Consider the following 45,529-nt stretch of genomic DNA (forward strand, 5'->3'; position numbering starts at 1 on the left):
GATGCTCCTCGGGATTGGTGTGGAACGCTGGTCGCGTGCCAACCGCTGCCGACTTCGGGATCACCGATGACGAGGTGAACGTCCTGCGAGCGGGTGTTCGAGAGTGGGGCGGACCGGCGAGTCTCACGGAACCCGTGGCTCGTGCCATCGGCTTCACGAGCGTCCAAGACTTCTTCATCCAGAGCCAGCGCATCGAAGCGTGTCTGCGCGGTGGCGGATCGATGTCGTTCGCGGAATGGCGCAGGACGTTGCTCGCGACAGAACTGGTGTTCGTCTCCGACGTCATCGGTTCCGGGACCGACTGGGAGACGACCACAGGCATCCGTGATGCTGAGGCGCTGCGTCTTCTCCGGAGTCTGCAGCGCAAGATCGTGCCCTGACCGCACTTGCTGCCGTCCGAGTCGCCAAGGCCCGGTCGGTTGTAGGACACGTCCACGTCGATGCCGCGGACCCCCGCCGATGGGCGTGCTCGGCCACGATCGTCGAGCCACCTGTTTGCCGGCACGTGGTTCGATGGCTATCAGCGGGGACCACAACACCGATCGCGATGCGATGAGATGAGCTTGAGTTGTCTGACGAACGGCCCGATGAGCAGTTGAACTCGGCGAGAGGACCGGGTCCTGCCACACGTCTCTGGTGGAGGATCTCGGACAACTCGGCCGCACTGTGGCCAGTCGCATACCTCGTCGCTCTGGTCTGGCTCGGAATCGCGCTGAGAAGGCGCAGCCCACTGGACTTCGCCGTGATAGCCGTCTGGTGCGCGCTTGGCACCTTCGGTTTGACGGTGAGCCTGAGACGGGGCCGTCGTCGCGAAAGCGAGCGGGCTGCCGACACGGAAACCGACGCCCACGAGCTGGACGGGCCGCGCTCCGACCACGGGTAAATGCGTCCTGACGGACTGGGGTAGTGCACGTCGCGGACACCGAAGATGAGAACCGGTGGCGGATCCCCTACCGGGCCGCGTGATTCCCCGGCCCGAAGCGGAGGACGTTCGTGTCAGTCTCTCGGAGCGCCGCACCGGGACGGAGTTCAGCCGGGCGTCCGCTGTTGCGGGGTCCTCGGAGCATGGCGCGGCATACGGGCGCAAGCCGTGGGTTCGCTGTGGCCGCTTCCGACGGAGACGTCCGAGAACTGCACGGGAACGACGGTTCATCACGACGCCAGAGGGGATTCCTCGCCCACTCTCTCCAAGAGACATAGGATGTCTGCATGACCTCGACCGACGACCAGCACCGCGTCGACCCCGCGACCGGCGCACCGGCAGCAACCCCCGGCGCTCCCTCGACGTCGCGGACCCGCATCAAGCGGCAGCTGCCGACGGTCCACGACCTCGCGCCGCTCATGCAGTTCCGGAAGCCGACGCTGGACGCACGGAAGCGCCGACTCGAGTCCGCCCTGACCATCTGGGACCTGCGCCGCATCGCCGCCCGACGCACGCCCCGCGCCGCGTTCGACTACACCGAGGGCGCCGCCGAGGCCGAGATCTCCCTCGCCCGCGCGCGGCAGGCGTTCGAGGACATCGAGTTCACGCCGGCCATCCTCCGCGACGTGTCGACGGTGGACACGTCGCGGTCCGTGCTCGGTGCGCCGGTGTCGTACCCGTTCGGCATCGCACCGACGGGCTTCACGCGGATGATGCAGACCGAGGGCGAACGCGCCGGGGCCCGCGCCGCCGGTCGGGCCGGCATCCCGTTCTCACTGTCGACCATGGGCACCACGGCGATCGAGGACGTCCGCGACGCCAACCCGCACGGGCGCAACTGGTTCCAGCTCTACATGTGGAAGGACCGCGAGAAGTCGATGGCGCTGGTCTCGCGAGCGCAGAAGGCGGGCTTCGACACCCTGCTGGTGACGGTCGACGTGCCGGTCGCCGGTGCACGCCTGCGCGACAAGCGGAACGGGTTCTCGATCCCGCCGCAGCTCGGCGTGAAGACCATCGTGAACGCCATTCCGCGGCCGTGGTGGTGGTTCGACTTCCTCACCACGGAGCCGCTGGCATTCGCCTCGCTCGACCGCTGGTCGGGCACCGTCGGGGAACTCCTGGACCACATGTTCGACCCCACCGTGACCTACGAGGACCTGGAGTGGATCCGGTCGCAGTGGCAGGGCAAGGTCGTCGTCAAGGGCGTGCAGTCCCTGGCGGACGCCCGGCGACTGGCAGACATGGGCGTCGACGGCATCACGCTGTCGAACCACGGCGGAAGGCAGCTCGACCGCGCTCCGGTGCCGTTCCACCTGCTGCCGACCGTGGTGCGCGAAGTGGGCGCCGACACCGAGGTGCACCTCGACACCGGGATCATGTCCGGCGCGGACATCGTGGCCGCGGTCGCCCTCGGCGCACGCTTCACGATGGTCGGCCGTGCCTACCTGTACGGGTTGATGGCGGGCGGCGAGGCCGGTGTGGACCGGATGATCCAGATCCTGTCGGAGCAGATCGAGCGGACGATGCGGCTGCTCGGCGTCGCATCGCTCGACGAGCTCGAGCCCGGTCACGTGACGCAGCTGCAGCGGCTGACCCCGATCGCCCGCGGCTGACGGCCGGACCGGTCAGCCGCGATCGAGGAAGTCGTCGATCACGGCCCAGGTGGCCTCGGGCGCTTCCAGGTGCGGGAGGTGCCCGGCAGCCTCGATCTGGACGAACCTTGCGCCGGGGATCGCCGTCGCGATCGCCTGCCCGTAGGCCGGCGTCACCACGCGGTCGCTGGCGCCCCACACGACGAGCGTCGGGACCGAGACGTCCCGGAGGCGCCCGAGCAGCGTGGGATCGCTCATGCGGGGCCCGGCAACGACCGCCATCGTCCGTCCGTTCGACTGCTGCACCGCTCGCTGTTCGTCGGTGAGGGTCCCCGGGTCGACGTAGCCGCGGTCGGGATCGTGCCAGGCGACCTCCGCGAGGCCGCGGGCATCGAGGGCGAAGAAGTCGGCGACCGGTTCACCCTCGACCACGACCCCGACGCCGTCGATCACCACGACGGCGCCGATCAGCCCGGCGTACCGATCGTCCACCGAGGCACGCACGGCCATCTCGAGGGCGATCCACCCTCCGATTGACGAGCCGAGCAGGACGACGTCACGCTCGCCGTCGGCGTCCAGACGCGTGAGGTACGCCTGCGCGAGGTCCGTCACCGACGCGATCGATCCGGGGCGGGGCGTGCCCTCCCAGCCGGGATGGGTCGGCGCGAGCGCGTGCATCGTCGCCCCGAGGTGAGTCGTGATCGGCGCGACCGTACGGGGGCCGCCGCCGCCGTGGAGCACCAGCGCGGTCCGGGCGGTCGGGTCACCGAGGACGGCGACGGGGAGGTCTGCGGGCAGTTCCGGGTGCATGACGTTCCTGACTAAGCATGTTTATATACGGACATTGATACGGTACCACCATGACGATCGACCTGGAAGTACTCGGGCAGCGGATCAAACGCGCGCAGTACCGGAACCACAGAGCGATGGACGCGGCACTCCGACCCGCGGGCATCACCCTCGTGCAGTGGGACGCACTCCGGGCCGTCGACCGCATGCCCGGCGCCTCGGGACACGACCTCGCCGTCGCCACGTTCCAGAGCGACCAGGCGTTCGGGACGCTCGCGAACCGCCTCGTGGCCGGCGGCCTCATCACCCGGAGCGCCGGCCGCGGGCGTCGCATCGAGCACATGCTCACCGATGCGGGCCGGGCCGCGCTCGAGCAGGGACACCGCATCGCAGCGACCGTCCTGCACGAGCTCTTCGCCCCCCTCGACGAGCCCCAGCGCCAGGCACTGTCCGACATCCTGCTCCGCCTGACGGACGGCGCGGACTGACGCTCACGCTCGGGAGACCGGGTGCCGGATGGCGCGGAGACCCCCCGAACGGGGCACAGATGATGCATCATGGTCGTGGACTCGTCACCATCACCCGCGGCCCCACCCGCGGTCGAGTCCCGTCCCGACCCCGCGCCCCACCCCACGAGGAGCCCGACATCCCTGCTTCCGAGCACCCGCGCGCCCGAGCGCGGCACGCCTCCCACGACCGACGTCCGAAGCCCCGCACCCGCCGCCGCACGATCCTCGCGGTGGCGGCCGCCGGCGCCCTGGTGATCGGGGTCCCGACCGCCGCCTCCGCCCAGACGTGGTGGTGGGGCGGACACCGGCACCACCTACCCTCGGCAGCCTCGCCCGCACCCGCCCCCGACGCGACCACGCCGCCGACCGAAGCACCCTCCGGCGAACCGACGGCGCCGTCCACCCCGGACGACGAGGTGCCCGAACCCTCCGACTCCGCGTCGTCCGCGCCCGTCGCGTCCGCCCCCAGCGCCACGGCGACCGCCGACCCGACGGACGCCGCCGCGCCGAGCCCGACGACGGCAGCCGCCACCGACGCGTCGGCGAGCCCCCCGGCCGCATCGTTCGTCGAGGACTTCGACACCGCCGCGGGGGTCGGCGCGGTGGCGGGAGCGTACCCGCAGTCGTGGCAGCCCTACCCCGACGGGACCTCGGGCATCTACGAGCCGAGCCGCACCGTCTCCGTGCACGACGGGCTGATGGACGTCGCACTCGGGGGCGCCGGCACCGCTGGCACGTTCGGTACCTCCGCCGACGCCTGGAGCCACGTCGGTGGCTCGTTCTCCGTGCGCGCCAAGGCGACCGGCGGCGACGGCAACGGCGCGGCGTTCATGCTGTGGCCGACCTCCGGGACGTGGTCGGACGGCGAGATCGACTTCCCCGAGGGCAACTTCGAGTCGAGCCCGTCCGCGTTCCAGCACTCGATGACGCCCGGCAACGAGGCCGACCGCGTGCAGGTGGACACCGGTGTGTCCTGGCGGGACTGGCACACCTACACGGTCGACTGGGTGCCGGGGAAGTCCGTCACGTACAGCGTCGACGGGAAGGCCCTGCAGACGCTGACGCACGACGTGCCGACGACGCCGCACCGGTACATGTTCCAGGTCGGCAACTGGGGCGCGTCCGGCCACCTCCTCATCGACTGGGTGTCCACCACCGAGTGACGGCCCGCGGCGTCGTGGCCGAGCACCGCGCAGTGCTCGGCCACGACGTCAGCGGACCCGGTCGAGCGGGAAGGCGAGCGGGTCGGCGCGGACCACGTCCACCGCGTGGGCGATCGCCCCGATGACCACGACGTCGGCGCCGAGGGACGATGCGACGATCTCCGGCACCGGATCGAAGTGCCAGCGCTCGAGCAGGGCCCGCGCCCGATCGATCACCGCGACGGCCGGCCGCGCGATGGCCCCGGCGACGACCACGCGGTCGATGTCGAGCAGGCTCGCGAGCACGACGCACACCCGGGCGAGTCGATCGCCGAGCCGCTCGACGATCGCGAGCGCCACGGGGTCGCCGTCCTGCGCGGCCGCGAACACGACGGCGGCATCGGCGTCGGCCGTCAACCGTGATCCGGGTGTGACCGCACCGGCCTCGATCGCGGCCAGCACTGCCTGCCGCGCGACCGCGCCGATGCCCTCGGGTGACCCGACCCCCTCGACGAGGTCGAGCACCCGCATCTCGCCGGCCCCACCGTGGGCACCCCGCAGGAGTACGCCGTCGACCACCAGGCCGCTGCCGAACCGCTCCCCGGAGAGCAGGGCGGCGAACGAGGCGTCCCCGGAGGACGGCCGCTCGGCCAGCGCCGCGAGGTTCGCGTCGTTCTCGACGACCACCCGCTCGCCCGGCACGACGTCGGCGAAGCCCGGGTTCATGCGGTCCCAGAAGCCGCCGTCGCCGGGCGACGACCCGCCGGCGTCGACCGGTGCGGGGATGCCGACGACCGACCCCAGGACGCGATCGGGTGCGACGCCGGCGTCGGCGAGCGCTGCGGCGACCGTCTCCGCCACGACGCGGAGACGCTCGCGGACGTCGAGGCCGGATCCTCCGGGCGTTCCCTCCGCACGGCCGAGCGGGGTGCCGCGGAGGTCCGCGACGAACGCCGTGACGCGGTGCTGGCCGGCGTCGACCCCGACGACGACACCGGCCGCGGCATCGAGTTCGTAGCGACGCGCGGGTCGGCCGAGGCGGTACTCCCCCGCGGCCCGGGCGTCGTCGAGTTCGTGCAGCCAGCCGATGCGGACGAGCTCCTCGCAGGCGCCGAGGACGGTCGAACGCGTCAGACCGGTGGCGTCGATCGCTTCCGTCGCCGTGAACGCGCGCACCGCGAACGCGTACTCGAGCAGCGTCTCTGCGCTCGTCCCACGGTGCGGCGGCATGAGCGCACACTACCGCGGAAGCAGTTCCTTGCGGAATTAGATTTTGTCGCTAGATTTAGTCGAGCGGGCGGCACGGGAGCCGCTCCGCGGTCCGGAACGGCAGGGACGCCGGGTCCGGACGGACGGAGACGACGTGCGACCACACGCCACACCGAACCCGGCGCGGAGCGCAGCGGCGGTCAGCCGCCGAGCGTTCCTCCTCGGAGCCGGCGGCATCGGGGCCGGCCTGGCGCTCGCGGGATGCGCCCCGACGGGCTCAGCGGGCAACCGGCCGGAGACGATCACCTTCTACGTGTCGAAGCCCGAGGTGATCGGGTACTTCGACGACCTCATCGCGAAGTTCCACGACAGCCAGTCCCGCATCCGGGTGGTCCGCGACTCGACGTCGAGCATGTCGGCCAACTTCGTCCGGAACCGGCCGCCGGACCTCGGGTGCTGGAACTACAACTTCTCGGTGGCGCCCTTCGTCGAGCACGGTGCGCTGAGCGACCTGTCCGACCTGCCGGAAGCGGCCACGACCAACCCGGACCTCTGGCCGCTCATGCAACAGACCGCCGACCACCCCGGCCGGAAGAGCGCCCTGCCGTACTCGGTGACCGCCGCGTCGGTCATCTACAACAAGGCGCTGTTCGCCGAGCACGGGCTCGCGGTCCCGACGACGTGGAGCGAGTTCGCCGACGTCTGCGAGCGCCTCGTGCAGGCCGGCACCGCACCGATCTACGGCACGTTCAAGGACAACTGGACGATCGCGCAGGGCATGTTCGACTACACGATCGGGGGCATGATCGACACCCCGCGGACGTTCGCCGCGCTGCGCCGCGAGGGCACGAGCGTCGGCAGGGGCTCGTCGGTGTCGTTCGAGCGGGACTTCCGGAAGCCGATGGAGCGCATGGTGCAGCTCCGTTCCTGGCACCAGGACGGGGCCGCGAGCCGCGGGTACGGCGACGGCAACCTCGCGTTCGCCCAGGGGAAGGCCGCGATGTACCTGCAGGGACCGTGGGCCCTCGGCGAGATCGCCAAGACGACGAAGGACATGGACCTCGGCACCTTCCCGCTCCCCGTCACCGACGACCCCGCCGACCGGAAGGTCCGCGTGAACGTCGACCTCGCCCTCTGGATCCCGGAGGCGTCCCGCAAGCAGGAGGCAGCGCGGGAGTTCCTGTCGTTCCTCATGACGCCCGAGGTCAACGACCGGTACAACGCCGACAACAACGGCTTCGGCGTGCGGAAGGACGCCCCACCCGCGTCGAACCCGGCGCTCACCGGCATGCAGACCTACTTCGACGACGCCGCGTTCTACCTCGGCGCCTCGCAGCTCATCCCCGCCGAGATCCCCGTCGCGAACTACGCGCAGTCCATCGCCTTCGGCGGGGACGCGCAGCGGCAACTCCGCACCCTCGACGCCGACTGGGCGCGTCTCGCGCTCCGCACGGCCGCGTAAGGAGACGACGAATGGCCATCACGACCACCGAGTCCATCACGACGGCGGACCGTCGCCGGCGGGGCGGAGCCGCGCCGCGCCTCCAGTCCGGCAGCCCGGCGCTCGGAGGACGGCGGAAGCGGGTCGAACCGCTCTTCCTCGCGTTCCTGCTGCCGACCCTCCTGCTCTTCACGCTCGCGATCACCCTCCCCGCGGTGATGGGCATCGTGCTGAGCTTCACGAACTCCGTCGGGTTCGGCGAGTTCCGGTTCATCGGGCTCACGAACTACGTCGCGGTGTTCTCCGACCCCGCGATCCTGCAGGCGTACCTGTTCACGCTCGGGTTCTCGCTCGTCACGGTGCTCGTCGTCAACGCGGTCGCGTTCCTGCTCGCCATCGCGCTGACGTCGAAGATCCGCGGGAAGATCGCGCTGCGCGCGGTGTTCGTGCTCCCGATGGTGATCTCGGGCATCGTCATCGCGTACGTGTTCTCGTTCCTGTTCGCGAACAGCCTGCCGGCGCTGGCCGGTGCGATCGGGTTCGCACCGCTGGAGCAGAGCATCCTGGCGAACCCGGACCTCGCCTGGATCGCGATCGTCATCGTGACCGCCTGGCAGGCCATCCCGTCGACGCTCCTCATCTACATCGCCGGGGTGTTGTCGATCCCGGGCGAGGTGTACGAGGCCGCGTCCCTCGACGGCGCGAGCTCGTGGCGGCAGCTCGTGTCCATCACCGCCCCGCTCACGGCGGGCTACATCCTCATCAACCTCGTCATCGGGTTCAAGAACTTCCTGAACTCGTACGACATCATCGTCGGTCTGACCGACGGCGGCCCCGGGACGTCCACCACGAGCGTGGCGATGTCGATCTTCAAGGGGTTCAACGGCGGCGACTACGCCTACCAGATGGCGAACGCGACGATCTTCTTCGTCATCGCCGTCGTGATCGCCGTGGTCCAGCTGCGGGCCACCCGCGGGAAGGCAGTGCTCTGATGTCCCTGCAAGCACCCCTCCTCCGGCGCGCACGGTCGAACTGGCCGGTGACCGTCGTCCTGGTCCTCTGCGCCCTGTCCGTCCTCGTCCCGCTGTACGTCACGGTCACGATGGCGTTCAAGACCACCGCGCAGGCGGTGGACGGCAACGCGTTCTCGCTCCCCGCTCCGTTCAGCGTCGACGGGTTCGTGCAGGCCTGGCAGCTGACCGACTTCCCGCGGGCGTTCGGCGTCTCGGTGCTCGTCGCCGCGATCACCGTCGGCGGCACGATCCTGCTGGCCTCGTTCACGGCGTACGCGATCGCCCGGAACTGGGACCGCCGGCTGTTCCGGTGGTCGTTCTTCTACCTGCTCGCGGCGATGTTCCTGCCGTTCCCGGTGCTGGCGCTGTCGCAGGTGAAGCTCACCGGGTTGGCGCACCTGGACAACCCGATCGGTGTCGCGATCCTGCACGTCATGTTCCAGCTGTCGTTCAGCGTGCTGCTCTTCACCGCGTTCCTGCGCTCGATCCCTGCTGAGCTGGAGGAGAGTGCTCGCATCGACGGTGCGAGCACGGGGCAGGTGTTCTGGCGGCTGGTGTTCCCGCTGCTCGCACCGATGAGCGCCACCGTCGGCATCTTCGCGTTCCTCGCGTCCTGGAACGACTTCGTGATGCCGTCCCTGATCACCTCCGACCCGGCGCTGCAGACCCTGCCGGTGCTGCAGCAGATGTTCCAGACGCAGTTCAGCAACAACTACAACGTCTCGTTCGCCTCCTACCTGATGGCGATGGCCCCCGCGATCATCGTGTACCTCATCACCCAGCGATGGGTGATGGCCGGTGTCACGCAGGGCGCCATCAAGTGAGCACCTCCCCCGAAAGGACCCCTACCCCGATGACCGACGTACTCCCCGCCGCGCGTCCTGCGGCCACCGACGAGACCTGGTGGCGCCAGGCGAGCGTCTACCAGATCTACCCGCGCTCCTTCGCCGACGCGAACGGCGACGGGATCGGCGACCTGCCCGGCGTCACCGCTCGTGTGCCGTACCTGGCGTCGCTCGGCATCGAGGCCGTGTGGCTCAGCCCGTTCTACCCCTCCGCCCTCGCGGACGGCGGCTACGACGTGGACGACTACCGCGACGTCGACCCCCGGCTCGGCACGCTCGACGACTTCGACGAGATGGTCGCCGCGCTGCACGCCGCCGGCATCCGGGTGATCGTCGACGTGGTGCCGAACCACACGAGTGACCGGCACGAGTGGTTCCGCGAGGCGCTCGCGTCCCCCGCGGGCTCGGAGGCCCGCGACCGGTACGTGTTCCGCGACGGCACGGGCCCGGACGGCAGCGAGCCGCCGGCCGACTGGGTGTCGATCTTCGGCGGTCCGGCCTGGACCGCGGTCGGCGACGGCCAGTGGTACCTGCACAACTTCGCGAAGGAACAGCCCGACCTGAACTGGGCGAACCGCGAGGTGCGCGACGACTTCCTGCACACCCTGCGCTTCTGGTCCGACCGCGGCGTCGACGGCTTCCGCATCGACGTCGCGCACGGCCTGGCGAAGGACCTGCCGTCCGGACCCCTTCCGTCGTGGGCCGAGGTGCTGGCGAGCCCGAAGGACGGCTCGCACATCCTGTGGGACCGTGACGACGTGCACGAGATCTACGCCGAGTGGCGGAAGGTCTTCGACGAGTACACCCCGGCCCGGACCGCCGTGGCCGAGGCGTGGGTCGCCGCCGACCGCCGTGCCCGGTACGCCAGTGCCGAGGGGCTCGGACAGGCGTTCAACTTCGACCTGCTCGAAGCCGACTTCGACGCCGGGCAGTTCCGCAGCATCATCGAGTTCAACCTCGGGCTCGCCGAGCAGTCCGGATCGTCGACGACGTGGGTCTTCTCGAACCACGACGTCGTCCGGCACGCCACCCGGTACGCGCTGCCCGCCCGGAACGGCGACGACCAGAAGCAGGGCGCCGCGTGGCTGCTCGCCGGCGGCGCACAGGAGGACCTCGACCGGTGGCTCGGCCTCCGTCGCGCGCGGGCCGCCACGCTCCTGGAGCTCGCACTGCCGGGCTCCGCGTACCTCTACCAGGGCGAGGAGCTCGGCCTGCACGAGGTCGGGGACATCGCCGACGCCGACCGGCAGGACCCGGCGTTCTTCCGGAACCCGGGCGTGGACGTGGGCCGCGACGGCTGCCGTGTGCCCCTCCCCTGGACCCGGACGGGCGAGAGCTTCGGGTTCGGCACCGGCGGGTCGCACCTGCCGCAGCCGGCCTGGTTCGCCGAGTCGTCGGTCGAGGCCGAGGACGCCGACCCGGACTCGACGCTGAACCTGTACCGGAAGGCACTCGGCCTTCGCGGGCAGCTGCAGTCCGAGGAACGGCTCGAGTGGCTCGAGACCGGACGCGACGACGTCCTCGCGTTCCGCCGGCCGAACGGGTGGACGAGCGTCACGGTCTTCGGTGACCAGCCGTTCGACCTCCCCGCCGGCGAGCTGCTGCTCGCCTCGGCACCCGTGGTGGACGGCGCCCTGTCGGGGGTCGGGACGGCCTGGTTGCGTTCCTGACGCGACCCGCGCGTCGTCGACGCGACCCGGTGACGGACTGGAGGCGCGGTGCTGCCCGGCACCGCGCCTCCCGTCCGTCAGGCGGTCCCGGTAGGGTCGCCGCATGAGCGGTGGCGCCAGCATCAGCGTGCGGGACTTCGTGATGCGTTTCGGCGACCGGAACGTGGTCGACGGCCTGTCCTTCGACATCGCCCCGGGTGAGACCTTCGGACTGCTCGGCAGCAACGGATCCGGCAAGACCACCACGATCCGCGCGCTGCTCGGCATCACGACCCCGACGGCCGGCACACTCATGATCGACGGGGCACCCTACCGACCCGCGACGGGCGGCATCGGGTACCTCCCCGAGGAGCGCGGGCTCTACCGCAAGGAGTCCGTCATCGACGTCATGACGTACTTCGGTCGGCTCCGGGGTCTGCGCGGCCCCGACGCGACGGCGTGGAGCATGGAGTACCTCGCCAGGGTCGGGTTGGCCGACCGTGCGAAGCTCCGGGTCGACAAGCTCTCCGGCGGTCAGCAGCAGAAGGTGCAGCTCGGCATCACGATCATGGACCGGCCACGGCTCCTCATCCTCGACGAACCGACCAAGGGCCTCGACCCGGTGAACCGTCGGCTGCTGCTCGACCTCGTCGACGAGCGCAAGGCCGACGGTGCCACGGTGATCCTGGTGACGCACCACATGGACGAGGTCGAGCGGCTCTGCGACCGGATCCTGCTCCTCAAGGACGGCACCGCGGCGGCGTACGGCACCATCCCGGACGTGCAGGACGCCTTCGGTGGTGCCGTCGCCCGCGTCGGACTCGACGGACCGGTGCCGCCGTCGCCGCTCTACCGCCTCGCGCGACACGAGGGTCACGTCGCCTACCTCGTGCCGACGCCCGCCGCCGCACCCGACGGCTCGGACGTGCTCGCGTCACTCGTCACGGCGGGGGTGCACGTGACCGGGTTCGAGATGCGCCGGATCCCCCTCGACGAGATCTTCGTGCAGGTCTACGGGCACGACGCCCTCGTCGGCGAGTCCGCCGGGGCCGCCGCGTGAGCCGCCTGGGGACCGTCGTCCGGTTCGAGTTCGTCCGTGCGGTGAAGAAGCCGGCGTTCTGGATCGGGACGCTCGCGCTGCCGGTGGTCATCGTCGTCGTGTCCCTGCTCGTCGGGATCGGACAGAGCGCCGGCACCGACTCCGTGACGTCCAGCACGTCCGCGACGAAGACCCCGTTCCGGTACGTCGACGACTCCGGCCTGGTGTCCCGGTCCGTCGCGGCGAAGTGGGGCGGGTCCCCGTCCTCCGACCCGGCGGCCGATCGCGCCGCGGTCCGCTCCGGCACGCTCGACGCGTTCATCGAGTTCCCCGCTTCCCCGTCGACGACGCCGATCCGGGTCGAGGCCACGGACCGCGGGCTCTTCGGCAACGGGGGCTACTCGTCACTCGCCGAGCGGGTGCTCGAGCAGAGCGTCGCCGCCCAGGTCGACGACCCCGAGACCGTGCACCTCCTCCGAACGCCGCCGGACACCGACCTCACCACCTACGCCGACGGGAAGGTCGCTCCGGGGTGGCTGTCGATCGTGCCGCCGTTCCTCTACGTCGCGGCGTTCTTCGGGATCGTCATCCTGCTCGCCACGCGCATGGTGACCGTCGTGGTCGAGGAGAAGGAGAACCGCATCTCCGAGATGATCCTCACGACGGTGACCGCGGGGGACCTCATCCGCGGCAAGGTGATCGCGATGCTGCTCGTCGGGTTCGTGCAGGTCGGGGTCTTCGTGGTGCCCGGGTTGATCGGCCTGCTCGCCGCACTCCCGCTCGTGGCGTCGCGGCTGGGGGGTCTCGTGGTCGATCCGTGGCGGATGCTGGTCGGCGCGCTGCTGCTCGTGGGCGGTGTCCTGCTGGCGTCCGCACTCTTCGTCGCGGTCGGCGCGGCGGTTCCCTCGATCAAGGACGCCTCGGCGCTGCAGTCGGTCGCGATCTTCTCGCTCATCATCCCGCTGTACGCGGCGTTCTTCGTGATGACCACCCCGTCGTCGCCGATCGCCGGGTTCTTCACGTACTTCCCGACGTTCACGCCGATCACCGCGATGGTCCGCAACGCGGTCGGGTCGTTGTCCGTGACCGAGTCGGTGGTCAGCATCGTCGAGGTGTTCGTCGTCGCCGCACTGCTGCTCTGGTTCGCGGAGTACCTGTTCCGGCACTCGGTCGCGCAGTACGGGTCGAAGGTGACGCTGCGGCAGATCGCGTCGTGGCGGCGACGCACCCGTTCCTAGCGGGTGAGGGCGACCTCGTCGAGGTCCCAGGCCGGGACGGCACGCTCGCGCCACCCCTGACGGAGGGTCCGGACGGCGCGGTCGAACTCGACGACGACGTCGACGTGCGGGCGGACGAGCAGCTGGATCTGCAGCCCCTCGTAGAGCGCGAGCAGCTGCGTGGCCGCCTGGTGCGCGGGGACGGCGAGCTGCTCCGACCCCGCGTCGGCGTCGCGCTGCAGGCCCGCCGTGAGCGCGTCGACGTACTCCTCGAAACGCTTCCGGAAGAGCTCGGCGAACCCGGTGTCGGCCGCGGCGATCGTGATCACCCCGGCGAGCACCCGCACCAGACCCGGGTCGGCGACGTCCTCGGCGAGGGTCATCCGCACGTGGTCGATCGTGCACGCCGGCGACTTCGTCCGACGGGTCCCCCGGAGTTGCGTCCACCGGTCGTAGGTGACGAGCAGCAGCGCGTCCCACGTGGGGAACAGCCGTCGCACGGTGTCGCCGTCGATCCCGGCGACCTCGGCGACGACGTCCGCGTCCACGCTGTCGAAGGGGTGGAGTCGGTAGGCGCGGATCGCTCCGCGGACGATCCGCTCGGCGAGGGACTGCTCGTCCTCGAGCGCAACGTCGTGGTCGTGTTCCATCAGGCCATCACAGCGGAACCCCGCGTCGGTGTCGTGTCCCAGAGCGGGGGCCGAGCCAGGGCGACGCTCAGCCGACGGTGACCGGTGCCGCGGACGGCCGGATGCGCTGCTTCATCCAGACGAAGAAGCCGGTGAGGGTGAACACCCCGTAGAAGACGTACATGAGCCCCGAGGCGTAGTACCCGGCCGAGAACAGCAGCGGCACCCCGACGAGGTCCACCGCCACCCAGATGAGCCAGAACTCGACCCAGCCCTTCGCCATGCCGTAGGTGGCGAGCACCGAGCCGACGAAGATCCAGGCGTCGCTCCAGACCGGCTCGTAGGACCCGAGGGCGCGGAACACCGGTGTCAGCACGGCCGTGCCGCCGACCATGGCGACGACGAGGAGCGAACGCGTCCGCCAGGAGGCCCAGCGCGGCTCGACGACGGTGGTCGCGTCGTCGGGTCGGTGCGTCCAGCGGTACCAGCCGTACGCACTGACGATGACGAACATCACCTGTCGTCCTGCCTGGCCGAGCAGGTTCACCGGGTTCGGGGTGTCGAAGAGCGCGCCCATGAAGACCGTGAAGAGCAGTGCGTTGCCGACGATGCCGACGGGCCACGCCCAGACCTTGCGGCGCATGCCGCCGAGTGCGCTGAGCAGGCCGAACACGTTGCCGATCACCTCGCACCACAGCACGGTCTGGTCGCCGATGACGAGCTGCGCGTCGAACAACCACCGCACGATGCCCACGGGTCCTCCTCGTTCTCCGGTCGGTGCAACGGTACGGGGCGGAGTGGCATTCCACGCAGATCGGGGTACAAATCGTGTCCGCACTGTCGGGGACGAAAATGTCCCCCCAATTGGGGTCCATGCAGATGCATGTTCCATCTTGTCCGCACTTTGGGGGACCGGTAGCGTCGTGGGCAGAGCGAGTCCTGCCCGCCCCGTGACGTGTCACGTCCGGGAGCCCGGCGACCACTCTCCGGCACCGGTCAGCCGCGACCCCGGACCCGCGGGGTCGAAGACAACGTCCCATCGGCTCGGCCGATGGCATCAGCGCGCCCGAACGCGCAGAACGGACTCCCCATGCACAAGATCGTCACCGGCGCCATCGCCGGCGCCGCCGGTGTCGCCCTCCTCCTCGGCGGCGCGGGCACCTTCGCCCTCTGGAACGCGAACGCCAGCACCGCCGCCTCCACGGTGAGCTCGGGCTCGCTGACCCTCAGCGCGAACAACGACGGCGTGTGGACGGACATCACCAACGGCCGCTCGACGACGATCAACCCGGCGAGCGCCCTCATGGTGCCGGGGAACACCTACCAGTTCACGCAGACGCTGACGATCGGCGCGACCGGCCAGGACCTCAAGGCCAACCTCACCTACGCGAACCAGAGCATCACCGGCGACTCCGCGCTGCTCGCGGCGACGACGAAGACCCTCGCGGTGACGTCCTCGAGCGCCTCGGTCGTGCAGTCGACCACGAACGCGAACACCTTCGTGGTCTCCCCCTCGTCGGCGACCTCGACCGTCAAGGTCGTCTTCACGATCGCGCTGCCGTCCTCCGCGACGACCGGTCAGGGCGGCACGCTCAACGTCGGCGCCCTCGCCTTCACGCTCACGCAGACCGCGATCGGTTCCTGACCGCGCACCACCACGACCACCAGGGGACGGCCATGACCAGCACGCCGAGGACGACCGGACGCCACCGCGCGCCGCGTCGACACCGGTGGGCGTGGCCGACGGCCCTCGCCCTGGTGGTCGCGGTCGTGACGGCGGTGATCGGCAGCGGCGGCACCTACGCGCTCTGGAACGGGACCGCGAGCACCTCCGCCTCGACCGTCCGCTCCGCGACCGCCACGATCAGCACCGGGCCGCTCTCCGCCATGAACACCGCAGTGCTCGGGCCGGGTACCGGCGTCACCGGGACCTTCGCGGTGCGGAGCACCGGCTCGATCCCGCTGACGATGCGCGTGGCGACGACCTCGACGAACGTCGCCTACGCCACGAACGCGACACCTGCCGCGGTCCTCGGCGAGCTGACCCTGCGGCTCGCGGTCGTCGGGAGCGCAGCGGACTGCCGGACCGGGCTGTCCGGCGCGAGCGGCCGGCTCGCGTCGTTCGACACCGGCAGCAGCTCCTTCACGCTCGCTGCGGGGGCGAGCGCCGTCGGTTGCGTCGAGATGGACCTCGACGCCGACGCCCCGCAGACCGTGGCCGGTGCCGTCACCGACTTCACCCTCACCGTCACCGGAACGCAGGCGACCGCATGAACCGCCGCTTGCGGGTCCTCCTCGCCGTGGTCCTCACCGTGGCGTTCGTGGCCGGTGGATCGTCCGCCGCCTGGGCGCTCTGGTCGGCCACCGGCACCACCGCGTCGAGTGTGACGATCGGCAAGACGGGTGCGGCGCTGAGCGGGACGAGCGACATGACGACGACGTTCTCCTCGACCGTCACGTCGATGACGAAGCCCGTGACACTCACGAACGCCGGCTCGCTCGCGGGCACCAGCACGACCACGGTGTCGGTCGTCTCCGGGAGCTCGGCGGCCCTTGCCCGTGCGGTGAGCGTCGTCGCGTGGCCGGTCGCCTCCGCTGCGGCATGCACGACGACGGCCGCCGTGGGCACCGGATCGATCTCCGGCACCTGGGAGTCCCTGCCGAGCATGACGTCGAAGCTCGCCGCCGGTGCCAGCGCCGTCTGGTGCACGCGCAGCACGCCGACGTCGTCCGCGCCGGCCTCGAGCACGGCCAACATCACCATCGGACTCACGGTCGCCACGGGGAGCTGGACCTCAGGGGCCGTGCAGGGCGGCTTCTACCTCAACACCCCGGCAGCCTCCCCCGCGCTCACGTGCACGGACCACAGCGGGACGTACGTCGAGCTGGCCTGGCCGACCTCGTCGCGGCCGAAGGACACCTGGTACGGCGCGTTCGTCGGCCCCGGTGCGACGACGATGGTCGGACAGAAGGAGCAGGACTACTACGGTCGCTTCACCCTGGCACCCGACCAGGTCCCCGCGAGCGTCGCGACGAGCGGTCCCGTGACGGTCACCGTGAAGATCCTCGACAGCGCGGGCAACCCGACGACGACGGTCGTCGGGACCGGGACGGTCACGCTGTTCACCCAGAACGACGGGAAGGCCATCCGATGCGGCGCATGACCCCGGCACGGCCCCGCACCGGCTGGCGTGCGATCGTCCACGCCCTGGCGCTCGGCCTGAGCACCGGACTGCTCGTGCTCGTCGCCGGTCTCGCCGTCGTGCTCGTCGTCGTGCCGAAGGCCACCGGGTCCACCCCGCTCACGGTCCTGACGCAGTCGATGGAGCCGACCCTGCCGCCGGGGACCCTGCTCGTCGTCCGGCCGACGCCGATCGACGACATCCGCGTCGGCGACGTGGTGACGTACCAGATCACGTCCGGTCAGCCCGCGGTGATCAGTCACCGGGTGGTCTCGATCGCGTCGTCGTCGGACGGCTCCCGCACGTTCACCCTCAAGGGTGACAACAACGCCCTCCCCGACCCGGCACCCGTCACGGCTGCACAGGTCCGGGGCGTGGTCTGGTACAGCGTGCCGGACGTCGGGCTGGTCAACCAGCTGGTGAACGGCTCGCGCTCGTGGCTCGTCCCGACGATGGCCGGGGTCCTGCTCGCCTACGGTGCGCTGATGATCACGCTGGGGACGGTGTCGGCCGCACGGCGCCGACGGGGTGCCGGGCGATCCGGGAACGGGGGCCACGGGCGACGCCGAGCGCAGGGAACGCACCGAGCGCACCGGGCTACGCTCGGGTGACGTGACGGACGGGGTGGAACGGGCGAGGTCCTTGCTCGACGACGCGGCGCTGCGGCTGCGGGCCGCCGCGGTCCCCGACGAAGCGCTCGGCGAGTACGTGGAACCCAAGCCCGTCCTCGGCATCCGGCGGGAGCCGACCATGCGGTCGCTCGGGCGCGTGTGGCGGGTCGGCGCGCTCCTGGTCGGGGCATCGCCCGAGACGGCCGGTCGGGTCTGGGCGACGGGTGCGATCACACGCGTCACGGACCCGGGTCGGGCGCAGTTCCAGTCGGTGTCCGCGGAGGTCCGACGGGCGTACCGGGCCGCCGCCGCGAAGGGGCACTTCCGCGCCGGCGACACCGTGAACCACGGCGCGACGCCGATCCCCCTCGACGCGTCGCTCGTCGGGTCCACCGGCGTGCTGTTCGTCGGCGACGACGTCCCCCTCGTCCGCTGGTCGCCCGCCGCCGTCGCCGCCGTGCCGCTCGAGGCCTACCTCGCCGACCGGGTCGGACTCCTCGTCGACCCGCCGCAGGGCGCGACCGACTGAGCTCCGCCCGACGCGGCGAGGCACTCAGGCGAGGACGACGACCTTCCCGGCGATCCGCCCCGCCGCGCCTTCCGCGTGCAGCGTCGGGAGCTCGGCGAGCGGGATCCGCCGCGTGACCTCGACGGTCAGCGCGCCCTGGTCGACGAGGGCGACGATCTCCGCCAGGCGCTGCCGGTTCGCTCGGACGAAGACCGTCACCGCCCGGACCCCGCGGGACTCGTCACCGGGCGTGGCCATGAACGCGGTGGTGCTCACCACGGCACCGCCGTCCCGGACGGCGGCCACGTCGGCGGCGAACTCCTCCGGCTCGATCGGGGCGAGGTTGAGCAGGACGTCGACCTGGCCGTCCAGCGCTGCGAGCACGTCGCCCTGGGTGTGGTCGATCACCTGGTCTGCCCCCGCGCCCCGGACGGCTTCGGCACTGCGGGGACTCGCGGTCGCGATCACCTGCACCCCGGCACGCTTGGCGAACTGGATCGCGTACTTGCCCACGACCCCGCCGGCCCCGACGATGAGGACGCGCTGCCCAGCCGTGAGTCCACCGTCGTCGAAGAGCGCCTGCCAGGCGGTCAGCGCGACCGACGGGAGCGCTGCGGCGTCCGCGAGCGGGATGCTCGTCGGCGCGTGGACGAGCGCGGCCGCCGGCGCGACCACGTACTCGGCCGCACCACCGTCGCGCTCCATCGGCAGGAAGCCGATCACGGTGTCGCCGACGCGCAGGTCGGTGACGTCGGCGCCGAGCGCGTCGACGGTGCCCGAGACGTCGTAGCCGGGGATGTGCGGGAGCGCGATCGGGATGGGGAGGAACCCCGCCCGCATGCCGTTGTCCGCGGCGTTGTAGGCGGAGGCCGCGACCCGCAGCCGTACCTCGCCCGAGCCGGGGACGGGCTGCTCGACATCGTCGTACCGGAGGACCTCGGGGCCGCCGACCTCGTGGAACTGCACTGCCTTCATGATGGATCCTTTCGCTGTTTGCTTCGAGTTCGAAGCATCTGTCGAGCACGCTACCACTGCTTCGAACTCGAAGCAACGGGTAGGATCGAGGCATGTCCGGAACACCCGCGGCCCTGACGCCGACCCAGCTGCACGCGTACTTCGCCTTCACGGACGTGAGCGCGCTCCTCCGCCCAGCGGTCGAGAAGCAGCTGCGGGACGTCGGCGGTCTCAGCTACGTGCAGTTCCAGCTCCTCGCCCGGCTCGGCGACACGGCCGAGGGACGGCAACGCATGACCGACCTCGCCGACGGCGTCGTGTACAGCCGCAGCGGCCTGACGTACCAGGCACAACTGCTCGAGCAACGCGGGCTGGTGACGCGGTCGCCGTCGCCGGACGACGAGCGCAGCACGATCGTCGCCCTCACGGAAGCCGGCCGCGAGGTCCTCGCCGAGGTCTTCCCGGGCCACATCGCCACCGTGCACGGCCTGCTGTTCGCCCCCATCACGGACGACGACGCCGCGGACCTCGCGCGCATCCTCGGCCGCATCGGTGAGCACCTCCGAGCGAACCCGCCACGATCGGCCTCCCGCCGCTCCGCGAGGTGATCGCTCCGGTCCGGTGACCTGGTGGCGGGAGGCGGCCGCCCACCGACCGCACCCGCGGGGCGGAGGCGACCCGCGCCTCCCGGCCGGTGCGCTGACGCGACGCATGCGGCGAGGCGACGCACGCGGCGACGCGACGCACTGCCGATCCGCAGCCGCCGGGTCAGAGCCCACCGATAGTGTCGAGGTGTGAGCAACGAGGCATTCGACGACCGCTACGAGCTGCGCGAGTTCGCGCCCGGGACGGATGACGAGGGGGCACCGGACGCCGAGACCGACGCCTGGATGCGCGCCGTCGGACTTGGCTTCCACGAGACCCACCCCGGCGACGAGGTCGCCCGGGTCATGGTCGGCCAGTTCATCGAGGACGGCAACACCTGGCTCGGGGCGCACGTCCGTCGTCCGGCACCGGGCTCCGTCGACGAGACCTGGCCCGCCGGCACGTTCGCGTGGTTCCGGAAGCCGCTGAGCTGGGGCGACGGTACCGCCGTCGACACGCAGGCGATCTCGGCCGTCACGGTGCGCCCGACCGAGCGCCGACGCGGCATCCTCCGCCGCATGATGACCCACGCGCTCGAACGGGGCGTCGCCGAGGGCTACGCGCTCGCATCGCTGACCGCGTCCGAGGGGACCATCTACCGACGGTTCGGGTTCGGCAGCGCGATCCGTGAGCGTGCCGTCAGTGTCCGCCGCAACCGTGCGCTCCCCTTCCTCGCGCCGACCACGGGTGTCGTCAGCGTCGTGACGCCCGAGTGGCTCGCGGGCGGCCCCGGACGTGCGGTGTTCGACCGGTTCAACGCCCGGACGCCGGGCTCGATGGTGCGCAACGCGCACACCTGGCCGGTCGTCTTCGGGCTCCGCACCCAGGACGGCGAGCAGGCGAAGGACGTCCGTGCCGCCGTGCACCGCCCCGAGGACTCGGACGAGGTCGACGGCTACGTGACGTGGCGCGTCAAGGAGAGCGGCGACGGCGACACCGTGCTCGAGATCGTCGACCTGGTGTACGCGACCGACGCCGCGTACCTCTCGCTCTGGGAGTTCCTGCTCTCGATCGACCTCAACGACGTCGTGAAGTACAACCGCTCGCGGCTCGACGACCCGATCGTGGCCGCCCTCGGCGACAACCGCGCGTACGACGTCGACCACGAGGAAGACCACGTGTGGCTGCGGGTCCTCGACGTCCCGGCAGTGCTCGCCTCCCGCCCGTACGCCGTCGACGGTTCGTTGACGCTCGCCGTGACGGACGCGCTCGGGTTCACCACGGGCACGTACCGCCTCGACGTCCAGGAGGCGCGGGGCACCGTCACGAAGGTCGCCGACGTCGCGGACGAGGCCGGGTCGGACGTCCAGCTCGACGTCGCCGACCTCGGCGCGCTGCTGCTCGGATCGGTGTCACCGGTCACGCTCGCCGCCGCAGGCCTCGTCCGTGCCGCCGACCCGGCCGCACCGGCACTGCTCCGCGCGATGCTGACGCCGCCACGTACGCCGCACGGGATCACGTACTTCTGATGGCACTCACCACGGCCGTGGCCCGGGCGCGTCAGGCGGTCGCCGTCCTGGCGAGCCCGACGCTCCGGGCTGCGGTCGTGGGCGACGGCGAGCTCGACGACCGGACGCGCGCCGCCCTCGCGGCGTTCGACTGGCTCGGCGACGACGGCCCCGACACGCCGCTCCTCGGCCGGACGGCGCAGGACCTGCAGCGCCTGCAGGCCCCGGCGGCCCTGCTCGAGTTCGACTGGATCGCGCGGATGCCCGTGCGGGACGTCGAACGGCACCCGATCTCGGTCCGGATCGTCGCGCTCGTGTTCGCGCGCCTCGGTTCCCCGCGGCCCGTGTCGGAGGCGGTGCTCAACGCCGCCATCGCCATGTTCGCCGAGGACGTCGCGATCGTGCGGCGCGACGCGGTCGACCTCGGTGTGCTCGAACGGACCGACGACGGCGGGTCGTACCGGTACGTCGGCTGACACGGCCGCGCGGCCCGGCGTACCCTTCGCGCCATGGACGCCTCGGTGGTCGACTGGTTGCTCGACTCGGACCCGGCGCTGCGCTGGCAGGTCGAGCGGGACCTCATCGGCGCGCCGCCTTCGACGTGGCAGGCCACGCGCGCCCGGGTCGCGACCGAGGGGTTCGGCGCCGCGCTCCTCGCCCACCAGGACCCCGACGGGCAGTGGGCCGGCGGCGCGTACTTCCCGGCCGACTTCGACCCGAGCGGCCCCGAGGCGCAGGAACCCGGGCAGCCGTACACCGCGACGACCTGGTCGCTCAACAGCCTCCGCGAGTGGGAGCTCGACGCGACGGTGCTCGGGGACACCGCGGCACGCCTCGCGGTGAACAGCCGCTGGGAGTACGAGCAGCTGCCGTACTGGGGCGGCGAGGTCGACTGCTGCATCAACGCCTTCACGCTCGCGAACGGCACCTGGCTCGGCGCGGACGTCGTCGGGATCGCGGACTGGCTGCTCGAGCACCAGCAGGCCGACGGTGGATGGAACTGCGAGTGGATCGAGGGATCGACGGTGTCCTCGTTCCACTCGACCCTCAACGTCCTCGACGGACTCGTGGAGCACGAGCGGCTCACGGCCGGGACGCACCCGCGTGCGACGGCGCTCCGGGCGGCCCGGCACCGCGGTGCGGAGTACCTGCTCGAACGACGCCTGCTCCACCGGAAGTCCGACGGTGCGTTCGTCGGTCCGTGGGTGCACCGCTTCGCGTACCCGTTCCGGTGGGTCTACACCGCGCTGCGCGCCACCGACCACCTGCGAACCGCGTCGCTGCTCGACGGGACCCCTCCGGACCCGCGCGCTGCCGAAGCGGTCGAGATCGTGCGCGCCGCCCGGAACCCGGACGGAACGTGGACGCAGGGCGAACGGCCGGCCGGGCGGCAGTGGTTCGAGGTCGACGTCCCGGTCGGCGAGCGCTCGCGCTGGCTCACGCTCGTCGGGACGCGGGTGCTGCGCTGGTGGGACGGGGCGACCGTCTGAGCACCTGCCCCGGCAGCATCCCGCGCGAGCAGCGGGATGAACGCGGAGACCGGCGCCGGACCGGGGGTTCCCCTGGTTCGGCGCCGGCCTCGTGGTGCGGCGTCGCCGTGGACTACTGGGCGAGGATCGCGGGGCTCGTACCCGCCTTCATCCCGACGCCGAACGAGGTCGCAGCGTCGTCGTTCGTGACCGTCCAGAGATCACTGCCGTTCGTCTGGACCGCCACCACGTACCCGCTGCCGACCGCGGCGATCGACGGGCTGGTGTCGGCGGCCATGCCGATGTCGAACGCCGTCGCCGCCTTCCCGTCGGTGATCGTCCACAGCTTGCCGGTGTTGGTCTGCACGGCGATCACGTAGCCGCCCGACGGGAGCGCGAGGATCGACGGGCTGGTGCCGTCCTGCATCCCGACCGGGAACGCCGTCGCAGCCTTCGTGTTCGTCACGCTCCACAGCGCGCCGGTGTTCGTCTGCGCTGCGATCACGTACCCGCCGTTCGCCGTGGCGGTGATGGAAGGGCTCGTGCCGGCCTGCATGCCGACACCGAACGACGTGGCCGCCTTGGTGTTCGTCACGCTCCACAGGTCACCCGTGTTGGTCTGCACCGCCACGACGTAGCCGCTGCCGACCGCCGCGATGGACGGACTCGTCCCGGCGGCCATCCCGATGTCGAACGCGGTCGCCGCTTTCGTGTTGGTGATGGTCCAGAGCTTCCCGGTGTTGGTCTGCACCGCGATGACGTACCCGCCGCCGGAGGTCGGGATGATCGACGGACTCGTGCCGGCCTGCATGCCCACCGGGAACGACGTCGCCGCTCCCCCGGAGTCGATCGTCCACAGAGCACCGCCAGCCGCCTGGAACGCTGTGACGTACTTCCCGCTGCCGAGGGACGCGATCGCGGGGCTGGTGCCGGCTGCGACGCCGACCGGGTAGGCCGTCGCCGCCTTGCTCGCCGTGATGCTCCACAGCTTCCCGGTGTTGACCTGCGCCGCGGTGACGTACGAGGTGGTCTTGACCGTGCTGCCACCGGAACCGGAACCACTCAGCGAACCGGTGGGACGCCCGACGACGTCGAGCAGCTGCTCACCGGGTTCGGACCAGAGCGTCTGCTCCTTGACGCCCTCCCCGGGTGCGGCCGCGGCGATCATGTAGCCGTTCCCGAGGTAGATGCCGTCGTGCAGGAAGTTGCCGGACGTGGTGCCGGTGCTCGTCCAGAACAGGATGTCCCCGGGCTCCGCGTTCGCGCGCGACACGATGTTGCTCTTCAGTGCGTTGTACTCGTCACCGACGACCGGCCGGGACGTCCCGTTCGACAGGTCGATGCCAGCCTGCAGGTAGGCCTTCCAGACGAGCCCGGAGCAGTCCCATGCGCTCGGCCCGTTGCCGCCGAGCGCGTAGTAGGTGCTGCTGTTGGGCCCGCCGTCGCTCTTGCTCCACATGGTCTCGGCGTAGGCGATGGCACTGTTGGCGGCCGCAGACGGACCACCGCCGGTGTTCTGACCCGGTTGCGTCGCCATCGCCGGCACCGCGAGCCCGATCGACGCGGCGATGGCGATCGCAGCGGCTGCGATCCCGATGAACGTGTCCCTGACCCGCGAGCGTGCCGTGGTCGGCATCGTCCCGAGGTCCCCCTGAGTGTTGATCACGATCGAATGCTCGACCCGCCTCCCAGGGGCGACAAGTCCGCGGTTCGGAGGACTCATGGGGGATGTCCGGCCAGGACACTGGGATCGGGGAGCCTTCGGTGTGTGGACTCTCAGCGATCGGGAGGTCCTGTCGTCACCACGGGGTCGACGCTGCTACGCGCGGCGTCGGACGCGTGGGTCGACGAACGCGTACACGACGTCGACGATCACGTTCGCCGTGACGATGAGCAGGGCCGAGAACAGCGTGAAGCCCACCACCACCTGCAGGTCGAGCGTGTGCACGGCGTCGATGAGCAACGCGCCCAGCCCCTGCATCGAGAACACCTTCTCGGTGATGACGGCACCGCCGAGCAGGGACCCGAGGTCGAGCCCGAAGAGCGTCACCACGGGGAGGATCGCCGTCCGCAGTCCGTGCCGCACGACCACCTGGCGCTCGCGGAGCCCCTTCGCGCGGGCGGTCCGGACGAAGTCCTGCGACATCGACTCGAGCATCTCGCCGCGGGTCAGCCGGGCGTAGATCGCTGCGCTGATGAACGCCAGGACGCACCACGGCAGGATCAGGTGCGTGAACCAACCGACGGGGTCGTCCCCGAACGCGACGTAGCCGCTGGTGGGCAGGATCCCGAGCACGAACCCGAACAGCAGGATCGCGAGCAGGCCGACCAGGTACGAAGGCGAGGACACCCCCGCCACCGCCACGGTCATCACCGCCCGGTCGACGAACGTGCCCCGGCGCAGTGCCGAGAGCGTCCCGCCGGCGACCCCCGCGACGAGCCACAGCACGGCCGCGCCGACCGCGATCGACGCCGTGACGGGCAGGCGGCTGAGGATGAGGTCGGTCACGCTGTCGTGGAGCTGGAACGAGTAGCCGAAGCAGGGCGCCGCGCAGTGGATGACGGAGGCGCCGGACCCGAACGTCCGACCCGTGAAGATGCCCGCGAGGTACGCCCCGAACTGGGCGATCCACGGTTTGTCGGTGCCGAGGAACGCCTGGACCTCGCGGAGCCGGTCCGGCGTGCACGGCTTGTCGCAGATCGCCCGCGCCGGGTTCGTCGGCAGCAGCATGAACAGCGCGTAGGTGATCGCGGCGACGACGAGCAGCACCACTGCGGCGCCGAGGACGCGGATCGCGATGAAGCGGAAGGTGGTCACCGGGCGGCTCCTCGCGGGTCGAGGGCGTCACGGAGCGCGTCGCCGAGCACGTTGAACGCCAGGGTGATGAGGAACAGTGCCGCTCCCGGGAAGACGAGGTACATCGGGTCGGTCTGCACCCAGCCGATCGCGTCCCCGATGCTGCGACCCCAGGACGGCGTCGGCGGGGTGACCCCGACCGCCAGGAAGGACAGGGCGGCCTCGGCCCCGATCATCGACGGGATCGAGATCGTCGCGTACACGGTGATGGTCGCCGCGAGGTTCGGCAGGAGCTGCGTCCGCATGACGTGCCACCGGCCGGCGCCCATCGCCGTCGACGCGACGACGTAGTTCCGGGTCACGAGCGACAGGGTCTGCCCACGGACGACCCGGGCGACGGACGGCCAACCGAAGAACCCGATCACGAGGACGACGAGCACGGGCTTCGGGAACGACGTCGGCACGATGGCGGTGAGCGCGATCATGAACACCAGCGACGGGAAGCCGAAGATGACGTCGACGACGCGGGAGAGCACGCGGTCGTACCAGCCGCCGAAGAACCCCGTCGTGACACCGACGAGCACGCCGATGACGATCGACAGGACCGTCGCGGCGAGCCCGATGCCGAGCGACGTCCGCGCGCCGTACGTCACGATCGAGAAGAGGTCACGCCCGGTCAGCGGCTCGACACCGAACCAGTGCTGGCCGCTGATCCCACCGCCGACGCCCTTCGGCGCCCCGAACGAGTTGAGCGCGTCGATGTGGTAGCCGTACGGGTCCTGGCCGGACACGGCGGCGATGAGCGGTGCGGCGATCGCGACCACGACGAAGACGGCGATGACGACCGCGGACGCGACCGCCCACCGGTCCTGACGCACCCGCCGCACGACGGCGCGGAAGCCGGTGCTCCGGTTCGCGGGTGCCGCCACCGGACGGTCGACGACGTTGGCGGTCACGAGGCCACCCCTTCCCACGCACGCCAGGCCTCACGTCGGGCGGCCTGTCGCACGGGGTCGGCGACGGGCGCGGCCGCGAGGAGCATGCGCGTGTAGTCCTGTTGCGGGTCGTCGAGCACCGCGTCCGTCGTGCCGCGCTCGACCACCCGGCCGTCGTGCAGCACGACGACCTCGTCCGCGAGCTGCCGGACGACGGCGAGGTCGTGGCTGATGAGCAGCATGCCGAAGCCGAACTCGGCCTGCAGGTCGGAGAGCAGGTCGAGCACGGCCGCCTGCACCGTGACGTCGAGCGCCGACGTCGGTTCGTCCGCGATCACGAGCGCGGGTCGGAGGGCGAGCGCGCGGGCGACCGCGACGCGTTGCCGCTGCCCGCCGGAGAGCTGGTGTGGGAACCGCTCCGCCCACGAGGGCTCGAGCTGCACGGCCGTGAGGAGGTCGCGTACCCGGTCGGCACGGCTCGTGGCCGACGCGGCTCCGTGCACGAGGAGCGGCTCGGCGATGCTCCACCCGATCGTCTGCCTCGGGTTGAGCGACGACGCCGGGTCCTGGAAGACGATGCCGACACGGCTCCGGAGTTCCCGGAGCCGAGCGCCCCGGGCCGTCCGGAGGTCGCTGCCGTCCACCTCGACGGATCCGGCGACGACCGGCACGAGGCCGGCGAGCGCACGTCCGATCGTGGACTTCCCGGACCCGGACTCCCCCACGAGGCCGAGCGTGTGCCCGGCCCGCAGGTCGAGGTCGATGCCCGAGACGGTCGGTGCGCCGCGGCGCGCGTAGCGCACGGCGACGTCGCGCAGCTGCGCGACGACGGCTCGGGAGGCGCGGTTCGGCTCGTGCCCGCCGCTCGCGTCCACCGGACCATCAGCGTCGTCGGCGCTGGGCGACACATCACGCGCGACGGAACGCGTGAGCTGTCGCTCAGCGCGTGACGAGACCTGCGGAGCCTCCGGTGCGGACCCGGCCGGCGCCTCCAGGACCGGCACTGCGGCGAGGAGCGCCCGGGTGTAGTCGGCCGACGGGTGCGCGAACACCTCGGTCACCGACCCCTGCTCGACGGGATCGCCGCGGCGCATCACGAGCACCTCGTCCGCGACGTCCGCCACCACGCCCATGTCGTGCGTGATGAGCAGCACCGCCAGGTCGCGTTCACGGCCCAGGGTCCGGAGCAGGTCGAGGATGCCGGCCTGCACGGTCACGTCGAGCGCGGTGGTCGGTTCGTCCGCGATGAGCGCCACCGGGTCGCCCGCGAGTGCCATCGCGATCATCGCCCGCTGCAGCTGCCCGCCGGAGAGCTCGTGCGGGTACGCCTTCCGGATCCGCGCCGGATCGGAGAGCCCGGCGGAACGGAGCAGCTCGTCGGTCCGGGCCGAGACACCCCCGTGGTCGAGGTCCGTCGGGTGGGCAGTGATCGCCTCGGCGATCTGCGTCCCGATCGAGAGCACCGGGGTGAACGAGTTCATCGGCTCCTGGAACACGACACCGATGCCTGCGCCGCGCACCGCACGGAGCTCCTCGTCGGACGCACCGACGAGCTCGGCGCCGCGGAACCGGATGCTGCCGGAGACCCGGGCCTCCGGCGGGAGCAGCCCGAGCACGCTCATCGCGCTGACGGACTTGCCCGACCCGGACTCGCCGACGAGGGCGAGCACCCGGCCGGGCGTCAGGGAGAAGGAGACGTCACGGACGACGGGCTCCGCGTCGCCGAACGCGACGCGGAGCCCCTCGACCTCGAGCAGCGGGGAACTCACTTCGCGAGCGAGACCTTGAGGTAGTTCGGGTACGCCGGGAAGTCCGCGATCCGGAAGTTCTGCACGTTCGAACCGGCCAGGAAGGACTGCTTCGCGTACGTCAGCGGGACGATCGGCGCGTCGGCCATGATCTTCTTGTCCGCTTCGGCCCAGAGCTTCCGCGCGGCCTTCTGGTCGATCGTGCCGGTCGCCTGCTTGATGAGCGCGTCGACCGCCGGGTTGCTGTACTTCGACACGTTGTAGCCGCCGCCACCGATCTGCGACGAGTCGTAGAGCGGCTGGATGTTCGCGTTCGCGCTCGGGAAGTCGGGCTGCCAGCTGAACAGCGCGAGGTCGAAGTCGGTGCCGTCCGTCGTCGCCGTGTAGAAGGAGTCCTGGTCGAGCGGCTTGAGCGTCACGGTGATGCCCGCACGCTTGAGACCGGCCTGGAGGGCCTGCGCCTGTGCGAGGTTCGACGAGTCGTTCTGCGTCACGAGGGTGAGCTTCAGGTCCGAGACGCCGGCTTCCTGCAGGAGCTTCTTCGCCTTCGCGACGTCACCGTCGGCACCCGGCTTGTACAGGTCGTAGTCCTGACGGCCGGCGATGCCCGGGGTGATCAGCGTCGTGGCGTACGACCCGGCGAGCGCGCCGCCCGCGGCGATCCGGTAGGACTTCTTGTCCACCGCGTACTGCAGCGCCTGGCGCACCTTGAGGTCCTTGAGCGAGCCCCTCTGGGTGTTGATCGCCATGTAGGTGATGGGGCCGGCCTTCGACGTGGCGAGGCGGTCCTGGGCGGACGGGTTCGAGCGGACCTGGTTGAGCTCCGCCGCACCGAGGTACGAGGCGCCGAAGGAGTCCTTGGCGTCACCGTTGTCCGCGATGAGGGTCTGCGTGACGGTCGACGGGTCCTGGCTCTCCTTGAACACGACCTTCGACGGACCGGCCGTGCGCACGTCGTCGGTCTTGGCGCTCCAGGACTTGTTCCGGACGAGCGTGATCTGGGAGCCCTGCGTGTTCGACTGCACCTGGTAGGGACCGGAGGCGACCGGCTTGGCGTCGTACGCACCGGTGTCGGTGCCGTCACCCTCGGGGACCGGGGCGAACGCCGGCATCGACACGATCCACGGCCAGTCCCCGTACGGCGCGTTGAGCTTGAACACGATGGTGGAGTCGTCGGGCGTCTCGATGCTGTCGAGGGTCTTGCCGTCGAACGGGCCCTTGTAGGTGTCGCCGCCGACGAGGAGCGACTTGTGGTAGCTCAGGCCACCGGTGAGGGTCGGCGCGAACGAGCGCTCGATGCCCCACTTGATGTCCTTCGTGGTGATCGGCTTCCCGTCCTGGAACTCCAGCCCCTTCTTGAGGTGGTACGTCCAGGTCTTCCCGCCGTCGCTCGAGTCGCCGGTGTTGGTCGCCAGGTCCGGCACGACCTTCGCGGTCTTGCCGGGCTGGACGTCCCACGCGGTGAGACGACGCAGGACGAGGCCGAGCGTCGTGATGTTGAGGTTCTGGCTCGTCGCCGGGTCGAGGTGCACCGCGGTCGCCGTCGTGAGGATGTTGAGCGTGCCGCCCTTGGTCGTGCCGCTCGACGCGTCGTCCGAGGCGCCGCCGCCCGAGCACCCGGCCAGCACGAGTGCTGCTGCTGCGGCGACCGCCGCGGTGATGGTCAGGCGCGTGGGGCGTCTCATGACGTTGGTGCTCCTCGTGGGAAGGGGTGGGGGTGACGACCGTGACGTGGTCGCTCGGGTGGCCCGGGTCGGGTCACCGGGCGCCGTCCATCCTGACACCCGGGCGGTGGCCCGTCCGAATCCCGTGCACGACGCGACGTCGCACGACGAAACAATCCAATCGCCGAGCGTCGTCCGGCTATTCCCGATCCGTGCGTGCGGGCCTGGTCAGCTCATCAGCTGCGCGACGCGGAGGAAGAACAGCCCGCCGCTCACCAATCCCAGGATCACGGCCGCGAGGGAGACGCCGAACCCGGTGATGCGCTGACCCGTGAGCTGCCCCGCGCGGGCGAGGCCGATTGCCCCGAACACGAGGCCGAGGACGCTGGGGATCGCGAGCAGGTTGAAGATGAACGCGATGAGCGACAGGACGAGACCGGCATAGCCGAACGGGTTTGCTGATCGAGTCGCCCGGTCCTTCGCCACCCGTGCCCGGCGACCAGTCAGCGGTCCGTCGCTCGCCCCTGCGCGGTATTCCGACGGCGCTGGCGGTCGTGGCGCCGGCTCGACCACCGAGAACGGCGCGGTCCCGGGGACGGCTTCCGGCTGCGGAGCGAGCGCTCCCCACCGCGTCCCGTCCCACCACCGCAGACGCGCCTGGTCCTCCGGATCCGGGTACCACCCAGCGATCGGCAACGTCATCTACTCCCCCTCCGCGGCACGGTCGTCAGGATAGGAGCACCGGCGCACGCCCCGCAGCCCCACTTCGAGGGCGAGGGGCGCGGGACACGATCAGGCGAGGACGCGCGCGAGGAACGCGTTGCGGAACCGCCCGGTGGGGTCGAGGTCGCGGGCGACGGCGGCGAAGTCGGACAACCGCGGGTACACCTCGTGCAGCCGCTCGACGCTCGCGGCCGAGACCTTCCCCCAGTGCGGCCGGGCGTCGAACGGCGCGAGGGCGTCCTCGATCCGCTCGACCGCGGCGGCCACGGCACCGGCGTCCCGTCGGAAGGTGAAGTGGATCCCGACCGACTGCCGCTCGGACGAGGGCGCGAGCCACGCGGTGTCGGCGGCGACCGTCCGGACCTCGGCGGCGATGAGCAGCGGCGCGAACACCTCCTCGAGCGGTCGGAGCGCGCGGAGGGCCGCCACGGCCGACCCCGCCGGCAGGAGGTACTCGGCCTGGATCTCGGCCCCGGTGGACGGCGTGAACGAGGACCGGAAGTGCGGCAGCCGCTCGGACCACGGCCCCGGCACGCCACCCTGCTCGGTGACGCCTGCTGGGTCGTTCTCCCCCGGGTGCACCGGGCCGGTCGCCGGCCGGGCACCGAGTGCGACGAGGTCGACCGACGGCTCGGGCTCGTCCGTGCGGCGCTTCACCCAGACCTGCCGGGCACCGCGGTCGTCGAACGAGGTGAACAGCGACACCGAGTACGCGTCCGAGACGACGTCGTCGAACCGGTCGTACACCGCGTCCCACGGCAGGTCGAGGTGCACGGTCGTGGCGACCTGGAACGACGGCTCGATCGCGAGTTCCACCGCCGTGACGACGCCGAGTGCGCCGAGGGCCACCCGGTGGGCGTCGAGCGCACCGTCGGGTGAGGACGCGTCGACGTACGCCAGGTCGCCGGTGGCGCGGACGACCTCGAGACCGACCACCGCCTGTGCGAGGGACGGGTTCCGGACGCCGGAGCCGTGCGTACCGGTGGCGACGGCCCCAGCCGTGGAGATGTGCGGCAGGGAGGCGAGGTTCCCGAGCGCCCAGCCCCGCGCCTCCAGGCCCGCAGCCACCTGGCTGTGGATCATGCCGGCGGCGACGCGCACGACACGACGGTCCGCGTCGACGTCGAGCACCGGCGGCAGGTCCGCCAACGAGACCTGCAGCGCGTCGGTGTCGGCGATCTCGTTGAACGAGTGCCGCGACCCGAGCGCCGTCAGGCGCGGCGTGGTCGCGACGAGGTGCTGCACCTCGGCGACGGAGGTCGGCCGGGCCAGCCCGGACGCCCGGTAGGTGACGTTTCCGGCCCAGTTCGTCCTCGTGCGCTGCGTCGCGATCACGTCGCTCATCGTACGGTCCGCGTCCCTCAGAAGCCGCGGTCGAGACGGTGCCACGCCTGCTGGAGACGCAGCTCGTCGCGGAACCCGCGGGCCGTCGTGTGCTCGTCGATGACGAGGAACTCCGTGCCGACCATGGTGGCGAGGTCCTCCACGACCTGCAGCCCCACGGCGGTGGTCATCACCGTGTGGTGGGCGGCGCCGGCGGTGAGCCACGCCTCCGCCGCCACGGGGAAGGACGGACGGGGCTCCCACACGGCACGGCCGACGGGCAGTTTCGGCAGCGCCTCGGTGGGTTCGACGACGTCGACGACGTTCGCGGTGAGGCGGAAGCCGTCCCGCGTGTCGGACAGCGCGACCACGACCGCCTCGCCGGGGTCCGCCGTGAAGACCAGGCGCACCGGGTCGTCCTTGCCGCCGATGCCGAGCGGGTGGATCTCGAGCGTGGGCGTCGTGGTGGTCAGGGTCGGCGACACCTCGAGCATGTGGGCGCCGAGGATCTTCTCGGCTCCGGGCGTGAGGTCGTACGTGTAGTCCTCCATGAGGGAGGCGCCGCCCGGCAGTCCCGCTCCGGCGACGTTCATCGCGCGCACGAGGACGGCCGTCTTCCAGTCGCCCTCCGCCCCGAAGCCGTAGCCCTCGGCCATGAGCCGCTGCACCGCCAGGCCCGGCAGCTGCTTCAGCGCGCCGAGGTCCTCGAAGTTCGTCGTGAACGCCGCACTCTGGTTCTGCTCCAGGAGCGCGCGCAGGCCGAGTTCGATCGCAGCACCGTCACGGAGCGCCTGGTGGCGGTCACCGCCGTCGCGGCGGAGCGACGGGTCGACGTCGTAGTCGCGCTCGTACACCGCGACGAGCGCGTCGACCGCCGCGGTGTCCTCCCCCGCCGCTGCGACGGCGTCGGCCAGCTCGTTCACCGCCCACGTGTTGACCTGCACGCCGAGCTCGATCTCGGCCTCGGTCTTGTCGCCCTCGGTGACGGCGACGTACCGCATGTTGTCGCCGAACCGCGTGAGCTTGAGTTCCCGCACGGCGGCGGCACCCGCGGCTGCCCGGGTCCAGTCGGCCACGCGCTGCTGCACCCGGGGGTCCGACACGTGCCCGACGGCGGTGGCGTGCCGGACGCCGAGCCGTGCGAGGGCGTACCCGAACTCACGGTCGCCGTGCGCGGCCTGGTTGAGGTTCATGAAGTCGAAGTCGATCTCCGCCCACGGCAGCGTGACGTTCGCCTGCGTGTGGAGGTGCAGCAGCGGCTTCGTGAGCGCCTGCAGCCCACCGATCCACATCTTCGCCGGGCTGAACGTGTGCATCCAGGTCGTCACGCCGATGACCCGGTCGTCCGCGCTCGCCTCGGTGAGCGCCCGTCGGATGCCGTCGGCGTCGGTGAGGACGGGCTTCCAGACGAGCCGGACCGGCAGCGCGTCCGCGAGGGCGGCGTGCACCTGCTTGCTCTGCTCGGCGACCTGGCGGAGGGTCTCCTCGCCGTACAGCCCCTGGGAGCCGGTCAGGAACCAGACCTCGTATCCCGCCAGGGTCTCGGCGGGGTCGACGGCGTGCGTCATTGCAGTGCTCCTTCGGGGTTCTGTCCGTAGACGTTCTGGTAGCGGTCGAAGAGTCGGTCGACGTCCTCGGGTGCGATCGGCACGGGCTCGCCGAGCTGCCGCGAGACGTGCACGGTCCGGGCGACGTCCTCGCACATGACGGCGGCCTTGACGGCGTCCTTCGCGTCCCGTCCGATCGTGAACACGCCGTGGTTCTGCATGAGCACGGCGCGGCTCCGGTGTCCCTCGAGCGTGGCGACGATGCCGCGGCCGATCGAGTCGTCGCCGATGATCGCGAACGGCCCGACCGGGATCGGTCCGCCGAACTCGTCCGCCATCGCGGTGATCACGCACGGGATCGGTTCGGCCCGGGCCGCCCACGCGGTCGCGTACGTCGAGTGGGTGTGCACGACGCCGCCGACCTCGGGCATGTTCCGGTACACGTGGGCGTGCGCGGCGGTGTCGGAGGACGGGCCGTGGCTGTTGCCCCACCCGTCGGCGGGCACGCCGTCGAGGGTGCAGACCACCTGGTTCTCCGGGGTCAGGTCGTCGCTCGACACCCCGCTCGGCTTGATGACGAAGAGGTCGGTGCCCGGGACGCGCTCGGAGACGTTCCCGCCGGTCCAGATGACGAGGCCGTAGCGGACGAGTTCGCCGTGCAGGCGGGCGACGTGCTCGCGGGTGCGGGCGACGGCGTCGCGGGTGGCGTCGTCGGGGGTCGTGGCGGCGGGGGTCGCGGCGGCGGGTACGCCGCGTGCGGCGGGTGCGTCGGTCATCGGGTTGCTTCCTTCACGGTCGGGAGGGTCGGGTCGGCCGCAGTCGTCGTCTCGCCCGCGCCGGTGGTCGCGGCGGACTGGAGGCGCGGGTCGGCGGGTGCCGTCGCCTCGCCCCCGCCGTCACTCGCGCCCGGCGGCGTCAGCGCTGCCGCGACGTCCTGCACGGGCAGCGCTCGGCGGTACCGGCCGAGGTACGCCCGGAAGCCGTCGACGTCGCGCGGATCGGGGTCGGCGACCTGGACGGCGTCGCCCGCGAACACCGCGTCCGCGAGGAAGTCCGACAGGTGCTGGTCGGTGTGCTCGAGGTACGCGGCGAGCACCGCGATCCCCCAGGCCCCGCCCTCGCCCGCGGTCTCCTCGAGGGCGACCGGCACGCGCAGGGCGGCCGCGAGGAGCCGCTGCGGGGTGCCCGGTGTCCGGAACAGGCCACCGTGCGCGGTCATCCGTTCGACCTCGACCCCCTCGCCGTGCAGCACCTCCATGCCGATCGCGAGGGTGGCGAACGCGCCGTGCACCTCGGACCGCACGAGGTTCCCGAGGGTGAAGTGCGCGTCGGGGGTGCGGAGCAGCAGGGGTCGGCCCGCTGCCACGTGGGTGACGGGTTCCCCGGCGAGGTAGTTGAACGAGAGCAGGCCGCCGGCGTCCGGGTCGGCGTGCTCGGCTTCGTCGAGGAGGACGCGGAACACGTCGTCCGCCGGCAACGTGCTGCCCGCGGCGTCGGCGAAGCGTCCGAACACCCTCGCCCAGCCGCCGATCTCGCTCGCACCGTTGTTGCAGTGCACCATCGCCACGGCGTCGCCGGAGGGGGTGGTGACGACGTCGAGCTCCTCGTGCGGCGTGGAGAGCGGGCGCTCGAGGACGACCATCGCGAAGATGCTCGTGCCGACGCTCACGTTCCCGGTCCGCGGTGCGACGGCGTTCGTCGCGACCATGCCGGTGCCGGCGTCGCCCTCGGGCGGGCAGAACGGGACTCCGGGCAGCAGCGAGCCGGTGGGGTCGAGCCACGCGGCGCCCTCCGGGGTGAGGGCACCGGCGTCCTCCCCCGCGACGAGCACCTCGGGCAGCAGCGCACGCAGGTCCGGGACGCCGACGAGCTCCTGTGCGGTGGCGAGCATCGCAGCGTCGTAGTCGCGCTTCCCGGGCTCGCCCGGGCCGCTGTCGACCGGGGACGTGTCGATCGGGAACACCCCGCTCGCGTCGCCCACGCCGAGCACGTCCCGACCGGTGAGCCGCCGGTGGACGTAGCCGGCGAGGGTCGTGATGCCGGCGAGGTCCGCGACGTGCGGCTCGTCGTCGAGGACCGCCTGGTGGAGGTGGGCGATCGACCAGCGGAGCGGGATGTTGAACCCGAGGGCGGCGCTGAGCTGTTCGGCGGCGGGGCCGGTCGAGGTGTTGCGCCACGTCCGGAAGGGCACCAGCAGCTCACCGGCCGCGTCGAACGCGAGGTAGCCGTGCATCATCGCGCTCACGCCGGCGGCGCGGTAGGTCGTCGGCGTGACGCCGTACTGCGCTTCGACGTCCGCGACGAGGGCGGCGTACGCGGCGCGGAGCCCGGTCTCGACGGCGGCGAGGGAGTAGGTCCAGCGGCCGTCGACGAACTCGTTCTCCCACTCGTGGGCGCCGGCGGCGATCGGGACGAGGTCCTCGTCGACCAGGCAGGCCTTGATGCGGGTGGAGCCGAGTTCGATGCCCAGCGTCGTGCGGCCGTGCACGATCTGCTGTCGGCGGTCGTCGCCCATGCGTTCCTCCAGAACCTCGTCGTCCCCGTGAGCGCTCACATCCTGTCACGTGAGCGCTCACTCCCGCAACGCCGCCGCGCGCCCGCCCCCGCCGTGCCGCCCGCCGCCCCGCCGCCCCGCCCGCGCCGAGTGCGCCATATCCGTCACACTCGACGCGTTCGGCCGACACCTTCCGCACACTCAACGAACGTGAGCGACACGTCGTGCCCATTCGGCGGGACGATCGAGAAGGCGCCCGCAGATCCGGCCGTACCCGCCGACCATCCCGGCGCGAGCTACGAGTGGGCCGTATTCGTCACACTCGACGCCGTCGGCCGACACGTTCCGCACACTCGACGAACGTGAGCGGCATGCCGTGCGCACTCGACGGCCCGACGACAACCACCCCAGCCCCGCACCCGCCCAGCACCCGGCCGAGGTCGCGCGACTTGCCGCTCACCTCCGGCGCCGACGGCATGTCGTGCGGCCGGAAGGACCGCACGCGGCATGTCGTGCGACCAGAACGACCGCACGCGGCAAGTCGTGCGACCGGAACCACGCGGCCGGGCGGCCTACGCGCCGATCGTGCTCTCGCGGATGACCAGGGACGGGGTGACCGTCGCCGACGCCGCCGATCCCCCGTCGACGAGCTCGAGCAACGCCCGACCCGCGACCCGCCCGAGCTCCTCGAGCCGCAGGTCCACCGTGGTGAGCGGCGGCCGGCTCGCCAGCGCCATCACGTCCCAGTCGTCGAACCCGGTGACCGCGACGTCCTCCGGCACCGACCGCCCGAGCTCCCGCAGCCGATCGCACACGCCCCGGGCGATCTGGTCGCTCCCGCACACGATCGCGTCCACGTCCGCGGCACCCCGCGCGAGCACGTCCACCGCCTGACGGCCCCAGCGCTCCGACCACTCGCCGTACAGCGGCGGCCCCACGAGCGCCGGACCGAGCACCTCGGTGGCACCGGAGACCCGTCGCACCGCCGACCGGTGCCGTTCCGGCCCGGTCACGATCGCGACCCGCTGCCGCCCGAGCGTCAGCACGTGCGACGCCACCGCCGCCGAACCCGCCTCGTCGTCGAGGGTGACGGAGACGTCGGCCGGGTCGGTCGACGGGGTGAACGCGTACACGACGGGCATCGGGACGTCGATGGGTGGCCGGGGGTCGGCGGAACGGCCGGTGACGATGATGCCGTCGACCCCGCGGGCGGCGAGCGAGCGGAGGTAGTGGGCCTCGCGGACGTGGTCGTCCCGGGTGTCGCAGAGCAGCACGGCCATCTGGCCGGCGGACAGGGCGTCCTCGGCGCCGAGCAGCACGGGGATCGAGAACCGACCGAACGAGTCCGTGGTGATCATGCCGACGGTGTAGGTGCGCCCCGACGACAGCGCGCGGGCACGGGCGTCACCGACGAACCCGAGCTTCTCCGCTGCTTCCTTGACGCGGAGGCGTGTGGCATCCCGGAGTTGGCCGGTCCCGTTGAGCGCCTTCGACGCCGTCCCGATCGACACCCCGGCGAGCGCCGCGACGTCGGTGATCCGGACCGGCTGTCCTGTGCGCTCGAGGGTCACAGCAAACTCCTTTCCGACCCGTGTGCAGTGATCCGATCATACGCAAGCCTCACGAAACAGCCCTTGCGCGCCTCCCGATCGTGTCGTAGCGTCTGCGCCAGAAACCGTTTTCCGGCAACCGGGGACGGCTCCAGTCACATCGCAAGGAGGCGACATGACCACCACGCTCGCGACGGACAGCCGCGCGCACACCGCGACTCCGGTCCTCCCGACCGCGGCCGCGCACCTCACGCTCCGGCCGTTGCCCACCGGCGACGCCCGCATCACCGGCGGCTTCTGGGCGCTCCGGCAGGAGCGGAACGGCCGCGACGCGGTCCGCGGCGGGTACGCCCTGCTCGAGGCGGCCGGCAACTTCCGGAACCTCCGGATCGCCGCCGGGCTCGAGGAGGGCGAGGCGACCGGCCCGATCTTCATGGACTCCGACGTCACGAAGTGGCTGGAGGCCGTCGCCTGGGAGTACGGCCGGGCTCCTGCCGACGACCTGCTCGAGCTCCAGCGCGAGGTCACCGCGCTCTACGCCCAGGCGCAGGCGGAGGACGGCTACCTCGACTCCGTGCAGCAGATCCGTGGGAAGGGCGAGCGGTACACGGACCTCAAGTGGAGCCACGAGATGTACTGCGCGGGGCACCTGTACCAGGCCGCCGTGGCACAGCACCGGGCGACGGGCGACACCGGGCTCCTCGAGGTCGCGGTGAAGAACGCCGACCACCTGGTGCGGACGTTCGGCGACGGCCCCGGCAAGCAACGTGACATCGACGGACACCCCGTGGTGGAGATGGGTCTGGTGGAGCTGTACCGCGAGACCGGCAACCGCGACTACCTCGACCTCGCGCACTGGTTCGTCGACGCGCGCGGGCACGGCATCATCGAGCGCGCTGGCGGCGAACCGACGTACTTCTCGGACCGGGTGCCGAGCCGCGAGGCCACGACGGTCGAGGGCCACGCCGTCCGCGCCGTCTACCTCGCCGCCGGCGCCGTCGACGTCGCGATCGAGACCGGTGACACCGAGCTGCTCACGGCGAGCGAGACGCAGTTCGCCGACATGATGGCGACGAAGGCGTTCATCACCGGCGGCCTCGGGGCGCGCTGGGACTGGGAGGCGTTCGGCGACCCGTACGAGCTCCCGACCGACCGCGGCTACGCCGAGACCTGCGCGGCGATCGGCGGCATCCAGTGGGCCTGGCGCCTGCTCCTGGCCACCGGCAAGCCGGTGTACGCCGACGCGATCGAGCGGCTCCTGTACAACGCGTTCCTCGCGGGCGTGAGCTTGGCGGGCACCGAGTACTTCTACGTCAACCCGCTCCAGCAGCGGGACCACGCGCACCAGGACGAGAACCGCTCCCCCGCGCACGGCCGACGCGGCTGGTTCGACTGCGCCTGCTGCCCGCCGAACATCATGCGGACGTTCGCGAGCCTCGACGGCTACCTCGCCACCGCCACGGACGGCGGCCTGCAGCTGCACCAGTACGCGACGGCGTCGCTCGGTCAGGTCACGGTCGAGACCGGGTACCCGCACGACGGCCGTGTGGTCGTCACCGTGACCGAGGACGGGCCGCTCACCCTCGGGTTACGCATCCCCGCCTGGTCGGACACCACGACCGTGCACGGTCCGGACGGGACGGCCAGCCCGGCCCCCGGCACGGTGCACGTCATCGACCGGGAGTGGACCGCCGGCGACACCGTCGAGCTCGTCTTCGACACGACGCCGCACCGGTACGTCGCGGACGCCCGCATCGACGCCGCTCGCGGTCAGGTCGCGATCGAGCGCGGGCCGCTCGTGTACGCGGTCGAGCAGGCGGACCAGCAGGGCTTCACGGTGGACGACCTGACGGTGGACCCGGAGGCGCCGATCACCGGGGAGCGCCAGGACGGGTTGCTGGACGGCGTCGTCACACTGCGCATCGCAGGTCGCGCCCCGGCCGAGCACGAGCGGGCGGCCTGGCCGTACCGTCGGCTGGAGGGCCGCGGAGGCGCGGACCACGCGGGAGAGGCGACCAGCGTCGACGGCGTGGCCGGTCCTGACGGACGCGCACCCCGCCTCCAGGAGGTCACCGCGACCGCGATCCCCTACTACGCCTGGGCGAACCGCGGAGCCGCGCCGATGCGCGTGTGGCTCCCCCTGGCCCGGTGACGTGATGGACCGCAGAGCGTTCCTCGCCGGCGGGCTCGCCGGCGGGGCTGCCCTCGCCCTGGCGGGGTGCTCCGGCACCCTGCCCAAGGTCGACGCACAGGTGGCGAGCTTCGGCCGGAACGCGACCGGCACCGTGCACGTCTGGTGCCGCGCCGCGACCCAGGCAGGACTGACGGCCGCGGTCGCCGGGTTCAACAAGGCGAACCCGAAGCTGCAGGTCGAGCTGACACCGGTCCCCGACGGGCAGTACGTGACGAAGCTCGCGACCGCCATCCGTGGTGGTGAGCCACCGGACGTGGTCGACATCGACGACATCAACTCGCAGCTGTTCATCTTCCGCGAGGCGTTCGCCGACCTCACCGACGTCGTGAAGGGGCTCGACTACTTCGACGAGATCTCCCCCGGCCACCTGCGGCTGCTCCAGTACCGCGACCGGTACTACGGCCTGCCGTACCTGGCGGACAACTCGCAGCTCTTCGTCAACACGGAGCTGTTCGCGAAGGCGGGCCTGGACGTCGAGGAGTCGACCAAGGACCTCGACTCGTTGCTCGACGCGGCGAAGGCGATCCGGAAGGTCGCGGACGACGTGTACGGCTGGTCCATCTCGGGCAACGCCGCGGGCATCATCGGCTTCGTCACGCAGCCGCACGTCTGGGCCACCGGCGTCGACATGATGTCCGGCGAGGTCGGTTCCCAGAAGGCGAACATCACCGGCAACGAGGCGCTCGAACGGATGCTGGAGTTCTACCGGCAGCTGTGGAAGGACGGCGTGCTGTCGAAGGCGACGTACTCCGACGCCGGGACGACGTGGGGCGCTGACTTCCGGGCCGGGAAGGTGGGCATCTTCCCGAGCTCCTACGGCGCCACCGTGCCGGCGGCGACGAAGGCGATGCGCGCGAAGATGCAGACGGTGCTCATCCCGTCGTGGGACGGCAAGCGGTCGTTCTTCGACGGCGGCGACAACATGTGCATCCCGAACGGCGCGGCGAACCCGTCCGGCGGCTGGGCCTTCATGCGGTACGCCAACGGGCTCCAGCAGCAGCAGGCGCTGCCGGACGGCGGGTACTTCCCCACCCGGTCGGACGCTGCCACCCCGTCGTACCGGAAGAAGTACCCGCTCGCCTCCGGGCCGTTGGACGCCATCGACAAGGGGTACGCCCCGCAGACGCTCGCGTACAACCTGCTGAACAACCAGCCCTCGTCGCCGTACTTCGCGATGTTCCGCGAGGCCGTGTTCGGCTCCGGGACCACCGCTGCGATGAGGACGGCCCAGTCCGAGTACCAGCGCATCCTCGACCAGGTCCAGGCCTGACCACCCCGTCCGTCAGATCGTCGCACGTCGACCGAGCGACAACGTCGTTCGACCAGCACAGAGAGGTGCACGCATGTCGACCATCACCACCCGGCGCACGGCCGGGGGTCGGACCGGCGCCGGCCGCCCCACCGTGGGCCGCAGCAGCCGTTCCGCGCCGTCCCGCAACTCACTCACGCACCCGCCGCGCACCGGCGCCGTGCTCGTCACCCCGGCGATCGTGTTCGTCGCGGTGTTCGTCCTCGCCCCGCTCGTGTTCGCGCTGTACATCTCGTTCACGAACTGGCCGCTGATCGGCCCGTACCGGTTCATCGGCCTGCAGAACTACCTGACGCTGTTCCAGGACCCGACGTTCGTGCACGCCATCGGGTACACGCTCCTGTACACGGCGATCGTCACGGTCCCGATCCTCGCGCTCGGGTACTTCCTGGCCGTGCTCGTCCGGGCACGGCGCCGCGGGAGCACGGTGCTGCGCACGGTGTTCTTCCTGCCGTACGTGGTCGGGCTCACCACGCTCTCGTTCATGCTCGTGCTCGAGGCGCAGCCGAACTCCGGCGCGGTGAACATGGTGCTCCGCTGGCTCGGGATCACCGACGGCAGCACGGCGTGGCTGGTGAACGGGCCGCTGGCGACGCTCCTCATCTGCGTGCTCGTGGTCTGGGCGGTGTCCGGGCTGACGATGGTGCTGCTCATGTCGGCGATGCAGGGGATCCCGGACGAGGTGTACGAGTCCGCGCAGCTCGAGGGCGCGTCGTGGTGGCAGGCCGAGCGGCTCATCACGTTCCCGATGATCCGGTCGACCGTGGCGCTCAGCGTGATCATCTCGGTGATCGGCTCGCTGCTGGCGTTCAACCAGTTCTACATCCTGACCCAGGGCGGCCCGGGCACCGAGACCACGACCATCGTCAACGCGATCTACAACCGCGGCTTCGTGAACCTGCAGCTCGGCGCGGCGACCGCCGAGTCGATCGCCCTCGTCATCGTCATCGCGGCCGTCACGGTGTTCCAGTTCTGGGCACTGCGAGAGAAGGACTGAGCCATGAGCACCACGACCACGCCGTCCACCATCGCGGCCGCCGACCTGTCCACCCGGGCCCTCACGACCAGCGGCGACGGACGCCGACGGCGCCACCAGCAGGGCAGCGTCCGGCACCCGCGGGACACCGCCGTGAAGCGCACCCTCTACGTGATCGCGGGTGTCGGCGGGGTCCTCGTCTTCGCGGTCCCGCTCATCTGGTCGATCCTGCGGGCGTTCCAGTCCGAGGCCGTGATCACGCAGGCCCCAGACCCCGCGACGTTCTTCCAGCTCGGCTGGCAGAACTTCGCGGCGGTCTTCAGTCCCTCGTCGCACCTGCTCACCGGCGTGTTCAACTCGCTCGTCGTCTCGATCTCGACCGCCGTGCTGACGGCCGTGATCGCGACGATGGCCGGGTACGGGTTCGCGCGGTTCCGGTTCCGCGGGTCCGGCGTGGTGTTCGGGCTCGTGCTGCTGACGATGATGGTGCCGTTCCAGGCGATCCTCACGCCGCTGTACCTCGAGATGAACGCGATGAAGCTGACGAACTCGCTGCTCGGGCTCGTGCTGTTCTACACGACGGTGAACCTGCCGTTCGGGGTGTTCGTGATGCGGAACGCGTTCGAGTCGATCCCGACCGAGCTCGAGGACTCGGCGTTCGTGGACGGGGCGTCCCGGTTCCGCGTCGTCGTGTCCGTGCTGCGTCCGTTGCTCCTGCCGGGAGCCGCGACCGCTGCGCTCTACGCGTTCCTGGCCTCGTGGACGGAGTTCCTCGGAGCCCTCACGTTCCTCACGAAGGACTCGCTCTACACGCTGCCCGTCGCGCTCCTCAACCTGCAGACGGGTGCGTACGGGCAGGTGTCGTACGGGAACCTCGTCGCCGGGTCGGTGGTGGCGATGATCCCGTGCATCGCGCTGTACGTCGGGCTGCAGCGCTTCTACGTCGCCGGTCTGTCGTCGGGGGCGCTGAAGGGCTGAGCCGGGCGGCAGCGGACGGGAGGCGCGGTGCGGGTCGGCACCGCGCCTCCCGTCCGTCGTCCGCGCGCTACGCGCTCCGGCGCACCACGAGCTCGGGGACGAGCAGGGTCTCGTCCCGCGGTTCGCCCTCGACGAGGGCACGGACCGTGTCGAGCACCCGCTCACCCATCGCCCGGAAGTCCTGCCGCACGGTGGTGAGCGGCGGCGTGAAGTGCGCGGCCTCGGGGACGTCGTCGAACCCGACGACGGCGATGTCGTCCGGGACCCGCAGCCCCTCGTCGGCGAAGGCGTGCAGGACGCCGAGCGCCATCTGGTCGTTCCCGGCGAACACCGCGTCGACGGTGTGCACGTCGATCGTCCGCGCCGCCTGGAACCCGCTCGCGGGTGTCCAGTCACCGTCCAGCACCACCGGGTCGAGGCCGGCCTCGCGCATGATCCGCTGGTAGGTCGCACGGCGCACCTCGGACTCCTGTGACACCGCCGGCCCGGCGATGTGCACGATCCGGCGGTGCCCGCGGTCGAACAGGTGCCGCATGACGAGCTCGGTGCCGGCGGCCTGGTCGATCGCGACGGCGGCGACGCTCGGTGCCACGGGCGCCCGGGCCGCGTCACGCTGCACGGCGTTCGCCACGACCACGGGCACGGCGACCGGCACCGTCAACGAGGCGAGGGCGTCGAGCACCCGGTTGTCGGCGGCGACGAGAACGATCGCGGCGACGTCCTGTGCGAGCAGGGTCGTCAGGGCACCGGAGAGGTCGGTCGGTCCCGGGGCGTCGGGCAGCGTCGAGAGCAGCACGTGGTACCCGGCCGAGCGCGCCGCTCGTTCGAACCCGATCGCGGTGCTCGACGGGCCGTACAGCGCATCGCCCGCGGTGATGATGCCCAGCGCACGGCTGCGTCCGCCGGCGAGCGCCCGGGCTGCCGCACGCGGCCGGTACCCGAGCTCGACGACGGCGTCGGAGACCTGCGCGCGGTACTGCTCGCGGACGGTGGGGTCGCCGTTGATCACCCGCGAGACGGTCTGGTGCGACACGCCCGCGCGCTCGGCGACGTCGAAGATCGTGGGGGCCTTGCGACGCTTGCCGCCGGCGTCCCCGAGCGCGGTCGTGGTCGTCACGTCGCCAACCGTACCGCGCAGTCCGCCCGACGCCGCAAGATCGCGAAACGGTCACGATGAGTTGACACCCCGTCACGGAACCAACAGTATGTGAGCGCTCACACGAGCAACCATCCGCGGGGCACTGCAGCCCCGGCACCGAGCGCGTCGACGACGACGCGCAGGAACAGAGGTACTTCGATGATGAAGCGCAAGATCGTCGCGGGCGTCGCCGCCCTCGGCATCGCCATCGCACTCGCCGGCTGCTCCGCCGGCGGCCGCGCGTCCACCGACGGTGGCGGCAGCGGCGACAACAAGGGCGCCCTCGTCGGCGTCGCCATGCCGACCAAGGTGTCGGAACGCTGGATCAAGGACGGGGACGCCGTCAAGAGCGACCTCGAGAAGGCCGGCTACAAGGTCGACCTCGAGTACGGGGACAACAAGATCCAGCAGCAGGCCCAGCAGGTCAGCAACATGATCACGAAGGGCGCGAAGATCCTCATCATCGCGTCCATCGACGGCGGGGCCCTCTCCGACCAGCTCGACGCCGCCGCCAAGGCCGGCATCAAGGTGATCTCGTACGACCGCCTGCTCACCGGCAACAAGAACGTCGACTACTACGTCTCGTTCGACAACGAGAAGGTCGGCGTCGACCAGGCCACCTCGCTCCTCACCGGCCTCGGCATCGTGGACAAGGACGGCAAGCCCACGGGCAAGAAGGGGCCGTTCAACATCGAGGTCTTCGCGGGGTCGCTCGACGACAACAACGCGAGCTTCTTCTTCAACGGCGCGATGAAGACCCTCAAGCCGTACCTGGACGACGGCACGCTGAAGATCCAGTCCGGCCAGGACCAGCTCTCGCAGGCCGCGACGCAGCAGTGGGACCCCGCGACCGCCAAGGCCCGCATGCAGAACCTCATCGCGAAGTCGTACTCCGGCGGCACGACGCTCAACGGCGTGCTCTCGCCCTACGACGGCATGTCGATCGGCATCATCTCGGCCCTCCAGGGCGCCGGCTACGGCAGCTCCGACCGTCCGCTGCCGATCATCACCGGCCAGGACGCCGAGGCCGCCAGCGTGAAGTCGATCATCGCGGGCCAGCAGTACTCGACCATCTACAAGGACACCCGCAAGCTCGCGAAGCAGTCGGTCACCATGGCCGAGGACCTGCTCTCCGGCAAGAAGCCCGAGGTCAACGACACCAAGAGCTACGACAACAAGGTCAAGGTCGTCCCGACCTACCTGTTCCAGCCGACCGTCGTGACGAAGGACAACTACAAGGAGGTCCTCGTCGACTCCGGGTACTACACCGAGGCCGACCTCAAGTAGGACCGCAACCCATCTCACGGACCGGAGGCGCGGTGCCCGCCCGCACCGCGCCT

At 71.3% G+C, this 45,529-nt stretch carries 41 protein-coding genes; 24 read left to right on the forward strand and 17 right to left on the reverse strand.

Annotated elements, in window-relative coordinates; all coding sequences use genetic code 11:
* Together ACTJKO_RS04015 and ACTJKO_RS04020 are read left to right on the forward strand one after the other, a co-directional pair.
* The coding region (locus ACTJKO_RS04015; protein WP_440685933.1) for a hypothetical protein at positions 1-380 on the forward strand (380 nt) is incomplete at its 5' end.
* Between the two features lie 961 nt (positions 381-1,341).
* Positions 1,342-2,535, forward strand: a complete 1,194-nt coding sequence (locus ACTJKO_RS04020) for an alpha-hydroxy acid oxidase (RefSeq protein WP_440686559.1) — start codon at positions 1,342-1,344, stop codon at positions 2,533-2,535.
* A 12-nt stretch (positions 2,536-2,547) separates the two neighbouring features.
* Here ACTJKO_RS04020 and ACTJKO_RS04025 read toward each other — a convergent pair whose 3' ends face one another.
* Positions 2,548-3,324 carry an alpha/beta fold hydrolase gene (locus ACTJKO_RS04025; protein WP_440685935.1) on the reverse strand — a complete coding sequence of 259 codons (777 nt, stop codon included), beginning with the start codon at positions 3,322-3,324 and terminating at the stop codon, positions 2,548-2,550.
* Positions 3,325-3,374: 50 nt separating this feature from the next.
* On the opposite strand from ACTJKO_RS04025, the gene ACTJKO_RS04030 reads away from it, so the two are divergent.
* Together ACTJKO_RS04030 and ACTJKO_RS04035 are read left to right on the forward strand one after the other, a co-directional pair.
* Positions 3,375-3,791 carry a MarR family winged helix-turn-helix transcriptional regulator gene (locus ACTJKO_RS04030; protein WP_440685937.1) on the forward strand — a complete coding sequence of 139 codons (417 nt, stop codon included), beginning with the start codon at positions 3,375-3,377 and terminating at the stop codon, positions 3,789-3,791.
* A 251-nt stretch (positions 3,792-4,042) separates the two neighbouring features.
* On the forward strand, positions 4,043-4,975 hold the full coding sequence (locus tag ACTJKO_RS04035) for a glycoside hydrolase family 16 protein (RefSeq protein WP_440685939.1): 933 nt from the start codon (positions 4,043-4,045) through the stop codon (positions 4,973-4,975).
* 48 nt (positions 4,976-5,023) lie between these two features.
* On the opposite strand, the gene ACTJKO_RS04040 is transcribed toward ACTJKO_RS04035, so the two are convergent.
* The gene (locus ACTJKO_RS04040) at positions 5,024-6,184 is read right to left on the reverse strand and encodes an ROK family protein (RefSeq protein WP_440685941.1); all 1,161 of its coding nucleotides are present in this window, start codon (positions 6,182-6,184) and stop codon (positions 5,024-5,026) included.
* A gap of 133 nt (positions 6,185-6,317) precedes the next feature.
* On the opposite strand from ACTJKO_RS04040, the gene ACTJKO_RS04045 reads away from it, so the two are divergent.
* The 6 genes from ACTJKO_RS04045 to ACTJKO_RS04070 all read left to right on the forward strand — a co-directional run bounded on the left by ACTJKO_RS04045 (position 6,318) and on the right by ACTJKO_RS04070 (position 13,388).
* The gene (locus ACTJKO_RS04045; RefSeq protein WP_440685943.1) at positions 6,318-7,625 is read left to right on the forward strand and encodes an ABC transporter substrate-binding protein; all 1,308 of its coding nucleotides are present in this window, start codon (positions 6,318-6,320) and stop codon (positions 7,623-7,625) included.
* 11 nt (positions 7,626-7,636) lie between these two features.
* Positions 7,637-8,596 carry a carbohydrate ABC transporter permease gene (locus ACTJKO_RS04050; protein ID WP_440685945.1) on the forward strand — a complete coding sequence of 320 codons (960 nt, stop codon included), beginning with the start codon at positions 7,637-7,639 and terminating at the stop codon, positions 8,594-8,596.
* On the forward strand, positions 8,596-9,441 hold the full coding sequence (locus ACTJKO_RS04055) for a carbohydrate ABC transporter permease (protein WP_440685946.1): 846 nt from the start codon (positions 8,596-8,598) through the stop codon (positions 9,439-9,441). The genes ACTJKO_RS04050 and ACTJKO_RS04055 overlap by 1 nt, the downstream gene beginning before the upstream one ends.
* A 29-nt stretch (positions 9,442-9,470) precedes the next feature.
* Positions 9,471-11,132, forward strand: a complete 1,662-nt coding sequence (locus ACTJKO_RS04060; protein WP_440685948.1) for a glycoside hydrolase family 13 protein — start codon at positions 9,471-9,473, stop codon at positions 11,130-11,132.
* A gap of 103 nt (positions 11,133-11,235) precedes the next feature.
* A complete protein-coding gene (locus ACTJKO_RS04065; protein ID WP_440685950.1) occupies positions 11,236-12,171 on the forward strand; it encodes an ABC transporter ATP-binding protein in 936 nt (311 codons plus the stop codon).
* Complete coding sequence (locus ACTJKO_RS04070) at positions 12,168-13,388, forward strand: ABC transporter permease (protein WP_440685952.1); 1,221 nt, start codon at positions 12,168-12,170, stop codon at positions 13,386-13,388. Before ACTJKO_RS04065 ends, ACTJKO_RS04070 begins: the two co-directional genes overlap by 4 nt.
* On the opposite strand, the gene ACTJKO_RS04075 is transcribed toward ACTJKO_RS04070, so the two are convergent.
* Positions 13,385-14,017, reverse strand: a complete 633-nt coding sequence (locus ACTJKO_RS04075) for a TetR family transcriptional regulator C-terminal domain-containing protein (RefSeq protein WP_440685954.1) — start codon at positions 14,015-14,017, stop codon at positions 13,385-13,387. The genes ACTJKO_RS04070 and ACTJKO_RS04075 overlap by 4 nt on opposite strands.
* A gap of 67 nt (positions 14,018-14,084) precedes the next feature.
* Positions 14,085-14,750: a nicotinamide riboside transporter PnuC gene (gene pnuC, locus ACTJKO_RS04080; RefSeq protein WP_440685956.1), complete on the reverse strand. Its 666-nt coding sequence runs from the start codon at positions 14,748-14,750 to the stop codon at positions 14,085-14,087.
* 336 nt (positions 14,751-15,086) lie between these two features.
* Here pnuC and ACTJKO_RS04085 point away from each other — a divergent pair, with 336 nt between their 5' ends.
* The 5 genes from ACTJKO_RS04085 to ACTJKO_RS04105 are packed head-to-tail and all read left to right on the forward strand — an operon-like array spanning position 15,087 to position 18,318.
* Entirely contained in the window at positions 15,087-15,641 is a 555-nt protein-coding gene (locus ACTJKO_RS04085; RefSeq protein WP_440685958.1) for an alternate-type signal peptide domain-containing protein, read from the forward strand.
* A 32-nt stretch (positions 15,642-15,673) separates the two neighbouring features.
* Complete coding sequence (locus tag ACTJKO_RS04090) at positions 15,674-16,270, forward strand: TasA family protein (protein WP_440685960.1); 597 nt, start codon at positions 15,674-15,676, stop codon at positions 16,268-16,270.
* A complete protein-coding gene (locus tag ACTJKO_RS04095; RefSeq protein ID WP_440685962.1) occupies positions 16,267-17,160 on the forward strand; it encodes a hypothetical protein in 894 nt (297 codons plus the stop codon). The genes ACTJKO_RS04090 and ACTJKO_RS04095 overlap by 4 nt, the downstream gene beginning before the upstream one ends.
* Positions 17,157-17,789: a signal peptidase I gene (locus ACTJKO_RS04100; protein ID WP_440685964.1), complete on the forward strand. Its 633-nt coding sequence runs from the start codon at positions 17,157-17,159 to the stop codon at positions 17,787-17,789. Before ACTJKO_RS04095 ends, ACTJKO_RS04100 begins: the two co-directional genes overlap by 4 nt.
* A gap of 1 nt (position 17,790) precedes the next feature.
* Positions 17,791-18,318, forward strand: coding sequence for a hypothetical protein (locus tag ACTJKO_RS04105; protein WP_440685966.1), 528 nt, complete (start codon positions 17,791-17,793; stop codon positions 18,316-18,318).
* Positions 18,319-18,342: 24 nt separating this feature from the next.
* Here ACTJKO_RS04105 and ACTJKO_RS04110 read toward each other — a convergent pair whose 3' ends face one another.
* The gene (locus ACTJKO_RS04110; RefSeq protein WP_440685968.1) at positions 18,343-19,272 is read right to left on the reverse strand and encodes an NADP-dependent oxidoreductase; all 930 of its coding nucleotides are present in this window, start codon (positions 19,270-19,272) and stop codon (positions 18,343-18,345) included.
* A gap of 92 nt (positions 19,273-19,364) precedes the next feature.
* Here ACTJKO_RS04110 and ACTJKO_RS04115 point away from each other — a divergent pair, with 92 nt between their 5' ends.
* From ACTJKO_RS04115 to ACTJKO_RS04130, 4 genes are all read left to right on the forward strand, one after another.
* Entirely contained in the window at positions 19,365-19,859 is a 495-nt protein-coding gene (locus ACTJKO_RS04115) for a MarR family winged helix-turn-helix transcriptional regulator (RefSeq protein WP_440685970.1), read from the forward strand.
* A gap of 186 nt (positions 19,860-20,045) precedes the next feature.
* A complete protein-coding gene (locus ACTJKO_RS04120; protein ID WP_440685972.1) occupies positions 20,046-21,365 on the forward strand; it encodes a GNAT family N-acetyltransferase in 1,320 nt (439 codons plus the stop codon).
* A complete protein-coding gene (locus tag ACTJKO_RS04125) occupies positions 21,365-21,820 on the forward strand; it encodes a DUF2087 domain-containing protein (protein ID WP_440685974.1) in 456 nt (151 codons plus the stop codon). Before ACTJKO_RS04120 ends, ACTJKO_RS04125 begins: the two co-directional genes overlap by 1 nt.
* Positions 21,821-21,853: 33 nt before the next feature.
* Positions 21,854-22,834 carry a squalene cyclase gene (locus ACTJKO_RS04130; protein ID WP_440685976.1) on the forward strand — a complete coding sequence of 327 codons (981 nt, stop codon included), beginning with the start codon at positions 21,854-21,856 and terminating at the stop codon, positions 22,832-22,834.
* A gap of 112 nt (positions 22,835-22,946) precedes the next feature.
* Here ACTJKO_RS04130 and ACTJKO_RS04135 read toward each other — a convergent pair whose 3' ends face one another.
* The 11 genes from ACTJKO_RS04135 to ACTJKO_RS04185 form a co-directional block, all read right to left on the reverse strand.
* Entirely contained in the window at positions 22,947-24,479 is a 1,533-nt protein-coding gene (locus tag ACTJKO_RS04135) for a C40 family peptidase (protein WP_440685978.1), read from the reverse strand.
* A gap of 153 nt (positions 24,480-24,632) precedes the next feature.
* Positions 24,633-25,631, reverse strand: a complete 999-nt coding sequence (locus tag ACTJKO_RS04140; RefSeq protein ID WP_440685980.1) for an ABC transporter permease — start codon at positions 25,629-25,631, stop codon at positions 24,633-24,635.
* Entirely contained in the window at positions 25,628-26,566 is a 939-nt protein-coding gene (locus ACTJKO_RS04145) for an ABC transporter permease (RefSeq protein ID WP_440685982.1), read from the reverse strand. The genes ACTJKO_RS04140 and ACTJKO_RS04145 overlap by 4 nt, the downstream gene beginning before the upstream one ends.
* Positions 26,563-28,314 carry a dipeptide ABC transporter ATP-binding protein gene (locus tag ACTJKO_RS04150; RefSeq protein WP_440685984.1) on the reverse strand — a complete coding sequence of 584 codons (1,752 nt, stop codon included), beginning with the start codon at positions 28,312-28,314 and terminating at the stop codon, positions 26,563-26,565. Before ACTJKO_RS04150 ends, ACTJKO_RS04145 begins: the two co-directional genes overlap by 4 nt.
* Positions 28,311-29,978, reverse strand: coding sequence for an ABC transporter substrate-binding protein (locus ACTJKO_RS04155; RefSeq protein ID WP_440685986.1), 1,668 nt, complete (start codon positions 29,976-29,978; stop codon positions 28,311-28,313). The genes ACTJKO_RS04150 and ACTJKO_RS04155 overlap by 4 nt, the downstream gene beginning before the upstream one ends.
* A 207-nt stretch (positions 29,979-30,185) precedes the next feature.
* Complete coding sequence (locus tag ACTJKO_RS04160; RefSeq protein ID WP_440685988.1) at positions 30,186-30,659, reverse strand: DUF2510 domain-containing protein; 474 nt, start codon at positions 30,657-30,659, stop codon at positions 30,186-30,188.
* A 90-nt stretch (positions 30,660-30,749) separates the two neighbouring features.
* Positions 30,750-32,015 (reverse strand): D-arabinono-1,4-lactone oxidase, encoded by a 1,266-nt coding sequence (locus ACTJKO_RS04165; RefSeq protein WP_440685990.1) that lies wholly within the window; start codon positions 32,013-32,015, stop codon positions 30,750-30,752.
* Positions 32,016-32,041: 26 nt separating this feature from the next.
* Positions 32,042-33,571: an L-arabinose isomerase gene (gene araA / locus ACTJKO_RS04170; RefSeq protein WP_440685992.1), complete on the reverse strand. Its 1,530-nt coding sequence runs from the start codon at positions 33,569-33,571 to the stop codon at positions 32,042-32,044.
* Complete coding sequence (locus tag ACTJKO_RS04175) at positions 33,568-34,326, reverse strand: L-ribulose-5-phosphate 4-epimerase (RefSeq protein ID WP_440685994.1); 759 nt, start codon at positions 34,324-34,326, stop codon at positions 33,568-33,570. Before ACTJKO_RS04175 ends, araA begins: the two co-directional genes overlap by 4 nt.
* A complete protein-coding gene (locus ACTJKO_RS04180; protein WP_440685996.1) occupies positions 34,323-36,065 on the reverse strand; it encodes a xylulokinase in 1,743 nt (580 codons plus the stop codon). The genes ACTJKO_RS04175 and ACTJKO_RS04180 overlap by 4 nt, the downstream gene beginning before the upstream one ends.
* A gap of 551 nt (positions 36,066-36,616) precedes the next feature.
* Positions 36,617-37,615: a LacI family DNA-binding transcriptional regulator gene (locus ACTJKO_RS04185; RefSeq protein ID WP_440685998.1), complete on the reverse strand. Its 999-nt coding sequence runs from the start codon at positions 37,613-37,615 to the stop codon at positions 36,617-36,619.
* Positions 37,616-37,769: 154 nt separating this feature from the next.
* Here ACTJKO_RS04185 and ACTJKO_RS04190 point away from each other — a divergent pair, with 154 nt between their 5' ends.
* The 4 genes from ACTJKO_RS04190 to ACTJKO_RS04205 all read left to right on the forward strand — a co-directional run bounded on the left by ACTJKO_RS04190 (position 37,770) and on the right by ACTJKO_RS04205 (position 43,051).
* Complete coding sequence (locus ACTJKO_RS04190) at positions 37,770-39,746, forward strand: glycoside hydrolase family 127 protein (protein ID WP_440686000.1); 1,977 nt, start codon at positions 37,770-37,772, stop codon at positions 39,744-39,746.
* A 4-nt stretch (positions 39,747-39,750) separates the two neighbouring features.
* Positions 39,751-41,058: an ABC transporter substrate-binding protein gene (locus ACTJKO_RS04195; RefSeq protein ID WP_440686002.1), complete on the forward strand. Its 1,308-nt coding sequence runs from the start codon at positions 39,751-39,753 to the stop codon at positions 41,056-41,058.
* A 73-nt stretch (positions 41,059-41,131) separates the two neighbouring features.
* Positions 41,132-42,094, forward strand: coding sequence for a carbohydrate ABC transporter permease (locus tag ACTJKO_RS04200; RefSeq protein WP_440686004.1), 963 nt, complete (start codon positions 41,132-41,134; stop codon positions 42,092-42,094).
* 3 nt (positions 42,095-42,097) lie between these two features.
* On the forward strand, positions 42,098-43,051 hold the full coding sequence (locus ACTJKO_RS04205) for a carbohydrate ABC transporter permease (RefSeq protein WP_440686006.1): 954 nt from the start codon (positions 42,098-42,100) through the stop codon (positions 43,049-43,051).
* A gap of 67 nt (positions 43,052-43,118) precedes the next feature.
* Here the strand turns inward: ACTJKO_RS04205 and ACTJKO_RS04210 are convergent, their stop codons facing one another.
* Complete coding sequence (locus ACTJKO_RS04210; RefSeq protein ID WP_440686008.1) at positions 43,119-44,168, reverse strand: LacI family DNA-binding transcriptional regulator; 1,050 nt, start codon at positions 44,166-44,168, stop codon at positions 43,119-43,121.
* Positions 44,169-44,348: 180 nt separating this feature from the next.
* Here ACTJKO_RS04210 and chvE point away from each other — a divergent pair, with 180 nt between their 5' ends.
* Positions 44,349-45,476, forward strand: a complete 1,128-nt coding sequence (gene chvE / locus ACTJKO_RS04215; protein WP_440686010.1) for a multiple monosaccharide ABC transporter substrate-binding protein — start codon at positions 44,349-44,351, stop codon at positions 45,474-45,476.
* Positions 45,477-45,529: the final 53 nt, after the last annotated feature.

This window comes from Curtobacterium sp. 22159 (genome assembly GCF_052045775.1).
Lineage (GTDB): Bacteria > Actinomycetota > Actinomycetes > Actinomycetales > Microbacteriaceae > Curtobacterium.

Excerpts from the sequence above, each read along its gene's own strand:
- ACTJKO_RS04190 (WP_440686000.1), top strand. The coding sequence starts at position 37,770 with ATGACCACCACGCTCGCGACGGACAGCCGCGCGCACACCGCGACTCCG.
- ACTJKO_RS04060 (WP_440685948.1), top strand. The coding sequence starts at position 9,471 with ATGACCGACGTACTCCCCGCCGCGCGTCCTGCGGCCACCGACGAGACC.
- ACTJKO_RS04180 (WP_440685996.1), bottom strand. The coding sequence starts at position 36,065 with ATGGGCGACGACCGCCGACAGCAGATCGTGCACGGCCGCACGACGCTG.
- ACTJKO_RS04075 (WP_440685954.1), bottom strand. The coding sequence starts at position 14,017 with ATGGAACACGACCACGACGTTGCGCTCGAGGACGAGCAGTCCCTCGCC.
- ACTJKO_RS04205 (WP_440686006.1), top strand. The coding sequence starts at position 42,098 with ATGAGCACCACGACCACGCCGTCCACCATCGCGGCCGCCGACCTGTCC.
- ACTJKO_RS04090 (WP_440685960.1), top strand. The coding sequence starts at position 15,674 with ATGACCAGCACGCCGAGGACGACCGGACGCCACCGCGCGCCGCGTCGA.
- ACTJKO_RS04200 (WP_440686004.1), top strand. The coding sequence starts at position 41,132 with ATGTCGACCATCACCACCCGGCGCACGGCCGGGGGTCGGACCGGCGCC.
- ACTJKO_RS04100 (WP_440685964.1), top strand. The coding sequence starts at position 17,157 with ATGACCCCGGCACGGCCCCGCACCGGCTGGCGTGCGATCGTCCACGCC.
- chvE (WP_440686010.1), top strand. The coding sequence starts at position 44,349 with ATGATGAAGCGCAAGATCGTCGCGGGCGTCGCCGCCCTCGGCATCGCC.
- ACTJKO_RS04050 (WP_440685945.1), top strand. The coding sequence starts at position 7,637 with ATGGCCATCACGACCACCGAGTCCATCACGACGGCGGACCGTCGCCGG.
- ACTJKO_RS04065 (WP_440685950.1), top strand. The coding sequence starts at position 11,236 with ATGAGCGGTGGCGCCAGCATCAGCGTGCGGGACTTCGTGATGCGTTTC.
- ACTJKO_RS04130 (WP_440685976.1), top strand. The coding sequence starts at position 21,854 with ATGGACGCCTCGGTGGTCGACTGGTTGCTCGACTCGGACCCGGCGCTG.
- ACTJKO_RS04020 (WP_440686559.1), top strand. The coding sequence starts at position 1,342 with ATGCAGTTCCGGAAGCCGACGCTGGACGCACGGAAGCGCCGACTCGAG.
- ACTJKO_RS04095 (WP_440685962.1), top strand. The coding sequence starts at position 16,267 with ATGAACCGCCGCTTGCGGGTCCTCCTCGCCGTGGTCCTCACCGTGGCG.
- ACTJKO_RS04055 (WP_440685946.1), top strand. The coding sequence starts at position 8,596 with ATGTCCCTGCAAGCACCCCTCCTCCGGCGCGCACGGTCGAACTGGCCG.
- ACTJKO_RS04125 (WP_440685974.1), top strand. The coding sequence starts at position 21,365 with ATGGCACTCACCACGGCCGTGGCCCGGGCGCGTCAGGCGGTCGCCGTC.
- ACTJKO_RS04025 (WP_440685935.1), bottom strand. The coding sequence starts at position 3,324 with ATGCACCCGGAACTGCCCGCAGACCTCCCCGTCGCCGTCCTCGGTGAC.
- ACTJKO_RS04040 (WP_440685941.1), bottom strand. The coding sequence starts at position 6,184 with ATGCCGCCGCACCGTGGGACGAGCGCAGAGACGCTGCTCGAGTACGCG.
- ACTJKO_RS04160 (WP_440685988.1), bottom strand. The coding sequence starts at position 30,659 with ATGACGTTGCCGATCGCTGGGTGGTACCCGGATCCGGAGGACCAGGCG.
- ACTJKO_RS04175 (WP_440685994.1), bottom strand. The coding sequence starts at position 34,326 with ATGACCGACGCACCCGCCGCACGCGGCGTACCCGCCGCCGCGACCCCC.
- ACTJKO_RS04110 (WP_440685968.1), bottom strand. The coding sequence starts at position 19,272 with ATGAAGGCAGTGCAGTTCCACGAGGTCGGCGGCCCCGAGGTCCTCCGG.
- ACTJKO_RS04115 (WP_440685970.1), top strand. The coding sequence starts at position 19,365 with ATGTCCGGAACACCCGCGGCCCTGACGCCGACCCAGCTGCACGCGTAC.
- araA (WP_440685992.1), bottom strand. The coding sequence starts at position 33,571 with ATGACGCACGCCGTCGACCCCGCCGAGACCCTGGCGGGATACGAGGTC.
- ACTJKO_RS04030 (WP_440685937.1), top strand. The coding sequence starts at position 3,375 with ATGACGATCGACCTGGAAGTACTCGGGCAGCGGATCAAACGCGCGCAG.
- ACTJKO_RS04085 (WP_440685958.1), top strand. The coding sequence starts at position 15,087 with ATGCACAAGATCGTCACCGGCGCCATCGCCGGCGCCGCCGGTGTCGCC.
- ACTJKO_RS04195 (WP_440686002.1), top strand. The coding sequence starts at position 39,751 with ATGGACCGCAGAGCGTTCCTCGCCGGCGGGCTCGCCGGCGGGGCTGCC.
- ACTJKO_RS04155 (WP_440685986.1), bottom strand. The coding sequence starts at position 29,978 with ATGAGACGCCCCACGCGCCTGACCATCACCGCGGCGGTCGCCGCAGCA.